A 57671-nucleotide genomic window follows, 5' to 3' on the forward strand; every position below is an offset into this window, starting at 1 on the left:
ATTCTTACATAAATAATTTTATTAATGAAAATTTCGATAAAACCCTCTACCACCTATCAGGTGGAGAATTTAAATTTTATATTTGATTTTACTTCTATTTACTGATAAAAATTATACTTATTAGATGAACCTTTTAATGAACTTGACAAAGAAAAAGCAAAATACATAGCGAATCTAATCAAAGATTTAAACAAAAATGGCAAAAAAATAATAATAACCAACCACTATGATTTGGGATTATTTGAAGAAAAAGATATGAAAAAAATAAGGCTATTAGACCATACAGTCTAAATAGTCCCAGTCTGTTGACAAACTAAAAATTTTCCCATTTCGAGCGAACGTAGTGAGTCGAGAAATCTAATGAGATCTCTCCGTGCGTTCGTTTCACTCACTTAGTCGAGATGGTACGTAGCTTAATTTTTATTTAAAATAATTATTATCTACATTCATACTTTGTCTACGCTCTGAGGCTATTAGACCATACAGTCTAAATAGCCCTACCCTTATTTTTTGAATCTAGGATTTTTTCATCTAGATTTTTTAGGGCATCTTCTAATTTTTTTATCATTTTTTCTTTATTTCTCATGTGAGATGTTACTTTTACAAGATTTACTATGTGGCCTGATGAGTAGAGGACATTTCCCGGAACATCTAGATTTTTTAATAATTCTATTTGTTCTTCTAGGTTTTCTCTGTTACTTGTTTCTTTAAAATATCCTTCTTCTCTCATTTTATATAATTTTGAACCTCTTTGTACGTCTGTGCTCATTATAAAAATTCCTATTGGTGGATAGAGGTTTAAAAATTTTGCCGTTTCTCTTGCGTTTTCTTTTGAATTTCCATTTCCTGCAACTCCTTGCATTACTATAGCGTTGTAGGTCATATTGGCATATTTCATTTTCTCTATCCCTTTTTTATAATCTTTTAGATCTGCTCCCTTATCAAGCCAGTCTAGGACTTTTTGATTTCCTGTTTCTACTCCAAACCAAAGCTCATTGTAGCCTTTTTCTCTTAAGAGTTTTAAATCTTCTTTGGTTTTATTTTTCAAATTATAAAAACTGGCATAGGAAGTTATGGTTTTTACTTCTGGTATATATTTGTGGATCAAATCGGCAATTTCTACCAATTTTTGAGTTGAAAGAACGAAAGGATCTCCATTTAATAAATAAATTCTTTCTATTGGCCTTGGATAGGTCATGGAAATTTCCAAAATATCACTTTCTATATCTTTTATAGGAGAAATCCCAAAATTTGTCATATGATACATGGTGCAAAAGGCACACTTGTTGTGAGAACATCCGTAAGTCACTTCTAAAAGTGGAGTATAGGCTTCAAGAGGAGGTCTATAAACTTGTCCTGTGTAATGCATAATACTAAATCCTTTCTAAAAATTCTTCTATTTCTTTTTCTTGGCTTTTGTAGGTTGTTACAAATCTTGCTACGAATTTATCTTCTCTTTTTTCTCCTACTTCAAAATAGGCAAATTCTTCCCATTTTTTTATATCTTCTTTTGAAATTTCTACAAAAACTTGGTTTGAATCAAATTTATAGGCAAGTTTGTAGCCTTTTTCTTCAAATCCTTGAGCCAATTTTTCTGCCATTTGGTAGGCTTTTTTTGCTCCTTTTATATACAAATCATCTTGGAAGAGTCTTTCAAACATCATTCCTGTTACAAATCCTTTGGCAAGCATGGCTCCCTTTTGTTTTTGTAAATTTCTGAAATTTTTCTTCAAATTATCATTTACAATTACAAGGGCTTCGCCGAACATCAGACCGTTTTTGGTTCCTCCAAAATAAAATATATCGCAAAACTTGGTCAAATCTTTAAATTTTAAATCAGATTTTTCATTTGCCATGGCGTGGGCAAGTCTTGCCCCGTCCATAAATAAATATAAGTCGCGTTTTTTACAAAAATCGTAAATTTCTTCCAAATCTTTTTTACTATAAAGTGTTCCAACTTCTGTTGTATTTGATATATAAACTTTTCTTGGGACTGTGTGGTGTTCGTTGGTAAAAGATTTATATTTTTCTTCCAATAATTTTTTGGTTATTTTTCCGTCATTTGTTGGAATTGTTTCAATTTTTATTCCACAAGCCTCAATTGCTCCTGCTTCTTGGTCTTCAATATGTCCACTTGTAGCAGCAATTATAGATTCTTGAGGCATCATTCCTACACTTGCCCCAAGAATATTTGCACCTGTTCCCCCGTGGATAAAATAAATGTCTACATTTTCATCTTCTAATTTTTCTTTGATTAATTTCTCAGCATTTTTGCTATGATCATCAACCCCATATCCTGGATTTATTTGGTCAAGATTTTCTTTTATATAATCTAAAATTTCTGGATAACAAATATCAGAATAGTCATTTCTAAAATTAAACATATCTTCTCCTTATAAAAAACGATTTTCTTATTCTATCATACATTTTTCATAAGTTATTTCCATAACTTCAACTTCTAACAAATGATAAAAGAATAATAAAGCCACTGAGACTAAAATTTTATAAATTTTCATGGCATCTTTAAACAACAAATTAAATTTTCCCAAAGAAAAAACCAAAGCTTTAAACTTTGGTTCAGACTGTTGAAAAAGTATACAAATCCTCATGCTAAGAATATCATACGGAAAAAATTGATTTGATTTCAAATTTAAAAATTCGTTAAAAATCGCACTGTTTGAGCGTTAGCGAGTTTGCGATTTTAGAATTTTGAAATTTAGAAATCAACAATTTTTGAAGTCAGATATTCGTGCTTGAGGGGTTGTATACGCTCTGACCAAAGCTTTAAACTTTGGTTTTAAAATTTGTATTTTTTCATATTATCGCTTGCTATTGCAACTGTAGATATATTGTGCATGAGGGCTGATTGGGTATTTGTTATAAATGAACCCAAGCCTAAGGCGATTAATAGGGTATTGAAAGCTATTATTTTTTCATAATCATTTCTAACTCTTTTATCTACACTTCTTGAAAGTTTTATAAGGTCAACTAATTCTTTTAATGAATCGGTTTTTATGGAAACGTCAGAAATTTCTTTTGCAAGATCTGCTCCTTTAGACATTGAAATTCCTACATCAGCTTGGGATAGGGCAATCGAATCATTAACTCCATCTCCTATCATAATTACTTTTCTTCCCAAATCTTTCATTTTTTTGATATATTCTTCCTTATCTTCTGGAAGAACTTGGGATTTGTAAAAGTCTAGGTCAAGTTTCTTGCTTACAGCTCTTGCAGAATTTTCATTATCTCCTGTTAGCATTGCGATATGAGTAAAGCCTAATTTTCTAAGATTTGAAATAGTTTCTTTTGCATCTTTTCTAATTGGATCATCAATACATAAGACTGCCAACAATTTATTGTCAAAGGCCATAAATAAAAGTGAATATTCTTCTTTTAAAGAATTAATCAAATCCCCTTGGTCTGGGCTTATTTTAATTTTTTCATCTTCCAAAATAAAATGTTCGCTTCCAATTAAGGCTGGTTTTCCATCAATTGTAGATTTTATTCCATGAGCCATTACATATTCAGGCTTGGAGTGCATTTCTTCATGGTGAAGATTTTTCTCCCTAGCTTTTTTTACAACTGCTCTTGCTATAGAATGTGGGAAATGTTCTTCAAGACAAGCAGCAATTCTTAAGGCCTCATCTTCATCAATATCAAAGGAAATTACTCTTTTAACTTCAGGTTCTGACTTGGTCAAAGTCCCAGTTTTGTCAAAAATAATGGTATCTGCCTTTGCTATACTTTCAAAATATTTTCCACCCTTTACAAGGATATTTTCATCTCCTGCTTGGCTTATAGCCTTCATATAAGCTATTGGAATTGTAAGTTTTAAGGCACAAGAATAATCAACCATCAAAAATGATTTTGCTTTTATAAAATTACGAGTCAATAAATATGTTAAACCTGCCCCAATAAAGGAATATTTTACCAAAGAATCTGCCATAGACTCAGCCTTTATTTGTGCCAAGGATTTATTTTTCTCGCTATCTTCAATCAATTTTATAATATGGTTTAATCTAGAATCATCATATTTTTTCTTACTTCTTACAAGAAGGTCTCCCTCTTCAAGGACTGTTCCTGCAAAAACAGATGATTTTTCATTTTTTTCTACAGCCTTAGCTTCTCCTGTAAATGAAGATTCATTAACCATACCAAAACCTTCAACAACTTCTCCATCAACAGGAATTGTTGTTCCCATAGAAACATAAATCAAATCACCAATTTCAACTTCTTTTAAGTGTTTAAAGACTTTTTTGTCTCCATCTTTTACTAAAACTTGATCAATGTTTAGGGCTAGGGAAGATTTTAAATTTAACCTTGATTTTTTCAATGTATAATCTTCAAGCTCTTCTCCCAAAGATAAAAGGGCCATAATACTTGCAGCATCTGCAAATTGACCTGTTACAATTGAAACTGAAATTGCACTTGCATCCAAAAGAGCCACATCCATTTTCCTATTTTTCAAAGATTTTAACCCTTCTTTTACAAAAGGATAAGCCCTTAAAATTGTAAAAAATGGTCTAAGTGGCATTGGCATAATTTTTCCAAAAATTATCCTCTTGTATGCTGCATTTCTTAGTATATGAAAAATTGACTTATCAACTTGTGGGATAAAGTCTGCATCATCAATTTCAAAATCATCCAAAGATTTTAGATCAAAGTCAAGAATAAATCTTGCTATTTCTCCAATATAATCTTCATCGTAATTTATTATAATAGATTTTGAAATCGAGGAAATTTGGCAAAACTTTACACCTTTTATTTTTTCAATTTTGTACTTTAATTTGTTAACGTTAGAATCTTTAAGATAGTCTTCAAACAAAAACCTAGATCTACCGAGGGTTCTAGCCTTTATAGACGCTCTCATCCTAATCCTCTTTAGCTTCTTCTTTTAAATCTTCCTTTATTTCTTCTTTTATTTTCTCTTCAGCTTCTTTTTTAGCTACATTTTCAATATCAAGATTTGCCTTTGCTTCAGCTTCAAGTCTTTCTTCAATTTCATTTTTAACCTTAGCTTCTGCAACTATATCATCAGTTGTAAGCTTAATATTTTCTACAGTTTTATCAACTGCTCCCTTAGCTTTTAGTCCTTGTTGAACTGTAGCTACTGCAGCTTTTTTTGCAAATTTTGATGTAAGAATTTTTCCACCAATTGCTCCTGCTAATACTCCTGCTCCTGCACTTAATATTTTTTTGTTTAACTTAATCATCTCTTCCTCCTATGATTTTAAAATAATTATATCAATTCTATTCTAGCAAAATTTTTTATATTTTAAAAGCTAAAATTTTGATAGTTACAAATAGCTAAAAATATAAAATCTAAAATTTTATATTCTAAAAAGAAGACCTTCGCAAATTTATTTTTTGCAAAAGTCCTCCCTTTAAAAAACAATCAGTCACAATATGGGCATGATTTCTTTTTTGTTTTTTCTTTTTTGCTATGGCAAGTATCTGATGAACAAGAACTTTTTTGTGCACAATCCTTGCATCCAAAATTTGATCCTTCTTTTATAAATCTTGTATAGACAATATAAGAGCAAATGCCCAATATTACTAGCAAAAATATCCATGATTGTAAGTTCATAAAATCATCCCTTTCTATTTTTTACTATTTTCTAGCTAAATTTAATTTATAAGTTCTCTTTTCTTCTTTATATTTAACAGGTCTAAATATTAAGTATAAGATTACTGCTAAAACAATTAAAGAAAGTATTGTCATAATTGAAAATTCTTTATAAACAAAGAAGTTTGCTAAATGATAGAAAACAAAGGCAATAGCATAGGCAAATGTCATTTGATATCCTATCGCAATTAAAGTCCATCTATTGTTGTTCATTTCTGTTTTTATAGCTCCAACTGCTGCAAAACATGGCATACAAAGCATATTGAAAAGTAAGAATGAATATCCAGCAACTGGTGTTCCTATAGCTTGGTTGAAAGCTGTAATTAATTGTCTATTTGTTTCATCAAGATCTGCTCCAATTCCAAGAACAACACCCATTGTTGAAACTACGTTTTCTTTTGCAACGAATCCTGTAATTGTTGCTACTGCTGATTGCCATTGTCCAAATCCTAATGGTTTAAATAAAACTGCTAAATATCCACCTAAAACTGCAAGTATTGAGTTTTCTGATTCAGCTTCTACCAATTTAAATGAGAAGTCGAAGTTTGATAAGAACCAAATAATTATTGATGATACTAAAATTATTGTTCCTGCTCTTTTTACAAAGGCCATTCCTTTATTAAACATATCTCTTAAAACTGAAGTAACTCTTGGTGCGTGATATGGTGGAAGTTCCATAACAAATGGAGCTGGATCTGATGCAAATTCTTTAAATTTCTTTAAAATAATTCCAGAAATTATTACAGAAACTATTCCAATTATATAAAATGAAAATGTCACCAAAGCTTGGTTTTCTTTGAAAAATGCTCCTGCTATCAAGGCAATTACAGGAAGTTTTGCAGAACATGGCATAAAAGATGTAGTTATAATTGTAATTCTTCTATCTCTTTCATTTTCGATTGTTCTTGATGATTGGATTCCAGGAACTGAACATCCTGTACCTATCATTACTGGTATAAATGATTTTCCAGAAAGTCCAAATCTTCTAAATACCCTATCCATTACAAAGGCAACTCTTGCCATGTATCCTATATCTTCAAGAATTGAAAGTTGGGCAAATAATACTAACATTTGTGGTAAGAATCCTAATACTGCACCAACTCCTGATATAATTCCGTCTGTTGCAAGACTAACTAAAACGTCACTGATTCCAATATTTGTTAGAAAATCTGCAACAGCAGGTGTCATTGTATCTTCAAAAAATCCATTTACGGCATCAGTCGCCCCAGTTCCTATAGTTGAAATTGCTATATAATAAATAACAAACATTACAAGGGCAAAAATTGGAAGTCCCAAAATTCTATTTGTAACTATCTTATCGATTTTATCAGTTGTTGAAAGCTTTGGTGGAGCTTTTTTAAGAACTTTTTCTCCAACTTCTCCAAGAGCTTCATATCTTTCAGTAGTTACAATACCTTCAGCTACATCATCTTCTATTTTTTCAAAATCTTCTCTTATCTTATTAATATTTTCTTTCTTATCAGATGATAAAGAAATATTTTCAAACATATCTTCATCATTTTCAAAGGCCTTGATTGACAAATATCTTTCAAGTTTAGAATCAACAGATCCAGAAATTTCACTAGAAATTTTTTCCAAAGCTTCTTCTAATTCTCCAGAATATTTTAAAGGATTTGGTAAAGATAATTTATTTTCTGATTTTACAATCTCATTTATTAAGTCCTTTGTACCTTGTTTTTTGCTAGCAACAATTTCTACAACAGGACAACCCAAAATTTTAGAAAGATTATCTTTATCAATAACATCGCCGTTTGATTTTACTATATCCATCATATTCAAGGCAATAATTGTTGGAATTCCAAGTTCAATTAATTGGCTTGTAAGATATAAGTTTCTTATAAGATTTGATCCATCAACAAGATTTACAATAAGGTCAGGTCTTTGGTCAACCAAATATCCTCTTGAAACAACTTCTTCCATTGTATAAGGGGAAAGTGAATAAATTCCTGGTAAATCTTGGATAATAATATCCTTGTGTCCTTTTAATTTTCCTTCTTTTTTATCAACTGTAACTCCTGGCCAGTTTCCTACTCTTTGGCTTGAACCTGTAAGTTCATTAAAAAGAGTGGTTTTTCCTGAGTTAGGGTTACCAGCTAAAGCAACCGTATAAGCCATCTATTCCTCCACTATTATATTTTTTGCATCTTCTTTTCTAAGAGTCAATTCATAACCACGTAAATTAACTTGGATAGGATCTCCTAATGGGGCTATTTTTCTTACATAAACCTCAGTTTTTTTTGTAATCCCCATGTCCATAATTCTTCTTATGGTAGCTCCATCTCCTTTGATTTTTTTAATAACAGCACTTTCTCCTACTGCTACATCTTTTAAAGATTTCATTAATTTATCTCCTTAACATATATTCTCTTAGCTAGATCTTTGTTTAGTGCATATTTACTATTATCAACCATAATAATATAATTTACTCCATCAAAGAAAAATAATTTAATTGTCTTTCCCTTTACAAAACCTAGATTTGATAAGTGAGTTTTTATCTCATCATCTCCTTTGATTTTTATAACTTCTGCTTCTTGTCCATTATTTAATAAGGTAATTGGCATCTGTTCCTTCTTTCTATAATTAATTAGTTCGACTATTACTATAACAAATTTGATATAATGGCTTATAAATGTGATTTTTTTATAATAATATTCAATATCAGCAATCTCTCAAAAAAAAGAAAACCAGCTTAAGCTAAACTGGGCAATTATTATATTTGAGTTAATAATAGTTTATGTAAAAAACAATGATAAAAATTATCACTATCTTCATTTATGATTATACAACCAATTTATGATAGTGAATATCATTATATTGGTTTTTATTTTTTTATTTTACAATATTTATAAAAAATTTCTGGTTTTTTCTTTGTTTGGAAAAATTTATATAGCTTTACCCTTTAAAAATAAACCTTATTAATAATATTTAAAAAAATAAGGACTTTATTATTTTTTATGTTTATTACAATTTTTTGTCATAATCTTTCAATTTGAAAATTACTTTATAAAATTTTTTTTATTTTTAAAATAAAAGAAAAGAGGTCTTAGTGAAAATTTAATTCTTGTATAAAACCATTTAATAATTCCCATTTAAATAAGATAAAAAAAGCCTCCTAAGGCTTTTTATTCCAACTTATCTTAATTATTATCGAGAAATCTCAAAACTTTTTCATAGCTCTTTAAATCCACCTAAAAGCTTATACATTTTGTGCTTTTCTAATAATTTTAAGTATACTTATGCCATATCAAACACAATCACCCAGTTAAGATAGGTTTTAGCCTAATTTTTTATAAATAAATTAAAAACTGACTTTTCTATACTAGCTACTTATATTTCAATTTTTTTTGGCATTTTAAATTTTTTTCAGCTTATATAGGCTAGAAATTTATTTTATTGGAAATACTGAGCAAAATACTACCCCATCTCCCAAGTGAACTCCTATTACTGGGGTTACGTCTATTATTTTAAAGTCTAGGGCTTTTTTAATTTCTTTTTCTAGTCCTTCTTTTAATATTTCTATTTCATCTTCGCTGTCTGCCCCGCCTATTATAATTTGGTAAGAGTCGTATTTTTTACATAATTTTTGTATGTATTTTATTAATTCCTTGTAGGATTTCTTTTTCCCTGTCACTTTTTTTCTTAATTTTATTTCCCCATCTTCTATGCACAAGACAGGTGAAAAGGAAATTAAATTTGCAAGTTTAACTAGGGTTTTTGGCAGTCTTCCCCCTCTTTGCAAGGCATCTAGATTTTTTACAACTCCTGTTACATTTGCATATTTTAGGTTATCTAGACTTTTTTTGTAGATTTCATCAAGTCCTAGGCCATTTTTTGCATATTCTGATGCTTTTATTACTGGATAAATTGCTGCAATTGTTGCTGTATATGAGTCTATTACTTTAACTTTCGCATCTTTTCTTTTTTCTAGAAACTCATCTTTCATAAGCTCCATCATTTGGTTCATTCCTGAAAATTTTTTACTTATGGAAAAAACCAGAAAATTCCTATAGCCTTTTTGGTATTCATTTTCTAATAATTTTAGAAATTCTCCTGGTCCTGGCGTTGATGTTGTTACTCTTTCCTTGCTTTCTTTGTATTTTTTTAAGAAATCTTCCCTGCTTAATTCGTATAGGTCTGTATAGGACTTGTCTTTGAAATTTATTTTAAAAGGAAGAATTGATATATCGTATTCTTTTGCCATTTCAAGGTCTATATTGCACCCTGAATCTGCTATTATTTTTACTTTTTCCATTACTTCTCCATTTTTTTCTTTTCAAATTCTCAATTTTTCTAAACTATACTGTTTCAAATTTTTAAAACAATTTTATTAAGAATATTTTACTTAATTTTTTGCATAATTTTAAAAATAAATGCTTGATTTTTCATAAATCTATAGTATTATAAAATTATAAAGCTATGATGTGGAAAAGTAAGCTAGATGAATTTTTAGAGAAGCATTGGCTAGTGAAAAATGTTAAGGATTCTAGTATGAAAAATCACAAGCTCCTAAGGATTTTGAAAGATTTATGTAATCAATATTTTCCTCCATATTAGTTCCCGAAAACCTGTCATTATATAAAAGATGTTGCCATTGTCTTACCATGCCCAAAGTTTTATTCTTCATAACAACGGTTATAACTTTTATATTGTTATTTACTGCTGTAATAATTTCATTGAAATTCATATTAAAAGACCCATCTCCCGTTATCAAAACAACATTTCTATCAGGATTTCCAACTTTAGCTCCCATTGCTGCCCCATAACCAAATCCCATAGTTCCAAGTCCACCACTTGTCAAAAAAGACCTGGGTTTGGTTCTTCCACAATATTGGGCTGTCCACATTTGGTGCTGGCCAACATCTGTTACAAAAATCATATCCTCTCCCAAAGTTTTGGAAATATATTTTATAACTTGGTGGGGTTTTATCTTATCCTTACTATCTACCGGCCTATAATCTTCTTTTCTAAGCTCATTTATATGATCAAGCCAGTCACGCCTTTCTTTTTTTTCAATTTTTGATAAAAGAGCATTCAAAACTTCCTTAACATCTCCCACAAGCTTGTAGTCTGCGTAAATATTTTTATCAATTTCTGACTTATCAATGTCGATATGGATTATTTTTGCATTTTTTGCAAATTTTTTGGTATTTAAGGCAACCCTATCAGAAAACCTAACTCCGCAAGCTATCAACAAATCACATTCAGCAATGGCGTTGTTGGTGGAATATTTCCCATGCATTCCAAGCATGCCAAGATTTAATTCATCCTCATATCCCAAAACTCCAATTCCCATAATTGTGTTACAGGCAGGAATATTTGAAAGCTTGATTAATTTTCTCAACTCCTTAAAACTTTCTGATGCAGTAACTCCCCCACCTGAATAAATGATTGGTTTTTTTGAAGAATTTATGCAATTTGCAATTTCTAAAATCTCATCTTCATTGACTTGGTCTTTTTTTTCTTCTTTTAAGCTTTCCTTTTTTTCATAGTTACAAAGCTCTGCCATGATATCGCTTGGGATATCAATCAAAACCGGTCCCTTTCTTCCAGAATTTGCAATCATAAATGCCCTTCTTATAGTATCTTGGAGAAATTTTACATCCCTTACTATAAAATTATGTTTGGTAATTGGCATTGTTATTCCCATTATGTCAATTTCTTGGAAAGAATCCTTGCCCAAAAGTTTTCTTCCAGCATTTCCAGTTATACAAACCAGGGGAATTGAATCCATAAAGGCCGTTGCAATTCCTGTTACAATATTTGTAGCTCCAGGCCCTGATGTTGCCAAAATTAGGCCAACTTTTCCAGTCGATCTTGCATAGCCATCAGCTGCGTGGGCTGCCCCTTGCTCGTGGCTGGTCCTTACAAGTTTTAACTTATCTTTGTAATCATAAAGAGCATCAAAAACTTGGATAACAGAACCACCAGGATAGCCAAAAATTGTATCAACACCTTCATCAATCAAGGTTTTTACTATTATTTCTGCCCCTCGTATTTTCATAAAAGCTATTCCTTTCTAAAATTTCTAACACATTTGTAAAACTAACTTATCCCTTTTAAAAAACCCAATAAAAAAAGTCCCTTGTCTAATGACAAAGGACGAATTATCGCGGTACCACCTTTTTTCTTATTTTTTGTATAAAAATAAGCTCTCAAACATCTAACAATGCAGGGTTACGATAACGCCAACCACGGCGGCAAATCTTACTTTAAGTTCAGATTAACATAAGAAAAAGGATTTTCAAGCTCATTTTAAATATAGGTTTCCACCAACCACCTACTCTCTGTGATTCTCCATGACTTTACTCTTTTTTTCTAATAATTTAATAATGTTTTAAAATGTTAATAATATGATAGTCTCTTTGTAAAATTTTGTCAAATCTTTTTTGAAAATTTTACGAATATTTTCTATAATTATTGAAAATTAGAATTCTAAAATATAAAATAATAGGTAAAATTAAAATCCTCTTGCAAAAAGATAGAAAAAATTTAATTCTAAATTTTCATGAGGATTTATAGATTAAGATTTTTTATCTTCTATTTTTTCATCCTGATTTTTTTCAAATTCAAAAACCTTCCTAACTTCCAAAAAAGTTCCAATCATCATTGAAACTACTGGTCCCACAAGAGCTCCAAGTCCTGGAGATAGGAAAACCATAAAAGATACGCTTATTAAAATTGTTAAAAATGGATTAAGACCGATTGACCTTCCCAAAATTATTGGTTCTATAACTTGTTTAATTATAAAGGTTAGGGCAAATAAAATTCCAAGAGAAAATCCAAGTTTCATATTTCCCATAAAAATTTCTATAATAGCCCAAGGAATCATAACCATGCCTGCTCCCAAAACTGGAAGTAAGTCCACAAGGGCTATTAAAAGAGCGATTAATATAAAATATTTTATTTTTAAAATCCCAAGTCCAATAGCCAAAACCACAAAATTTATTATAGATGAAATTATAAGAGCCCTTAATAAGTCCTTTAGACCAAGACCAGCCTCTTTTAAATATTTTTTCAAAAATTCTTTTTTCATATTATATCCTTTCAAACACTTCAAATTGGGTATTTATATTATACTAATAATAAAAATTTGAACAATTTGTTCAAAAAAGAGGTGTGTATGAAAAAAATTTTGAAAATTTTCCTAAGCCTAGTAGGAATTTTCTTATTAGGATTTTTGATCCTCTTATCCTATCTTTGGATTAGAGAATATAGGCCAGAAAAAATTGAGGATGTAAAAGTATATGGTAAGGGAGAAGATATTCCAGAAATTGGCAAAAATTATAGGGTTATGACTTGGAATATAGGCTATGGAGGCCTTGATAAGGATACGGACTTTTTTATGGATGGAGGTCAAATGGTTTTTCCAATAAATAAAAATCACGTAGAAAAATCAATCGACCATATAATTTCTACCAGCAAAAATATAAATGCTGACATAAAATTATTTCAAGAAGTAGACTATGATTCTAAAAGGTCTTTTCACATAAATCAAGTGGATAAATTAAGGGAAAATTTCTTGGGCTCATCAACTTTCGCCCTAAACTTTAAAACAGATTTTATCCCCTACCCAATCCCACCAATGGGAAAAGTCCAATCGGGCATAATGACTCAAACTGCTTTTAAAATAAAAAAATCGAAAAGATACCAACAAGAAATCCCCCACAAGTTTCCAACAAGACTTGTAAACTTAAAAAGAGCCTTTAATCCATCCTATATTGACATCAAAAACTCGGATAAGAAACTTGTAATAGTAAATGTCCACCTTGATGCCTACGAATCAGGAAATAAAGGGAGAGTCGCCCAAACAAAAGAAATAATAGATTTTATAAACAAAGAATATAAAAAAGGAAATTATGTTTTAGTTGGAGGAGACTTTAACCAAGAACTTTCAGCAAAATTCAAAAAACTCCCAGAAGGAATTTGGAACCCAAGTCCCTTCCCAAAAGAAATGTTGACAAAAAATATAAAACTTTACTATGACAAAAATGGAAAAACATCTGTAGTAAATGATAAGCCCTACACAGGAAAAGACGCCTACCTTTCAACTATAGATGGATTTTTGGCAACAGATAATATCAAAATAAAAACCATAAAAACCCAAACAAAAGAAAATTTCCAATACTCCGACCACAACCCAGTTGTGATGGAATTTGTATTAAAATAAAAATAATATAAAAGCCTTGATAATTTCTATCAAGGCTTTTATAAATTCTAAATTATTCCCTTATCTTTCAAATAATAATAAATCCCATCCTCATCAACGCTTTTGCAAACATCATAGGAAACTTTTTTCAAATCCCTTGACCCATTTGCCATACAAATTCCATATCCAACAGCCTCAAACATCTCCAAATCATTATTACCATCACCAAAAGCAAGGCACTCATCCTTTTTTATCTTATAATAAGATAAAATCTCCTCAACGCCCTTGCCCTTGCCGCCATTTTTGGGAATCAAATCAACAGCCCTATCCCACCAGGCTGTAATTTTTGTAGAAGAAATATTTTCCATTGCCCTCTCATATTCATTTGCACTAATAGGCAAAATCGCTTGAAAAATATCATCATTTTCAATAATATCTTCAAAATCATCATAAACTTTAGGCTGACTGCCACCAAAAGAAAAATACTTCTCTAAATCAAAATTTGTCCCATTGCAGGCATAAAGATCCCTAGTAGCAATTGCCATAGGCTTATCCATGTCCTTAGAATTTTCCATCAAGGTGAAAATATCATCTTTAGAAAGGGGATTTTTAAAAATATCTTCCTTATCATTAAAAATCAACGACCCATTAAAACTCAAATAAGCATCAAAAGAAATTCCAGAAAAATCAGGAAGTTGGATAGGAGACCTGCCCGTTGCCACACAAATTTTTATCCCATTTTCCTTAAGTTTTCTCAAAGAAAGAGCAGTTTTTTCAGAAATCCCCTCCTTATCCAAAGAAATCATAGTCCCATCAATATCAAAAAATACCATCTTTATTTTTTCATTATTACTCCTAACTTTTTTAAAATAAAAATACACCCAAAATATTTATTATATTAAAATTTCAAAAATCAAAATATGGTCTAAACACCTATATAATAACATATAAAAAAAAGACATAGGATACAAATCCTACATCTTCAAATAAAAAATTAAATAAACTTAACAGTTTCATCAAGATCTTTTTTCTTAAAATGATTTTCCAAAGGCCCTACTCCATCATTTGCATATCCCAAATCAATCATAGCAAGAACTTTTTCATTTTCAGACAAAGAAAATTTCTCACTTGCCTTATCAGGATCAAAAAAATTAACCCAACAAGAATCCACCCCAAGACTTGCCGCAGCCAAAATCATATGACTTGCAACAATAGAAGCATCCTCAGCCCCAGAATTATATTTTCCACCAGGATAAACAAAAGCCTCACTCTCATCATAGGCCACAAGAAGAACAAGAGGAGCCTTGTACCTACATGGAGTTAAATCATCAACTTTTAAAAGTGCCTTTTCAGATTTACAAACTTAAATTCTTTGAATCTGATTGTTCTTAGCAGTAGGAGCAAACCTTCCAGCCTGAAGAATAAGATCAAGCTTCTCATCTTCCACCTTTTTATCAGAAAAACTTTTACAAGAAAAACGATTCTTAACAAGTTCAATAAATTCCATAAATTTTCCTTTCTAATTAATAATTAACCTTTAAAGATTAATTTAAAAACCATTTAAATATATCATACCTTAATAAGAGAAAATATATAATTTCTCAAATACTTTATCACTTACATAATTAATCAAGGTCTTTTAGTTGTATTTTTTACGTTCTAAGCTATAAATTTCAATACATCAAATGCCAATAATCAACAAGGGCAGTTTACTAAAAATGCTAATCCTGATTTATTTCAATACATCTAATGTTATTAATCAACTAATAAGTATGGACTACCAGCAGGATATTATTCTTTATTTCAATACATCTAATGTTATTAATCAACCCGAGGAGCATATTTACTATTTGCTACATAACAACAAATTTCAATACATCTAATGTTATTAATCAACAACAACTTTAAGATACATAGACAGTAAAATAAATATTCAATACATCTAATGTTATTAATCAACCCAAGATTGGACAAGGTTGGAATTAGAATTAAAAGGATTTCAATACATCTAATGTTATTAATCAACTTTTACCAATATTTAAAATTGCATTCCATGTGTTATATTTCAATACATCTAATGTTATTAATCAACTTTAAAGAATTAGCAGCCCCTTGTCCTATAGCCATTTCAATACATCTAATGTTATTAATCAACGTGATGGAGTTGTTTTATTTTACAGTATGGCTGAATTTCAATACATCTAATGTTATTAATCAACGACTGTACCATTTTATCCATTTGTGAAGACACAATTATTTCAATACATCTAATGTTATTAATCAACACGGGGGTGTGAATTACAAAATAATGAAATACAAACTATTTCAATACATCTAATGTTATTAATCAACAACAACTTTAAGATACATTGATAGTAAAAATGATATATTTCAATACATCTAATGTTATTAATCAACCAATGTAAAATAAACAATTATTTTACTCTTATATTCTAAGTATACCCTTTTTCTAATATCTTTAGTTTTTTTACCAGCTATTTTAGTTTTTTTGTTTTGTTTATTTCTAGGGTTTTTTATAATTCTGCTGGGAATTATAGAATAAAATCTTCTCCTAGTGATTTATATTTTCCTATTGTTTCTTCTTCGAAGCTTTCTTTGTTGTACATTTTTATTATTGTTACAAAGTCTTCTTCTTTTTTTATCACTTTTTTGATTTCTCTTTTTAGAGAAATAATTTTTGATGGGCTTATTTCTCCTCTAAATACTGAATTTTGATGGTGATTTAAATATTTTTTGCAAATTTTAAATACTTTGTTTACTCTTTTTTCTCCAACATCATAGAATAGAAATATATAATTATAATTTTTTCCCATTAATATTTCCTTTCTAATAAATAAGGTTCGAATTCTTTGTCTTCTAGTATATATTTTATTAATTTATAGCAATCTAACTTTATTTGTGTTTGATAGCTCATATTTCTTTTTAATTTTTCATTTTTAAATTTTGTTTCTATTCTTTTTTCAAAGGCTGCTATAAATATTTTCTTACCTTCATCATTTAGTATGCAGTAATTTTGATCTTTTAAAAAATGATCTTCTACCCTAATTTTTCTATTGTTTACCAAATCAAATATTGTTTTAAATACTAATATAGGTTTAAAGGCCTCGCACATATCTAGGGAAAGAGAAAATCTTGATTCGCTTGGTTCGTGCAAATAACTTATGGCTTGATTTAAGTGGGTTCTGTAGATTGCTGTTATGGTTTTTGTGTATAAAAGTGAATTTCCAAATGATATTAGGGCATTTATTGGATTATCTGGTGGTCTTCTTACTCTCTTATTTAAAATAAAATCTTCATTTAGAAAATATTTGAAAGAATCGTAAAATCCTTGCCAAATTTTTCCTTCTATATATAAAATTTGTTTGATATCATTCGATTTTTCAAGCTCTTTTGGGATTTCATTTTTTAAGTAATCAAGGAAAGTTTTCACTTCTTTTTTGTCATGTTTATAGTAGTGGTAAAGAACTTGATATATATTTTTCCCTATAGCTCCTACAATTTTTTTAGCTATTTCTATTCTTTTTTCCTTGTAGGCATCTACTTGTTTTACTAAAAGTTTTCCGCTTATGTATTTTTCTCTTGGATAAAATGTTCCTGAATAATTGCCATAATAATTGAAAAAATGTAGAACTATATGCTTACTTGCAAGAAAATCTAATAATTTTGTATTTATCGTAGTCTCGCTTAGTATATAAAGCTCTCTTATGCTTTCTATTGGTATATAAACATTTTTTCCCTTTACCCTATAAACTAAAGAATTATCTTTTCTTTTTATTTGTCCATCTGTTAAAAGATATTTTGTTTTTCCCATATTCCCACCTAAATCTTGCAATATTCATAATAAGCACACTTTGTACATCCCTTAATTTTTTTGAATTTTGGAATCTCTTCTTTTGAAATAAATACTTCTATTTCTTTAATTAATTTTTCGACTTCTTTTTCTTTTTTATCATCTAAGTCCAAATATTCTATTTTTTTGCCTTGATTGTTTTCAACAAATTCCAATTTTCCTTTTTTGATTATTCCTTTTTGCTTTAAAATATAGAGATAATAGTAAAGTTGCCATCTGGCAGCTTCTTTGTCTGCATCTGATTTTTTGATTTCTACCAAATATTTATCTGTAATTTTATCAACTACTATATTGTCTATTTTTATTTCAGCATTTTTCTTATTTTCACTTTTATTTAGGTGGATTTCTTTTCCAATTTTTACAAGTTCGCTGTTATCTTCAAAATTTAATTTGTTGGCAAACAAATAGCACTGTCTTTTGCAATGAAAATAATAATTTATTATTGTTCCATTCATATTATGTCTCCAAATTCATCATTTTCATCTTTATAATTTAATCTTTCCTTGTAAATATATCTTTCCCCGTCTTCTATATAAACAAGATTTCCTATTATATAGTTTGCTGTTTGTATATATTTTAAAAAATCTCTTTTTGAAATTCTATAGATAAAGTCTGACATTTGGGCTTTCTTTTCTGAAAGTTTTACAATTTTTTCGCTATAATCCATGTCTTTATTTTCAATAAGCTTTACGTATTGATTCCACATTTCAGATCCATTTATTTCTTTTCCACCTATCTTTAAATTTCTATTTAAAAATAGATCAAGATTTTGCCTCTTATCATCAATTAATTCCATGTGTTTTGATATTTTTTCGAAATTTAATTTAATAAGGTCTTTTTCAAAATTTATATAGGCATATTCGTCCCTATCATTTTTTGCTTTTTGTAATTTTAGAGTAAAATATCTGGAAAAATCTTTTGTTTGGAGATCTTTTCTTCTGTCCTTATTTCTCAGAGTCAAAATATCTTGGGCATTTTTATAAATTTTCTTTTCATCTGCCATATCAAAAAAATATGCTACAGCATCATTTTTTAAAGCTGACCTTCCAATTCTTCCCAAAAATTGTTCCTCGTTTTCAAGCATGGATATATCTTTGTAGCCAATGTCCATATCAATATCAACTCCAGCTTCTACAACCTGACTTGCAATTAATATGGTTTTTTTCTTAATTTCTCCACTTATTTGTCCAATAACTTGAGCTTTTCTTCTCAAATTATCATCACCTGTTAAGATTAAAATATTATACTTTTCAAAAAATTCTTCCTCATTTAAAATTTTAAAGAAATTTTCCGCGTCTTTTTTTCTTATAAATTCAACCAATATCTTTTGGTGATTTCCTATATTTTCTTTCATATGATTTAAAAGATGATCATAGTCAATCTTTCCCAAATCCAACAAATCATAGTTTATTTTAACCCTATTTTTAAACAAAGGCTCATCAAAAATTTCTCTTGGATTTTTAATCAATTTTCCTATATTCTTCTTTTTATCATCATCTAACAAAGCCGATAAATCTGGAAGAGTTGCCGACATAATAATTATTTTTAAATTAAAAGTCTTGGCATAAATTTCCAACATTTCTATAATTTCATTCCACAAATCCTCCCTATAGGCTTGGATTTCATCCAAAACAATTACAGAATTTGCAATTTGATAAAGACCGAAAATATTTTTTCTTTTATTTGAAAAAAGCGTATTAAAAAGCCCTACATTAGATGTAATTATAAAAGGAGAATGAAGAAATTGTCTATCGAGGAGAGATTTTATATAATAATCCCAATCTTTCATAAAATCATCATTGTCACTTTTTCCAATAGGTGTTATTGAATTTATTATAGAAATATTTTCTTCAATACTGGTTTTTTTATAATATTTTAATAGAGTATTTTTATTTTGTTCCACCAAGGTATTAAAAGGATAGGCATAAATTATTTTATCAATCTGATCATTTAATAATTTATAAGATAAATTCATAGCAGTATTAGATTTGCCAGAACCCGTAGGAGCTTCTAGGAAAAATATATTCTTATCTCTTTCCTCTTCTAAATTTTTTTCTGCATTTAGAAAAATTTTTGCCCTAAGATCATTTATATTTTCTTTTTTCTCATAAGACTTGTTTTTTTGGCTTTGTCTAATATTTTTTATGAGTTTTGAATTATTGTATATTTTTATAAGGTTATTTTGGTCAATTTTGGGAAGCTTTGTCTTATATCCATTCATATAATCAGTTGTAGCATAAAAGTCAGATGCAACTAAAACAGAATATATTAGTCTTGTGTAGATGTATATTTCTTTTGATTTTGATTTTTTGAAATCTATATAGGAAGAATCCATATCAAAATCATAGACTAGATCCATAATTTCATTTGAAATTTCCTCAAAATTATCAAAAAATTCTTCCCTTATATTATTATCTTTTCTTAAATATCTTAAAGTTTTATAAAATTTACTTCTTTCATCAATAAATAAATCAAAAAAATTATGACTTTCATATGAAAAGTCTGATAAATCACTATGGTGTCTTGAAATTATGAAGGCATTTAAAAAATAAGATAATAAAATTTTTCTTTTAATTCATCATCTATTTCTAAATTTCTAATTTTTCCTACAAAATTGTAAACATAAATAAATGATGAAAGTATAGAATGCTCTCCTTCTATTCCTAAATCTATAAGATCTATTTCAAAATTTTTTAATTTATTTCTTTGAAATCTCGAATTTATCTTTCCCAAATCGTGAAATAGTATTACAGAATCTATTAAATCTTTAAAATATGTATATCCTTCCCTTTCATCAAAAATACTTAGGAAAAATCTTTCAAAGACTTTTCCCAAGTTTTTTTCATCTATAATCTTTTTATAATATGCAAAAGTTTTATTAATATGATCTTCTAATTTTTCTTTATTATTTCCTACTCCTTCTATGTGACCTAGGTATTTATCTGGATTTTTAACTATAAAATCAAGTTTCATAAATTCCTTCTTCGCTGTAAAATACAAGTTTTAACTTATTATCATTATCTTCAAATATAACATTTTTATCTGTTTTTTTTCTAACTTCTCCATTACTTGCCAAGGTTTTTTTTCTTATATATCTTTCAGTATCCTCTTCTAAGAAAAATGGAAGATTTTCCTCGTATTTATAAATCTTACTTTTTAATCTCAGTTTGAAATCATCTGACCAAAAAAGAGAATCAATAATATTTTCATCACTTTTTTCTATATCAACAATTTCACAATCACTAATATTTGCCATGTGATCATTTGTTCCAAGATAAGGAGTAAAAGTTGTTTTTTTATCTAAAATATATTCTTTTATCAATTCACTTTGGTCATTATCTAATAAAATATAAATTAGCCATGAAGGATTTTCTAGCCAAACTTGTTTTACTATTAGATTTCCTCCTTCTTCATTTGATGCAAAGGCTGTGGAGTTATTAAAAGCTTGTAATTTTCTATCAAAAACTCCATTATTTCCCTCAGAAACTACAGAAATTTTAAGGTCTCTTAATTTTTTATAAAATTCAGGATATTTTTCCCTATCCTTCTCATTATAGCCCTTATATCCAAGAGTTGCTCCCAAAAGTCCAAGAAGAGCGACTCTATGAATTTGTCCATAAGTATAATATAGATAAGTATTTACATCTGGCTGTTTAAAAAAACCTGTTTTTCCACTTAATCTAAATCTCAAAGCTTTCATATTAAGCCTCGATTTTTTCTCTTGTGTATATATTATAAATTTCTATATTATCTGGAAAATCAACCAAGTCTATTTTTTCATTATCATAATAAACTTGAATTTTTTCTATATCATCTCTTTTTTCTATAATAGATTTTCCTGTAAAAATTATCTTATCTTTTGAATTTTCTTCAGAACTTTTTTCAAATTCAATGTAATTTGCAAGACTTGGAAGATAGGCATCTAATTTTGTTTCAACAAACATTGAAAATTCATTATTTGCTCCTTCTTTCGCATTTGTTGCATAGGAAGTTGCCGAATCAATTGCGGCTAACTTAAATTTCTCATAATCTTCTTCGCTATATCCTTCTGTAACTCCTAATTTTTTATAATCATCATAAGCCTTTGGATTTATTACAAAAGAATAGAAATAATGAGCTTCATCTGATACAATTTTATTTCCCAAAGTAGAATTTTGAGCATCTTCTCCTGGTTTATTTTTTTCTTTAGCATTAGGATCTCTAAAAGGAGATAAAATTTGCTGAACTTGAGCCCTGCTATCTTCATATTTGTTCATTCCTTGAGAAATTTGTACAGCTCCAGTTATAGAAATATTATTTCCTTTTTCTGCAAATGTAGCTCCAAAATTTTTTACATCTGTTGCTGAAAATAAGTTGGTCAAAATTTTTTCAGATTCACCAGATTTAATTTCTGTATCAAAAACTTGTTCATACCTTTCCTTTAAAGTTCTAGGCATCAAATTTCCTTTATTTCCTATAGTATAACTTTTTATATAAACTACTTTTTCGCCTTGTTCAGACCATTTTTTCTTCATCGTGTATTTTAAAGCCTTATCTGATCCGAAAATTTCACCAGAAGACAAAGATTTTGGGAATCCAGAAAAATCTGCATTCCAATTTGCCATTTTTGATCCTATACCAATAATTCCATAAACTCTTTTGTTAAGCTCTGTCATTTTCTTCTCCTTCACTTAGTTTTTTTCCATAAAGATATGATTCATCTAAAAAACCTGCTATTATCCACTTATCATCAGCCTTTTTCTTTTCAAATTTATAAACAAGAATTTGACTTACAGCCCTATTAAGCCTTATATCCTTAGCACTAATATTGTGGGCATAAGTTACAAGCAAGTGTTTCAAATTTTCAATTATTCTAGAAATTTTTTGTTCTCCCAAGAAATTTCTAATAAAGGTTAAATTTTTATCGCCAATATTTGAATAATTAAGCAATTTTCTCAAAACTTGGCCAAGGGCAAACAAAATTTCTTCGTCACCTTCAAGGGAAATTTCTCCAGCTGATTCTAATTTCTTTTTCATATTTTCTTGAAAGTCCATATAATTTTCCTCCTTATTTTCATAATATTCTTTCAAAGACAAATAATAATTAAATTGGGTAATAGCCTTGGTATTATAAGCATTTGTAAGAGAATACTTAATAGAATCATCTAAAATCCTATCTAAAATCCTAACTACTTCTTTATTTTTATTATTTATTATGGCCAATTCCAAGCTCTTCCCATAATTTAAAATTATCATTTTAAAATTCAATTCTTTTATATTCAAATTCTCCAAATTATACTTATTTCTTTGGTAATAATTATAGAAAAAAACTGAATCTATTTTATTTAAAAGTGTCTTCTTTTCAGTAACAAGACCGTATTTTTCTTCTCTTTTAGAAAAATCATCTGCCTTAGCATTTTCTGGCAAATATTCTTCAATATATTGGTTAATTTGAATTTCTATATCATCAAAATCATTCGAATAAATATTATAATCTAAAATAGCTGCTTCATTTTTTTCAGGATACAAGAACAATTCAAATCCCATAAAGTTCTTATTTTTTTCAAAACTTATTTCTTCATTTCCTGTATTAAAATATATTTTCTTGTATCCCCTTTTTACACTTGAAGAAAGGTAAGAGAAAAATAAATTTTGTAACTTTGCCATATCTGCACTTATTAAATAAGGTTGTTTTACCTTTCTAGATAAATTTTCCAAATAAGGTTTTTTATCATTTATTCCTAAATTATCATCAGAAACTCCGTAAGTTTTGCCATTTACTTCTATATTATATTTATTCTTATTAAATAAATTGGTAAGCAAATACCTATCTTGCTCTCTTTGGTAAGCTTTTTTTGTTTTTTCTTCATCTTCATAGACAAAAAATATTTTAAAATAATCTTTTGAACTTATATCAATATCAAATAATTCCTTCTTGTCAATATTTTCAATAAGCCATTTTTCTATTTTTTCGGCTTCTTCTACATTTACAGGTCCTAATTTTTCCTCATTTTCCAAATAAAGGCTTTTTGCTCTTTTATCCTTATATTTTTTGAGTGGATTTTTTAAAACCGAAAAATATCTTTCAATAGCCTCCTTATTAACCTTATCTTCATAAGAATTTTCCTTGAAGAAAAAACTATAATAAGTAGAACTATGGATTGTTTTTTTATTATCAATACTTTTATTCATGTTTAAGAGATTGGAATTAAAATCCAAATCTCTAATAAAAGAAAAATTTAATGGTTGATTTTCAATTTTCTTTTCTTTTTTGTCATATTTAATTTTAAAACTTGGGCTAAGCTCCCAAGGACTTTCTTCTTTCATAGTAACAAGATAATATTTACCGTCTTTGGGAATATATCCTCTAAAAACCATAGCAGGATCCTCATCCAAATTTTTCTTAAAAATCTCCAAACATTCTTCTAGCACATTATCACCTCCTAAATTAAATATTTATAGCCCAAAAATCCTGCCCCATAAGCTGCATTTTCGCTAAAGGTCACACCAAGTGCAAAATAGGCTAGGTCTTGACTTCTCTTATCCATATTAATTTCAAGTTCAAGCTTATCGCCCAAAAGTTTTATGTTTTTAAATTTAAAAGCGATTGGCTCTTCATTTAAAAATTTAAGGCTAGTATAAAATTTCCCCTCTTCTACTTTCTCATCAACAAAATATTTGTATTTTTTTATTAAATTATCTGTGAATCTCTTTTCAAATTCTTCTAAGGTCAAATTTTCCTTCCAATATCCGAAGTCATTTTTGATAACTACAGGATTTAAGGTAAATAATTTTGAAATAGGTGATTTTGGAATTATCCTAACATCAACAGTTAAGTTTTTGAAAACCTTATCCTTATAATCAGAAAAACCATTCAAAATATAATTTACAAATTCTTCATCAACCGACCTAATTCTGTACTGGTAAACCATATTTTTTTTGTAGAACTTTTTTATTGGATATAGATTGTCGTGGCAATAGGACTTATAATTTTTCGCTTTATGCATATTAAGAAATTTTTCATCTTCTGATAAATAAGAAATTATTGACTTAGAAATAAATTCCAAAGAATCACAACTATCAATATCTTCTAATAAAAATGTTCTAATTTTTAGTTCATATACTTTCATTTTTTCATCTCCTTTCATAAGAAATCATAGTATTTGTTAACTTATTGTATATTTGTAATATCATCAGTTTAAATCTATTATTTTTACATTACATGTTATTAATTAATCTTATATTATGATTTTTAATACCCAATAATCATTAAATTATAATCAATTTTAAATTATATTTTTTAAAAAAATCTCCCACCTTAAATTAAGGTAAGGAGATTTTTTCTTACAACTTAGGCCTAGCCTTGTAGCTTGTGTGTAGTAATTCTTTTGCTTTTTCGTTTCCTACTTCTCCCAAGTATTCTTGATAAAGTTTTTTAATGTATGGGTTTTGGTAGGATTTTCTTAGTTTTTTGTTTTCATCTATTTGGTATAGGCCTTTTGATCTTTCTTTTAGTATGGATATTTTTCCATTGTGGTAAGGTTGGCCTCCTCCTCCTATACATCCTCCTGGGCATGCCATTACTTCTATGGCGTCTAATTCTATTTCTTCATTCCTTAATTTTTCTAATAATTTTCTTGTGTTTCCAAGTCCGTTTGCTACTGCTATTTTTATTTCCCTGCCATTTATATCTACTTTTGCTTGTTTTATTCCCTTTAGTCCTCTTAAGTCTTCGAATTCTACTTTTTCTAATTCTTCTCCTGTTATGGTATCATAGGCTGTTCTTATGGTTGCTTCTATTACTCCACCACTTGTTCCAAATATATCTCCAGCTCCGGTTGACTCTCCCATTGGATTATCAAAGTCAGATTTTTCTAGCTTGTTAAAGTCTATTCCTGCTTCTTTTATCATAGCCCCAAGTTCTCTTGTTGTAAGTACTATGTCTACGTCTGAATAGCCTTCGTTTTCTAGTTCATCTCTTTTTGCTTCATATTTTTTGGATATACATGGCATAACTGATACTACTTTTATGTCTTCTGGTTTTTTGCCGATTTTTTCTGCATAGTAAGTTTTTGCTATTGCCCCAAACATTTCGTGTGGGCTTTTGCATGATGATGGTATGTCTATTAGGTCTGAGAATTGTTGTTCCATAAAGTTTACCCAACCCGGACAACAGGATGTAAGGATTGGTAGTTTTCCTTTTCCCTCAAGTCTTTTAACAAATTCGTTTGCCTCTTCCATTATGGTTAAGTCTGCTGCAAAGTTTGTATCAAATACTTTGTCAAATCCCAAGTTTTTTAAAGCTGTTACCATCTCTCCTTCTACAGATTCACCTGGTTTTCTTCCAAACATTTCTCCAAGGGCAACCCTTACTGCAGGAGCTACTTGGACTATTAGGTGCTTATCGGATTCTAATAGTTTCCAAACTTCTTTTATATTTGATTTTTCTGTCAAAGCTCCTGTTGGGCAAACTGACAAACATTGACCACAAAATGTGCAGGTTGTTTCAAACATGGACCTATTAAAGGTTGATCCAACATGGGTGTTAAATCCTCTTCCAACTTCTGCTAAGGCCCCTACTGTTTGGACAGTATTACACATGGTTTCACATCTTCTACAAAGTATACATTTGTTTGGATCTCTTACTAGAGAATAGGAGTTGTCATCTATTGGGAGATTTCTCATTTCTCCTGTATATTTTATTTCCCTAATATTTAAATCGTGGGCTAATTTTTGCAGTTGGCAATTTAAATTTTTGGCACATTTTAAACAATCGTTTGGGTGGTCTGATAAAAGTAGTTCTACTATTGTTCTTCTTGCTTTTATTACTTCTTGGCTATCTGTTCTTATATTCATTCCTTCTTTTACAAAGGTTGCACATGAAGGGATAAATTTTCCCTTATCCAAATCTTCTACTAAACAAACCCTACAAGATGCCAATTTGTTTACGAATTTTATATCGTGAAGGTCCATATGGCAAAGGGTTGGTGTATTTATATTTAAACTTCTTGCTGCATCAAGGACAGTTGTAGCTTCAGAAACTTCTACATTTTTTCCATTTATTGTTAAGTTAATCATGAAAACCTCCTAAACTAAGGCTATTGCCTCAATTGGGCAATTTTCCATACATTGACCACATTTTATACACTTGTCATGGTCAATTTCATGCCTGTTTCTTTTTTCACCACTTATGGCTCCCACTGGACAAAGCATTTTACATTTACCACATCCTATACATTTTTCTCCGATTAAATATGATAAAAGTGACCTACATCTTTTTGCAGGGCAAGTTTTATTTTCTCCGACGTGGGCTTGGTATTCATCTTTAAAATAGTACATGGTAGAAATTATTGGGTTTGGGCTTGATTGGCCTAGTCCACAAAGGGATGTTTCTGAAACTATTTTTGATAATTCTTCTAATTTTTCCAAAGTTTCTTCATTTGCCTTTCCCTTGGTCAAATCATCAAGCATTTCAAATAATCTTTTGTTTCCAATCCTGCATGGGGTACATTTTCCACAAGATTCATCTACGGAAAATTCTAGGAAAAATCTTGCAACGTCGACCATACAATCATCTTCATCCATTACAACCATTCCACCAGATCCCATTATGGATCCAATTTCTTTTAAGGATTCAAAGTCGCAGGCTGTATCAAATAATTTTGTTGGGATACATCCTCCGGAAGGTCCTCCTGTTTGAACTGCCTTTGCCTTTTTGTCGTTTTGAATTCCAAGACCTATGTCATAGACAATCTTATTTATGCTTGTTCCCATTTCAACTTCTACAAGTCCAGATTCTTTTACTTTTCCAACTAGGGCAAATACTTTTGTTCCAGGAGATTTTTCTGTTCCAAATGACCTAAACCAAGAAGAACCCTTGTTGATAATTTGAGCAATATTAGCAAAGGTTTCTACGTTATTTATTACTGTAGGTTTTCCCCAAAGTCCCTTGACTGTTGTCCTAAATTCTTTATTTCTAGGCATTCCTCTTTTGCCTTCTATTGATTCCATTAAGGCTGTTCCTTCTCCACAAACAAAGGCCCCTGCCCCAAGTCTTAAATCTATGTCAAAAGAAAAATCTGATCCCATTATATTTTCTCCCAAAAGATTATATTCTCTTGCTTGTTTGATTGCATTTTGCAAAGATTTTACAGCTTTTGGGTATTCTGCCCTTACATAAATATATCCTTGTTTTGATCCAATAGCCCTGGCACAAATTGCCATAGCTTCCAAAACTGAATGGGGATCAAATTCTAAAACAGACCTATCCATAAAAGCACCCGGATCTCCCTCGTCTGCATTACAAATTATGTATTTTATGTCTGTATCTTGCTTAAAAGCAGCCTCCCATTTTCTTCCTGTTGGAAATCCTGCTCCCCCTCTTCCTCTTAGGCCAGAATCTTTTATTATGTCAATTATTTCTTTTCTATCAAGATCGAAGATCGCCTTGTTTAGGGCAAAATATCCATCTTGGCTTATGTATTCATCTATATTGTTTGGGTCAATTATTCCACAATTTTTCAAAACTAATCTCGTTTGATTTTGGTAAAATTTTCCTTTTAATTTTAAATTTCCCTCATCATCTTCATATACTTTTTCGTAATCTAGGCGATTTTTTAATTCTTTTAGAGATTTTTCCTTAATAGCTAATAATTTATCCTTGTTCATGGTCTATCTCCTTAGCTTTTAAAATAATTTTGTGAACATCAGCACTTGATAAATTTCCAATATCAAGATTTCCATCGATGCTTACTACAGGAGCAATTCCACATTGGCCAATACACCTTGCCTCGGCTAGGGAAATTTTCCCATCTTCTGTCGTATCTCCAACTTCAATTCCAAGTTCATCTGACAATGATTTTAAAATTTTATCGCTTCCTTTTACATAACAAGCTGTACCTAGGCAAACGCAAATTTCATGCTCTCCTTTTGGTTTTAGGGAAAATTGCGAATAAAAAGTTGCAACCCCGTAAATCTCACTAGATGAAACCCCAAGCTTCAAAGCCATCAAGTCTACTATAGGTTCTGGAATATAGGAAAATAAATTTTGACACTTTTGTAAAACGGGCATTACTGCACCTTTTTTGCCAATATTTTCATCCAAAAATTCACAAAATTCATCAAACTTGTCCTTGTCCAAATTGTAACAAAAACTCATAGTCCCTCCTTTATATTTTATTTTAAGATAAGATTTTATTTTATGAAAACGTAATCATAACTTATAAAAAATTTTTTCTTTTTTAATAAATTTATTTCTCTTATCTAATATCTTTATTAAATTATAACAAATTTTTACCAATTCTTAAATTAAAATAATTTATTAACTAAGTAAGCTTTCTTATAAAACGTTTTATTTAGCTTATATGATTTTTTAAAAATTGTTAAATTTATAATTATACCTTATAATACTTGTAGAGATAGTATTTAAGTTTTTAAAACTATACTCTTTTACACCATTATAATTTTTTTAAAAAATGAGCTTATATATCTAATGAGACTCAAAATAATTTGTTACTTATGCAAGGATTTTGGTTTTTTTATATAAACTTTTTTCCTTGCTTATTTTTTTAGGAGATTTTATGAATATAGAAATGTTAGAAGGAAAAATTCATAGGGCAACTGTAACTCAAGCTGAACTTAACTATGTAGGATCAATCACAGTCGATGAAGCTTTGCTTGAAGCTTCTGGAATTAGAGAGTATCAGAAAGTACAAGTTGTAAATATTAATAACGGTCAAAGACTTGAAACTTATACCATAGCCGGAGAAAAAGATAGCGGGATTATTTGTTTAAATGGAGCTGCTGCTAGACTTTGTTCTAAGGGTGATATGGTAATTATTATGGCTTATGCCTCATATAATGAGAAAGATTTGGAAAATTATAGGCCAAAGGTTGTTTTTGTAGACGATAAAAATAAGATTAGTAAAATTTCATCTTACGAAAAACACGGAAGATTGGCATAAATAATTTTTAGTGGTGTAATAGGCTATCTCTAAATATTTTTTTAGAGGAGAAGAAAATGAAAGTTATCAAAAAAATTGATGAATTGAGAGAAATTTTAAAAGATTTCAAAAAAGAGGGCAAATCCATAGGCCTTGTTCCAACCATGGGATTTTTGCACAAGGGCCATGCAAGCCTAATTAAAAAAGCAGTTTCAGAAAATGACATAGTTGTTGTTTCTGATTTTGTAAATCCTATTCAATTTGGACCAAATGAAGATTTGGAGGCTTATCCTAGGGATATTGATGCTGATAGCAAGTTGTGCGAAGATTTGGGAGCAGATTTTATTTTTAATCCAGAACCAAGCGAAATGTATCATGACAAAAAAGCCTTTGTAGATATAAAGAGACTTTCTGATAATTTGTGTGGTGCAAGAAGAGAGGGACATTTTAGGGGAGTTTGTACAGTTTGTACAAAATTATTTAATATTGTAGGGCCAAACAGGGCATATTTCGGACAAAAAGACGCCCAACAACTTGCAATAATCAAAAAATTGGTTTTCGATTTAAATATCCCAGTTGAAATTGTTGCCTGCCCAATCGTAAGAGAAGAAGACGGACTTGCCATGTCATCAAGAAATACTTACCTTTCAAATGATGAGAGAAAAGCTGCACTTTGTCTTTCAAAAGCAATTTTTGAGGGAGAAAAAATGGCAAATAATGGAGCAAGCGTAAAAGAAGTTTTGAGAAAAATGGAAGAGATAATTTCATCAGAAAAACTTGCAAAAATCGACTACATCAGTGCCGTAGACCTTGAAACAATAGAAGATGTAGAAAATTTTGACAAAGACACCTTGGTAGCCATAGCAGTTTACATTGGAAAAACAAGGTTAATAGATAATTTTATCTATGAGGTATAAACATGGAAAAATTTTCAAGAATTTCAGATAAAATAACTCAAAATATCGGTTTAATTATTGTAATATTTTCTGTCGTAGCCTATTTTGTCCCAGATTATTTTTCTTGGATGACAAATTACACCACTATTTTTCTTGCCCTTGCCATGTTTGGAATGGGAACATCCATCGAATCCGATGCCTTTAAGAAAATTTTAAAAAATCCTAGGGATATTTTTATAGGATCTTTGGCACAATTTACAATTATGCCACTAATAGCTTGGATTTTGGCAGTTGGTTTCAATGTAAATAGAGATATTGCTTTAGGAATTATCCTTGTTGGTTCATGCCCTGGAGGAACTGCATCAAATGTAATAACCCACATAGCTGGAGGAAATGTTTCATTGTCAGTTTCAATGACAATTTTATCAACCCTCCTTGCCCCACTTGTAACACCATTTTTGGTATATCTTTTGGCAGGAAGATGGGTAGAAGTATCAATTTTAGCCATGTTTAAATCAGTTGTTACAGTAGTTTTAATACCAGTTTTGATGGGAATTTTCGCAAAAAAATTAAGCCCCGAAAAAATGGAAAAATCAAAATCAATTTTCCCACTAATATCATCCCTTGCAATTATTTTAATAATTTCAGGAATAATCGGAGCAAACTCAGAAAAAATTGCAAAATCTGGACTAATAGTTTTATTAATAGTAATGATCCACAACGCCTTGGGACTTTTATTAGGTCTTGGCGTTTCAAAATTATTTAAAATGGATTACGACAAGCAAACTACCCTATCAATCGAAGTGGGTATGCAAAACTCAGGCCTTGCCATCCAACTTGCAACAGCAAATTTCGCCCTAAACCCACTAGCAACACTTCCTGGAGCAATATTTTCAATCTGGCACAATATATCAGGTTCAATATTTGCATCAATTAGAAGAAAAGACGTAAAAGAGATTGCCCTTGCTAGGGAAAAATAAATTAAAAGTCCTGTAGGAATTTATAATCCTACAGGACTTTTTTTAATTAATCAAAACAATAGATACATCATTAACATTTGTCCCACTAGGCCCTGTTTTTATTAATTGACCTATCTTATTTAAGGCATTATAAGAATCATTATTATCCAAAACCTCATCGCAATTAATATTTTTTTCCTTTAATTTATCCATAGTATAGCCATCGACAAAAGCCCCGGCTGCATCGGTTGGACCATCAGTCCCATCAGAGGAAAAGGAAATAATTTGTACATTTTTAAGCCCTCTTATATGTTTGGCACTTGCCAAGGCCAATTCTTGATTTCTTCCTCCCTTTCCATTGCCTTTAATTTTAACAATAGTTTCTCCACCAAAAATATAAGCAAGCCTTTCCTTATAAGCACTTTTACTTTTTGCAATAGATGATAAAATATATCCTGCTTCTTTTGCTTCACAATCCATAAATGTTGTTAAAATATCTGTCTTATAGCCTTCATCTTCCAATATTTCTTTTACTTTTAGGCACAATTGGTCTACACTGCCAGAAATTTTTGTAGTAATATTAGTTAAATTTTTTTCAGTTTCTTCATTCAAACACTTTCTAGCAGGCTCAGATAAAACAAGTCCATACTTATTAACAATATTTAAAGCATCCTCACAAGTTGAAAAATCTTCATAGGTCGGACCTGATGCTATCATGTCAGGTCTATTTCCTATAACATCAGATAAAATAATATTATAAACTTTGGCAGGATAACAATGCCTTGCAAATTTTCCACCCTTAATTTTTGATAGTCTCTTTCTAATTGTATTAATTTCAACAATGTCTGCACCTTTTTTCAAAAGTTGCTCGTTGATATTTTGTATTTCTTCAAAGCTAATAAGAGGTATTTCAAAAAGAGCAGACCCCCCTCCAGAAATAAGCATCACAACCAAATCATCCTCTGTCAAATTTCCAACTAAATCATAGGCATATTGGCTTGCCTTAATTGTATTTTCATCAGAAATTGGATGACCGGCTTCAAAACAAACTGCATTTTCCAAATTAGTTTTCAAATGATTATATTTAGTTATAACTACAGCTTGATCAAATTTAATATCAGATTCTAAGGCTGTTTTTGCCATTTGATAGGCTGCCTTTCCTATAGCAATCAAAATTTTTCTGCCCTTAACTTTTGGTAGGCTTTTTAACTCTCTAGTAACAGCCTTATCAGGCAAACAAGATTCAATAGATTCTTCCACAATTTTTCTAATTAAATTATCCATTCTATCACCCCAAATAATTTTCTAAACAAGTCTTTATTTAATAGTTTACCCAAATATAATAAATAAAGTCCCAAAAACTTGGGACTTTATTTACAAAATTTATTCAAGAATAGCACCCTTATTAGCTGAAGATACTGCTCTTGCATATCTTACTAGGTAACCTTCTTTAATTTTTGGTTCAGGTTTAACTAGTTTATCTAGCCTTTCTTTAATTTCATCATCAGTCAAATCTATATTTATAGACCTATTTTCTATATCAATTTCTATTACATCTCCATCTTCTATTATAGCAAATGGTCCACCGTCCATAGCTTCAGGAGAAACGTGGCCTATAGCTGCTCCCCTAGTAGCCCCAGAAAATCTTCCATCTGTTACTAAGGCAACATCATTATCTAAATGCATACCTACAATAGCAGAAGTTGGAGTAAGCATCTCTCTCATACCAGGACCACCCTTTGGACCCTCGTATTTAATAACAACTACATTACCTTTTTAACCTTACCATCAAAAATTCCTTCAGTTGCCGCTTCCATGCTGTTAAATACAACAGCTTCTCCCTTATGTTTCATCATCTCTGGCCTAACTGCTGCTGACTTCACAACACATCCGCCTGGTGCAATATTTCCCTTTAATACTGCTATACCACCTTGGTCATTGAATGGATTTTCAATAGGTCTAATAACATCATGGTCTCTTGTCTCTTTACCCTCTATATTTTCCTTTATTGTTTTTCCGTTTATATTTTTTAAACTAGTATTTAATAAAGATTTTTTGTCTAATTCATGCATTACAGCTGGAATTCCGCCTGCCATATGAAGATCAAACATGAACTTATCTCCTGAAGGACTTATGTGACATAAGTTTGGAGTATTTTTAGAAATTTCATCGAATTTTTCAAGTGATAATTCTAAACCACATTCATGAGCTATAGCTGGTAGATGTAGGGTTGTATTTGTTGAGCCTGCTATTGCCATATCAACAACTATAGCATTTTTAAAGGCTTCTTCTGTTACTATATCTCTTGGTTTAATATCTTCTTTAACCAAAGCCACTGATCTTTCTCCAGCAATTTTTGCAAGAGCTATACGGTCTCCGTAGTATGATGGGATTGTTCCGTTATATGGAAGTGCCAGTCCCAAAACTTCTGAAAGACAGTTCATACTATTAGCTGTAAACATTCCAGCACATGACCCACATGATGGGCAAGCTGCATGAGCGTATTCTTCCATTTCTTCTTCACTTTTTTCACCTAATTTATAGGCTGCAACCTGTTCTATACATGTAGAATAATCAGCAACTTCATCCTTATAATGACCTGTTGCCATAGGACCACCACTTACAATAATTGAAGGAATATTTAACCTTAATGCAGCCATGGTCATTCCAGGAACTATCTTATCGCAGTTAGGGATCAAAACTAATCCATCTAAACCATGAGCCTTAGCCATAGCCTCTATACTATCTGCTATTAGCTCTCTTGATGCTAGAGGATAATGCATTCCAGCATGGCTCATTGCTATACCATCACACATTGCTATTGAAGGAAATTCTACAGGAATTCCACCACCAGCAGCAACTCCTAATTTGGCTGCATCTGCTAAACTTCTTAGATGAAAATGTCCAGGAACAATTTCATTAAATGAGTTTACAACTCCTATCAAAGGTTTTTTTCCTATATCTTTTTCTAATTTTCCTGTTGCATATAACAAAGATCTAGCTTCTATTCTTTCTGGTCCTTGGTATACTTTTTGACTGTTCATTTTTTTACTCATTATTTCCTCCTAAAAATTTAATCCTATTAAACCATATACAATAGTAGAAACTATTGTCATAACCAATCCTACACAAAATTCAAATGGTAACAATCTCAACTTTTCTTTAATATTCATCCTTACACTACCAGCGCTTGTATGGAAAAAACTACCATGTGGTAATCCATCAAGGGTATTGCTTCCTGCGTGTATCATTACTGCAGCTTGAAGAGGTTTTACTCCAAAAGATAATATTGTCTCTCCAAAAACTTGTGATCCAACTGTACTTCCTGCTGTGGCTGATGCTGTAGCAGCTCCCATGGTTAAGCCTGTAATTGGAGCCAATAAAAATCCTGACAAGCCTAAAATGTCAACTATATGTATTAGAGATTCTTTAAGGCCAGAGTTTGCTATTATTCCTGATAAGGCACCTGTTCCTAAAAGTAACAAAATTACTCCTGACATCATATTTAATCCTTTTGTAGAGAAATTCACAAAATTTTTAACTTCTTTTGTCAAAATACAAGTAATAAATCCTCCTAAAGGTAGGGCTATTAATGGGTCTATCTCAATTCCCATAATAGGTCTAAGGGCTAGAAGTATTATAGAAATAAGAGGTCCTGTGATTGCTGCAAGCAGACTAGGTTTAGAAAAATTTACATTTCCTTTTTCTTCTACTAACAAAACTTCACTTCCTATGCCCTTTTTATGTACTAATTTTGTTATAAAAACTGTCGCTACAAAACCAAATATTGCAGGAATTATTCCCCCTATCATTACACTTGTTAGAGGAATTTGAAAATAATCTGATAAGGCTATAGCTTGTGGATTAGGTGACATGACATTTCCAGCGTGAGTTCCTCCACACATAGCCATCATTATTACTGATTTTGAATAATTAGTTTTCTTAGCTATAACCATAGCAATTGGTGCTACTGTTAAACATGCTACATCTGCAAAAACTCCTATAGCAGTCAAAATAAATATAGATGCCACTATAGCTATTAAAGAATTAGCTTCTCCTAATTTCTCAACTATATTTTCTGCAATAACATCTGCTGATCCAGAATTGATTAAGGCACCAGCTAAAACTCCTGCAGCTATAATTCTAAGTAAGGTCGGAGACATTCCTCCAGCTCCATCGAACATTAATGTTACAACTTCTTTAGCATTAGCACCGCCAGCTATTCCGCCTATTAAAGCCCCAAGAATCATTCCATAAGCAGGTGGAGCTCCCATTACAATTACGGAAATCGCTATCACTAAAGCTATCAAAGCTCCTATTGTTGATACACTTGCCATAATTTCCTCCATTTTTTTATTATTAATCATTGTGTAAACGATTTACTTAAACTTTACCATGTTTGATTCTATTTTGCAACATATTAATTTAATATAAAAAAATCGTTTCATTTTGAAACGATTCATATCTTATATTTTTTCATTTTTCTCCACAGGGTGGACCTACTTATTCCCAAAATTTCACTGACCTTACTTTGATTGTATTCTTCTTTTTTTAAGTGGTAGAGGATAAGCTCTTTTTCAATTTCTTCTAAATTTTTAGAATCAAAGATCTCTTTTTTACTGCCTTCTTCTATTTTTTTAGTAAAGACATCCTTTCCTACTATTAATTCATTTCTGGTAAATATATAATTTTTTAATTTTTTCAATAAATAGTCTAAATTCTTATTTAGTAAGAGATTTTCACCATCAAATATATAATCCTCAACCCCCAAGGCCATTGTTGCAAATTTTTCGTGATAATAGGCTATATAGTTATTAAATATCAGATTTAGGTCATCTTTTCTTTGTCTGGTATTAGGTATTAGAAGGGTCTGTTTTTCATCAATATAATCTATAATTTTAGAATCTTTTTCAAGCAAAATTATAAATCTTTCTTCTATATTTTTTTTACTAATATTGCTAATTATTTCATAATCTTTAATATTTTTTATAAGTATGTTTTTTTCTTGTATTTTAAAATTTCATCGTAACTTTCAATATTTACCTTGTCTAAGTCTATTAACAAAGTACTATTTTTATTGATACCTATCGTAAAATTTAAAAGTTCATTTAGGGTGTATTCATTATCTTTAATTATGAATATGGGATTTTTTTCTTTTATAAGTCTTTTTGCCTTGGCAAATAATTTTTGCATAGACTCGGACTTAGTTATAGGCAAAAAATTATTTTTTATATCAAGATCATATATACCTATTGGTTTTTCATAATCACTTTCTACTTTTTTAAAATTATATAGGTAAAATTTATCTGAAGATATTTCTATAGATGATACTTCAAGGTTAACTTCCCCAACCCTAGCTTGAATATAGGGGGTGTTAAATTCCTTGTTTTCAAATTCGTATTTTAGGCTTATGCATTTTTCGTAAGATATGGGCATTTTTTTGAAATTTATAAATTGTGAAAATATTATTTTATTGTTTTGCATTATACAATAGTCTTTATTAAATTTAGTCAAAAATTTAGACCTAATTGTATCTATTCGTTTAATTTTTTGGGTTTGATTTAAAATCATAATTGCATATTCCAAAGAATTTTCTAAACTTTCATAGCCTGTTTGGAATAATACGGTATTGAAATTTAAGTCTTTTGCGACTTTTATAGCCAAGGAATCTCCAAGTATTTGCTGGTATCCTTCTTCTTTTAATTTTATTAGAAGATTAGTTAAATCTAAGTCATTTTTTATATAGTGTATTTTAAAATCCAAATTTAATAGTCTAATTATCTCTATTGCCCCATCTGTAATATTTGAATAAGCAATTATAGATGTTTTTGTCTGGTTGTTTTTTGCTATTAATATACTTTTTAGCAAATCATTGCCTGATGGTTTTGCATCTATTACTGGAATATCAAGATGTTTTTTTATTAATCTTGCAGTTCCGCCTCTAGAAATTATTGCATCATAACCATTGTTTTTTGCATCTATGGCAAGCTTAAGACCATCTTCTAGCATAGCTATACCATAGTCTATTTGGCAATTTTTGTATTTGTTTTTTAAGTCTTCTATGGGCCTTACCATAGCTTCATATGTTCCAACAATAAAAATCTTCATTAATTCCACCTATTTATATTTTCCAATGCCTAGTCTATATACCCCAAAATATAAGAACAGACCTAAATTTAATAATCCCTAGAAAAATATTAAGAAATTTTAATCTAGGGATTAATTTATTTTCTATTTCTTCTTAGCCTTATCCCAAATTTCAAGATAAGATTTGTAGAAAGAAAGATCTTGGACAGTTTCCAAAACTCCTAAATAATTTTCGTTTTTATCCCTAACTGCATAATAGGTCACTGCGTGGTCGTTGCCCTTTATGTTTTTTATAATTTGAAATTTATCCTTACTTCCTTCTTTAAATTCACCAATAAGCCTTCTTACAATTGGTTCAACTTGGGGTGGATGGCATGAATAAACTTCCCTTCCCAAGGATGTCTTCGCCCTTTTAAAAATTTTTTCACCCTTTATGTCATTATAATAAGCATTTATATCATTTTTATCTACAAAAGTTATCTCAATCTCTAAAGTATCAAGAAGGGCCTCAAGCTCATTAACTTTCACCTTTCCTTTAGAAAAATTAATATATCCATCCTTAGAATTTGTTTCATCTTTAAAATTTTCTCCCTCATCCCAAATCTCTTTTTCAATAATATCATCAGGATAAGCCTTCAAATCCTCATAAAGACCCAAAAAATCTTCATTAGAAATCACATCTTCCATCAAAGGATACAAGATGTTTTCTTCCTTATAAGTCATCTCCCTTGCTCTTTCAAATACCTTTTTAATCTCATCAAAATCAGATTTTTTAAAAGCTTTTTTGAAATTTTTAGAAATTTCTATATCCACTCCCCACATAATATCAGATGGACCTGGCTTATTATAATTTTCCTTTAATAAAGGATAAATCAAGTCTCCCTTTTTCCTATAATGAGAAGTAATTTTATTGGAAATTTCCTTAATTTCTTCCAAATCTTTCCTATCTTCTCCTAAATCTATTAACTTTTTAATTTCTTCATTTTCCAAAAAGAAAAACCTAAGGGGATGTCCAGAAATATTAATTAGTTTCAAATCCTTTCCTCCTTCACTTTCAGTTTTTCCATGAAAAAGTGAAGAATGAACATCACAAAGCCTTTGAACATCAGCCCTATCAACTCCTCCTTCAAGAAGAGCCTCTTCAGCATCCATAATTTCAGAAGATGAAACATTTTCGAAATTTTTTACAAAATCTTTTCTAACACTTTCAAGATCCTCACCCTCTGACAATCTTTTTACATAAGATTTAATGAGTTCTCTTCTATTTTTAACCTCTAAATCATCATAAGAGTTAACAATTTCATAACCCAAATCTTCTAATTTTTTCTCAACATTATCAATCCCAACCATCTTTGCTCCTCGCCTAATAGACATTTTTTTGCCTATAGTTTTAAGCATAAGAGGATTGGAAAGATTTTTAAAACCAAGACCTATAAGGTCTTTTTTTAATTTATCATCATGATTAACTAAATCATAAATAGCCTTATTAATATCAATTTTTTTAGTCATAATATCCTCCACTATTATTATACTCGGCAATTGATAATGTCTATTATTTAAATAAAAAAAGCAAGAATTCTCTTGCTTTTTAATCTTTTATCTTACTATATTTTTCAAAACACCAATTTTTTCAATTTCCATTTCAATTTTATCTTCTTTTTTCAAAAATTTAGGAGGATCAAAGGCCATTCCAACCCCTGAAGGAGTTCCAGTAGCTATTATTGTTCCTTTTTTTAAGGTCATAGCTTCTGATAAATTTGCTATAATTTTATCTATTGGCAAAATCATATTTTTTGTAGAATTTTCTTGCCTTATTTCCCCATTTATTTTTGTGCTTAGCCTTAAATCATTATAATTAATATTTTCATCATTAAGTAAAATACAAGGCCCCATTACAGATGAACCATCAAAACTTTTTCCATAATACCATTGTTTGTATTTTGTTTGAAGGTCTCTAGCTGAAAGGTCATTAAAAATAGTAAAACCAAATATATAATTTTTAGCCTCAACTGCTTTTACATTTTTACAATCTTTTCCAATAATTATCCCTAACTCAATTTCATAATCAAGGCGTGAAGTAATTTTTTTATTTAAGACAATTATATCATCATTTCCTAAAACCTTATTAGCCCTTTTTGAAAAATAAATTATATCAACATCCTTGGAAAAAGCTTTTTTAGAAACAAGTTCAAGCTCATCTTTATGATCTAGATAATTCATCCCTATACAAATTATATCTTGTTTTGGATATTCTATTGGACTTAAAATTTTATAAGACCCTATCATCTCATCCAAATTTTATAAATCAAGTTTAAAAAGATTTATTTCTGAGTCTATTAAATCATTTAGGTCTAAGAATTGATATTTCGGATTATCCAAAATATATCTTTTTTTATTTTTTCTATTAAAATCTTTTTCTTATTTTCTATTTCAACATATAAAATTTTCACACCTTGCTCCTTATTTAAAATGGTTTATCAAATATTTTTAAAATTAAAGCTCTAGAACAAGTAAAAAATACTTATAAATATAATCACACTTGTATCCTTGTTCTATAAAGCCTATCTTCGAATTTACTAATTCCAATATTATTTAACCACTTTTAAAATTATATGAAATGATTTAGGATTGTTTTAAATTTGTCATTTGCATAAATATTGTTAATAATATGCCAGAAAAATATATATTATTATACATCTATGGTATAATAATATTTAGTAAAACAAATCTAAAAGAAAAAGGTGATCAAATGGATAAGCTTGGTAAAAATATTAAAAACTCTAGAATTTCACAAAATTTATCCCTCAAAAAATTAGCAGAAAAAGTAGATGTTTCTCCTTCAATGTTAAGCCAAATTGAAAGCGGAAAAGCAAACCCATCCCTAAATACCTTAAAATTAATTTCACAACATTTGAAAGTTCCTATGTTTACCTTGTTTATAGAAGAAGATATAGATCGCCCTATACTAGTTAAAAAAAATAATAGGATTCGTATAACTAATAAGGGTGAAGATTCCAAATATGAATTAAGTTATGACTTATTAAGCCCAGACACCAAAGGTGACCTTCAACTTTGCGAGATGAAGCTTTCAGCTTACCAATACAATTCTGATAATTTCAATTTTCACAATGGTGAAGAAGTTGCAGTTTGCACTTTAGGAAAAATAGAATTAATTTTAGAGAATAAGACCATAACACTTGAAACAGGAGATTCTGTTAGAATTCCAAGAAAAACTAAGCATAGGTGGAAAAACCCCAGCAAGGCTACTTGTGCAATTATATTTTCAATAAGCCCACCAATTTTTTAAATAAAATCTAAAAAACAGTAAAGCAATTATAGATTTATCCACATTTTCTTTAGTTAATACATTTATTTTTACTTATAAAAATATTATTCTTACAAATTAAAATATAAATAAAGGTGATGTAATAGAATATTTTTTAAATCTCATACATCACCTTTAATAGCTAACTTTCCATAAATATAATCTTTAATTATTCTTCTTTCAAAGCATAAATATAATCATCTACAATAGATCTTATTTTTGTTATTCTACCACCATAAACAATTTGAATATTTTTTTCAGCCGGTCTAATTATTCCCATAGGATCTGTTTTATATATTAAATCTTCATTAATTAATTCTGGATTTTTCACAACTACTCTTAATCTTGAAATACAGTTGTCAACATCTGAAATATTATCAACTCCACCTAGTCCATCTACTATTGTTTTTGCAACTTCTTCATCTTCTGCTTTTAGGCTACTAGACTTATCATTTTTTGTTGCTTTCATTTCCTCGTTTCTTCCAATTGTATTAACATTGAATTTTTTTATTATGAAGCTATATACAAAGAAATATAATGCAAAGAATATTGGTCCTGCAACTAAGTAAATGTACCATTTTGTTTGCAATCCTTGTAAAACTCCAAATACTAACCAATCTATAACTCCACCTTGGATATTACCAATTGTTACTCCTAATAGATAAGGTATTAAGAATGAAAGACCTGTAAGAATTGAGTTTGCTATCCATAATATTGGTGAAAGGAATATAAAGGTAAATTCAATTGGTTCTGTAATTCCTGTTAAAATAACTGCTGTTAAACCTGCTGTATAATAAGCTAAAACTTTTTTTCTGTTTTCTGGCTTGGCACATTTTATAATTGCATATACTGCACCAGGCATTCCAAATACCATGTGAAGAATTTTTCCTTGTGCTAAATATTTTGTTGCTTCTGTTGAAAATGGCAAATTATGTTCTAACTGGTATAAGAAAATTTGTAAACAGCCTACTAAATTATTTCCATCTATAGTTTCAACTCCACCGAGGGCTGTAAATCTAAATGTTTGATTTAAGATATGATGCATTCCTGTTGGGTTTAATAATTTTTCTAACATACCATATAGGAAAACTCCAAATACTTTTGCATTTGATATCACTGTTCCTAAATTCATTATTACATTATTTATAAACGGCCAAATAAAGGTTAAAATCGCTCCAACTATTGCCATGAATAAAGTATTTATTATAGGTACAAATCTTCTACCAGAATAAAATGTCATTGACTCATGTAATACTGTATCCCTATAATTATTGTGAACTATCACCGTTAAAATTCCAACTATAACACCTCCTATTACATTTGTATTATATACATACAAACCTAATACATTTGTAAATTGTGAATTTTTTAAGATAGCATTTGTTTCATTCATTCCTCCTTCTACTAAGGCTTTAGTATCCATTGTTGTTGGATTAATTCCTTGTAATTCAAGAATGAAATTCATAGATAATAGTAGGGCTAAATATCCAACTGCTGCAGAATATACTGCAACTTCTTTATCTCTTTTTACCATTCCTAAAGGAATTGCTAAGGCAAATAAAAATGGTAAAAAAGTAAATGGTAAACTTGCCATTTTTTTAATTAGTCCTATTACATTTTGTATTGTACCATTTTCTAAAAATGGAATATATTTAATTATATTAGGGTTTTGTAGGGCAGATGATAGCCCTAAAAACAAAGCCATAAATGATAGCAAGGATATTGGAAAAAGTAATGACTTCCCAAAATCTTGTATTGATAATTTTGATTTTTTCATATTATCTCCTTTAATATGTTAATTATTTCATTTTGCTTAATATTTAATTTATAAATAAGTTCGCTATTTTTATTTTCATATACATCTGATAAATAGAATCCTTCTTTATCGTAAAATTCTATCTTATCTTCACTTGAGTTGAATCCTCTTATAAAAATATATTTTTTATCTTCACTTAACTTTGTACATGATACAGTCAATCTTTCATCTAAATTTATATTCAAACTTTTATCCATAGGATAAGATTTTTGATTTAAGTTAAATGTATTATATTTTTGAGCTTGGTATGCTTGTATCGGTGACAAAATCTTCTTAGCTTTACTTGAATCATTAGTTTTTTCATCAGATTTATAAATATAAAAGTGATGACTTAATTTTTTTCCAATAAGTTCACCATAAGGACTTTCAACGCTCATTCCTGATGCCCTACCCGGCCTATTTTCTAAATCACTTTTGCCGAGAAAATCATAAGACCTAAGTATTGGAATTGATAAGTGGTTTTTTTCATAATAAAAAGTTTTACATGAATTATTTACTATAGATATTCGCTTATTTACATTAACAAACGATTGATATTTATGGGCATTTACCGGTTTTTCAACCCATCCTTCCTCTTTCCAAATATCTAATAATTTATAATTATTTTCCCTTTTGACAAAGCCAAATTGCGTATCGCAGAAAACGTTTTTAATTATTGTATTAAATTTAAAGTTTATAAAAACTTGATGATTTATAGCTTTATTTTCTATATCTATATTCAAATCTAAAAATGAACCCTCATCCATTATTTGAACTTTTATTTTTTGATTGATAGATTTTTTCCTATTTTCTCTTTCCGATTTATTATAGGGTAAATTCGCCTTATAACTTAAAATTACTTTATTATCGACTACTTTCTTCTCGTCAATTTTAAAATAAATTTTTCCCAACTTGTCATTTTTTATTGGAGAAGAATCATAAGAATCTCCATCATCTCCCAGGCTATAAAAAGATATAAATTCTTTTGTAATAATCTTATCAATGACTTCATCAAATAGTTCACTATTTCTAACCCTTTTAATTTCAGCTTTTTCTTCTAATATGTCAATTGATTTTATTTCTAGTCCATCAATTTCATCTAAGTAAAATTCAATATCTGTTTTATAGTGGAAAACCTTTTTTCTTTTAGCTAAAATTTGCCTATTAACTTTTGCCATGTCTGCCAAAACTTGACTATTTATTTTGTAATTATATTCTTTGCCTTCTTTATCAACCAACTTAAAATTTGGGCTTTGGGTTAAAATTTCAGCTTTTACTTTTTCATTTTTTCTTTTATAGGCTAAGGTATTAATAAGATTTAGCTTATCATAATCATTTTTTGAAATTAATCTTTTTGTTAATTCAATTTGGCACAAGACTCTTCTTTGAATCTTCTCTAGGCTATCTTTAATATCTTTATTTGTTGAATCACTGTTGCAAGATCCCATACTATCATGTGAGTGGGCTTCAAATAATTTCAATAAATTATTTTCAATAAATTTGGAAGGATAGTATAGGTTATTTTTATAGGCTATTAATTCTAAAGGTTCAAGTATATTATAAATTAGCCTTTCAATTTCAAATACTAAAGATTTTATATCTGGTCTTGTAGTATCAATCGTTCTGTGAACTCTTGTAAATTCGCAATGATTTAAATCATCTTTGACTAGGCTAGCTTTTTTAAAATCAAGTTTTTTGCAATATTCTTCTAAATTAGAAATATTTACTTTTGAATTTTTTCTAATTTTTTCAATATTTTTTTTAACCTCTTTTATATCTTTTTGAATCGGCATTTGGTCGTGACCGTTCATTATCAAATAATCTTCAATCTTATAGTTATCGTATTTATTTTCTATATCTTCCAGTCTTTTATTCAATGAAGCTAAATCTTTGGGAAGGTACTTGCCACCTTGATAACCTGCCGGTAGCAAAACAGCTTTCGTTTCACTACCGTCTAGGCCTTCCCATTTAAATAACCCACAATTTGTTAATTGTTTTGAAACTCCTCTCCAAAAAACTGTATAATCAATTCCAAACATCTTATATATTTGTGGCATTTGTATGTTATGACCAAATGTATCAGGGCAATATGCAATCATTAGAGGATTATTCGCTATCTTTTTGCTCTTTTTGATTCCGTAATATAAATTTCTAACTATTGATTCTTGGTTAGGCAAAATTAAATCTGTTTGCGTGTACCATGGGCCTATTAAAATTTGTCTATCTTCAATTAATTTATAAAGCCTATCTTTGTATTCTAAAGCTTCATTCAAAAAATCTTCAACTAATATATATTGTCCATCAAGCATATAAGTTATGTCCTTATTTTTCTCTAAGAATTCTATAACTTCTATCATGTGGTTAATCAAAAATACATCAGAATCGTCTACAGTAAAGTACCATTCCCTATCCCAGTGGGTATGCATTACTATATGATAATTTTTTGTCATTTTAATTCGGTCCAGTAATCTTTGTTTGCCTCTTTTAATGCATCTAATACTTCTCTCGCCTTATCAACATCAACAATCATTCTATTTAGCGTTAAGGCCATAAGTGCTTTTGAGTATGATTTTTCATAATAAGCTTCTGTTGTTAATTTTTCATAAGCGTATTGGCTTTCAATCATTCCTTTGTAAAATGTTGGAATTTCTCCTACAGCAAATGGTCTTGGTCCATTTTTTCCTAGTGTTGCAGTTACTTCTACCATTGCATCGTCTGATAAATTCTTTATAATTCCATTATTTTCAACTATAACTATAAAATAATTATTCAAATTATATTCAATAGACATTGCTATTTCCACAATTGTATCTCCATGAGCATCGTTATAAACAACATTAGCTCCTTCTAGTGAATTGTTTTCAATAACTTTTTTACATTCACCAAAAACTTTTTTCTCTCTACCGTCTATAACTTCATTTGCTCTTGTATAGTTTTTATCTAATTTTGATAATTTATAATTAGGATATAAATAATATTGTAGGTAAGTGTTTGGTAAATAATCTCCAAAATCATTAACCATTTTTTCAACCATACCGTAGGTATCTAACCATGATTGGTCCCTTTGCTCTGCATCTGCTGGCAAAAATCCATTTTCAGTAATAATTTCTTTAAGTTTTGGCAATAGGTCTTTTCCATTTTTATCAAGAATCTTTGTAAACCATCCATAATGGTTTAGTCCAAAATAATATGGCTCAAATTCATGATAATCCATATCTAAAATTTTTCCGTAAGACTTTAAAAGATTTACTGGTTGATCGCAAATATTTAAAATTCTTTGATCATCTGGAAATTCTTTTTTTAGTGCAACAGCAACTATGGCTGCTGGATTTGTATAATTTAAAATCCAAGCTTTTTTAGAATATTTTCTAATTTTATTAATTAAGTCAATCATATCTGGTATTGATCTAAAACCATATGCAAATCCACCTGGTCCACATGTTTCTTGACCAATCAAATCTAAACTTAGAGGAATTTTTTCATCTTTTTCTCTCATTTCGTATCCGCCAGTTCTAATTTGGCAAAAAACATAATCAACATCTTCAAAAGCTTTTTTGGGATCTGTTGTATAATCAAAATTCAATTCTTCGTATTTTTCCCTAAATAGAATTTTTCCAAATTCACCAACATTTTTTTGTCTTTCAGGATTATTATCATATAAAATCAATTCATCAATTGGAAATTTTTCCTTATGCCTTGCTATACTATTGAGAAGACCTGGTGTCCAAGTACTTCCTCCACCTGCTATTGCTACTTTCATATTTCCTCCTTAAAAGCATTGTAACTTTATCTACTTACATGCTATCACTTGGGAAATATTAATTTTATCTTATTAAGAAAATATTTTTATAAACTGAAAATATTTTCTTAGTTTCTATTTTTCAATATTAAATCTATAATTTTATGTACAAATAATAGCATAGGAGCACGAGAAGCATTATCAAAATCTACCCTATCATCTTTAGAAAGAATTACGCTGTAGGAAAGATCACTTAGCCTCGTTAAATCATTTATATTAGATCCTGTTAACGTAATTACTTTTATACCCTTTTTCTTTGCTTTCAAGGCAAGCTTTATACATTGGCTAGTATTGCCTGAATTTGAGATTATAAAAAGAGCATCATTTGATGTCATATGATCAACATAAGCAAGAGCAGTATGAGAGTCAGCAAGGTGAGTAACTGGAAGTCCCAATATTAACAGTTGAGTTACAGCATAATCACAAATTAAGGAACTCAATCCTTTTCCAAAAAAACAAACTCTCTTGTTATAGAATAAATTTATAAGTTTATTTAAATCTTGCCTATTTAACAAATCTATAGAATTATTTATATCATTAAGTCTGATAGTAGAATAATCAATATAATTTTTAGTTTTGTTGGAATTTACCTTATTAACTAAAGAATATTTTAGTTCAATAAATCCCTTATATCCCATTTTTTTTCGCTGTCCTGGTTATTGTCGCATTTGAAACAAAACATTTTTGAGAAACTTCATCAATTGTCATATCAAGCAGTCTATCAGAATTTTTATTTAAAAATGTAAAAACATATAACTCAGATTTTGTTAAATTTTTTATTATATTATTATTCTTACTATCCAAAATTTTCACCCACTTTTATATTTTTTATTTACTTTTTATTTTATCATAAGTTTATTATACCAAGTACTTTTCCTGTTATAATTATTAATATTAGAAATTAAAAACCCCTCAATCCGTATTCCAGATTTTGGGGTTAAGTCAAAAATAACTTGATACATTTTCAATTATTTTCTATAAAATATCCTACTAGATCAAATTCCTATCTTTTAATTTTTCTTCTAACCTATCTAAATTTTCTTTTAGCTTTTCTTTAGGTAGGCCTAGGTTTATTCTTATATAATATTCTGATTCTTTTCCATAATCAAGTCCGTCTGCTGCCAAAAATTTTGCTTGGTGGATTAATTTTATGAAATCATCATGGCTTATTCCTAGATCTTTATAACTTAGCCAAGCCAAAAATGATGATTCTAAATCAGCTAATTTAAATCCTTTTTTGTCTTTGAAGAAATCTTTTAATAGGTCATAATTTCCCATTACAACTTTTTTCATTTCTTCTTTCCAAAGTTCTCCCTTTTCATAGGCTGCCTTTGTAGCCACCATGCCTAGGATATTTGCTCTTTCTATTCCTCTTGATAGGTTTGTTTGGACAAATTTATTGTATAAGTCTTTATTTTCTATTATTATATTTGAACATTGAAGACCTGCTATGTTGTAAGTTTTTGATGCTGCATGGCAAATAATAGAATTATCCTTGGCATCTGAAAGATTTCCATAGCAAGTATGCTTATATCCATCATAAATTACATCAGAGTGAATTTCATCACTTACAACTATAAGATTGTTTTCTTTTGCTATTTTTGCAATTTTTTCTAATTCTTCCTTTGTCCAAACTCTTGATCCTGGGTTATGAGGATTCGATAGTAAAATTAATTTGGCCTTTTTATCTTTTGCTAATTCTTCCAATTCTTTGAAATTTATTTTATAGTTTCCACCCTCATCAATAAGCTTACATTTTGGTAGTTCTCTATTTTGCATCTCAACAACTTCATAAAATGGTGGGTATACTGGTGTAAATATTATTACCTTATCATTTTCTTTTGTATACGCTCCAACAGCTGTTGATAGGGCTGTTACGATTCCAGGAACGGTTACTATGGCATCTCTTTTTGGTTCATAATTATAATTTTTCTTATAATAAGCTAGGCAAACATCTAGATATTCTTGAGTCATTCTAGAATATCCAAGTACATGACTATCTACATATTTTTTAATTTCTTTTCCAATTTCATCAGCAAGCTTAAAGTCCATATCAGCTGTTGTCATAGGAACAATATCCGATTTTTCATCTAAACCAACACTTCTTAAACATTGGTATTTGCTTGCTTCTTCTATAAGTCTATTGTAAGTGTCTTTGAAATTATACATTTATTTTTCCTTTACTATTTCTCTAATCTCTTTTGTCTATCCAAATACTACATTGTAATATTTTTTTATTATTAGTCTAACAATAATTAATTTTTTTGTAAAATATCCTAGTAAAGAATATTTTATTGTAAAAAATCTTGAAATTTTTTTATTAAAATGCTTTATAAGTTATCTTATTATTGTTATAATTTATATTGAGATAGTATTTGAAAGCAAAACTATACTCGTACACCATTTTATTTTTTTAAAAAATTGAGCTTATATATTTAATGAGACTCAAAATACACTGTTTATTAGCACGCTATTTTGTTTGTATATTTGTTAAATTATAAACTAAATTTGGCATGCTTTTTTTTGTTAGGAGATGATAATAGATTATAGAAAAAATTGAGCTTTACTTTTTATTAGAGAGCATCAAAATGTTTACTTAAATTTAGAGAAATACTACCAAAATTTGTGGTGTTGAGTACTATCTCAATTCGTTTACTTTTATCGAATTTTTCGATAAAGTCTGGAGGTAATTTTGAAAATTGCTGTTATTGGTGCAGGCGCTATGGGGTCTTTGTTTGCTTCTTATTTGTCAAAAAATAATGAAGTTTTTCTTATCGATCATAGATTAGAAAAGATTGATAAGATTAATAAATACGGGATAGAAGTTGTTGAAAATGATAATTCTAGTCATTTTTATAAGGTTGCTTCCTATATGTATAATGAAAATTTGCCTGTTGCTGATATGATTTTTTTGTTTGTAAAATCTATCAAAAATTTAGAAGTTTTAGAAAATATTTCCCACATAATTTCTGATAAGACTATTCTTGTAAGCCTTCAAAATGGTTATGGAAATGATAAGGATTTAGAGAAATTTCAAGATAAGAAAAATCTTGTTATTGGTTCTACCACTCATGGTTCAACACTTCTTTCTTATGGGAAAATTTTTCACGCAGGTAGTGGTCTTACATTTTTGGGTGAAAATGATTTTAATAAAAAAAGTCTTGACCTTGTAAAGAGTATTCTTTTTGCTTGTGGCTTTGACCTTGAAATCAGTCAAAATATAGAAAAGTTAATGATTGAAAAGTTGTTTATCAATATCGGTATAAATGCCATAACTGCCTTGGCTGATAAGGAAAATTCTTGTATTTACAAAAATTCTTATGCAAAAAAAATCTCCAAGCTTCTTGTTTTTGAGGCTTGTCAAGTTTTTAATTTGTATGGATATGGTTTTAATAAAGAAGAAATTTTTGATAGGGTTATTGAAACTTCAAGAAAAACTGGGAAAAATACTTCTTCAATGAGGGCTGACCTTTTGAAGAAAAAAGAGAGTGAAATTGATAAGATCAATAAGGTTATAATTGATAAGGCTAGGGAAAAAAATGTAAGCTGTCCTTATAATGAGGCTATAACTTTGTTGATAAAAGCTAAAGAGGGAGAAATATGAAAAAGAAAATGTCCGTACTTGATTTTAAAAAGTACAAGGAAGAAAAAGAAAATTTGCTTATGTAACTGCATACGATTATACAATGGCATCAATCGTTGATGAAAGTGATGTTGAAGTTATTTTGGTTGGAGATTCTTTGGGAATGACCATGTTAGGATACGATTCTACAGTCCCTGTTACAATTGAAAATATGATCCATCATGGAAGGGCTGTTGTAAAAGGGGCGAAAAATACTTTTATTACAGTTGATATGCCTTTTGGATCTTATGAAGTTTCTAAGGAGAAAGCTGTAGAAAATGCTGTAAGAATTTTTAAAGAAACCGGCTGTGATTGTGTGAAACTTGAAGGTGGTCTTGAATATGTTGATACAATTAAGGCAATAATTAATGCAGGAGTTCCTGTAATGGGGCATATTGGTCTTACTCCTCAATCTTCAACCATGCTTGGTGGATTTAAGGTCCAAGGAACTACAAGAGATTCTGCAAAAAAAATTAATTGAAGATGCCAGGGCCTTGGAAGAAGCTGGTTGTTTTTCTATAGTTTTGGAATGCGTTCCAAGCATTGTTGGAAAGAAAATTTCTCAAAGCGTATCCGTTCCAATTTTAGGAATTGGTGCCGGAAAAGATGTTGATTGCCAAGTTATAGTTTTACAAGATGTACTTGGAATGTATCCAAATTTCAAACCAAAATTTGTAAAAATATTTGCAAATGTTAGAGAAGTAATGCTAAAAGGCTTAAACGCTTATCACGATGAATCTGTAAGTGGACAATTCCCAAGTGAAGAACATTCATTTAATAGAGATATTGATTTAAGCGATTTATAATAAAAAATAAAATTAGGCACTTTGGCCTGAATCCCTAAATATAAAATAATCTAATAATATTTTAAGCGGAATGTAATCTCTAAAAAGATCAACATTCCGCTTATATTTTTCTTGTTTTAAAATAGCTAAGAAATTTTCCATATGTGAATTACGCAAGCAATTACCCTTTTACATTTATTATTTAAATATATACTTCTAACAATCAATCACACTTACAAGTAAAGATTTGGGTCCTAGGTGGACTCCAAATACTGGTGGGACTGGCATTTCTTTGAATAGTTTTGCATTTTTTATTTCATCTTTTAATAATTCTTTCATTATTTTTATTTCTTCAAAGCTTGACCCGCCGCCTATTGCTAGCATATATTCTTTTTTGTCTTTAATTTTTTCTTTACAATTTTTGCCATTTCTTTGAAGGATTTTTTCTTACCTATTACTTTTTTGGCAATTTTAATTTCCCCGTCTTTCATTGTAAAAATCGGGGTGAAATTTATTAGGTTTGCTACTTTCCCAATTGATTTTGGTAGTCTACCACCCTTTACAAGGTAGTCAAGACTATCTGCCCTTACAAATACATTTGCTTTTTCTACATCTGCTAGGGCCTGTTTATAGATTTGATCATAATTTTTTCCATCTATTGCATCTTGGGCTGCTTTTTTTGTTATAAAATAAAGGGGAAGGGAGGCTATTTTAGTATCTATTACATCTATTGTCACATTTTTTTCTATATGGTCTTTTGCCAAATTCATCATGTTATTCATGCCAGAAAGTGACGATCCTATTGAAAAACAAAGAATTTTATTATAGCCTTCTTTTATATATTTTTCCAACATTTCTGTAAATTCTCCAATTCCTGGAATTGAAGTAGTCACTTTTTCTTCACTTTTTCCAAGTTTTTCAAAAAATTCTTCACTTTCTATATCAACTTGGTCTGTGTATGTCTTATCCCCAAAGTGAATTTTGAAGGAAATTACACCAATATTATATTTTTTAGCTTCTTCAAGGCTAATAGAGCTTCCTGAGTCAACTATTATTTTTATTTTTTCCATTTTATTCCTCAATGATAATATTTAAAAAAAGAGCCTCAAAACAAAAAGTTTCAAGGCCCTTGTCTTTTTTTATTTTTTTATAAATAGTATTTATCTAATACATTTAGCTCATCATCTAATTCGTAAACTAGTGGTTTTCCTGTTGGAATTTCTAAGTCCATTATATCGTCATCAGAAATTTTTTCTAAGTGTTTTGCCATAGCTCTTAAAGAGTTTCCGTGTGCTGCAACTAAAACTGTTTTTCCATCTAATAAGTCTTTTGCAATATTGTCTGTGTAGAATGGAAGACATCTTTCAAGTGTTACTTTTAAGTTTTCAGCTACTGGGATTATTTCTTTTGGAAATTCTTTAAACCTATCTTGGCTTGCTTGTGCCTTTGCATCTTCGTCTGATAATGCTGGTGGAAGTGTATCGTATGATCTTCTCCAAATATGAACTTGTTCATCACCATATTTTTCTGCTGTTTCTTTTTGTTTAAGCCTTGAAGTGCACCATAGTGACGTTCATTTAATCTCCATGATTTTACTTGTGGAACAAATAATTGATCAGAATATTCTAGGGCAAAGTTACAAGTTTTGATAGCTCTTTTTAAAATTGATGTATAAGCAACATCAAATTTAATTCCAGCTTCTTTTATTTTTCTTCCTGCTTCTTTTGCTTCTTCTACTCCTTTTTCTGATAAATCAACATCTACCCAACCAGTAAATTTGTTGGCAAGGTTCCATTCACTTTGTCCGTGTCTTACGAAAACTAATTTTTTTGTCATTATCTTCTCCTCATTTTTTCCTTTTTTTCAAGTTGTTTTTGCTTGGCTTTCATTGACTCATTCTTTTCTTCATCAATGTTATCAATCCATGTGAGGGCATTTGCAGTTCCCTTTATTACACACTCTCTAGGTTCTTCTGCAATTTTTACACCAATTTGCAATCTTTCCTTTATTCTTTTTGAAAGACCTAGTGTAAGCGCTCCGCCACCTGTTAAGAATATACCTCTTTCGTACAAATCTGCAGCAAGCTCTGGCGGTGTTTGTTCCAAAACATTTTTAATTCCATTTATAATTTTATCAATTGAAGGAAGAAGGCAGGCATAAATTTCTCCTACTGGGATGTAAATTCTTGATGGAAGTCCATCTTCTATCAATCTTCCAACAACTTCAATTGAATCTGTAAAGTCTACTTCTTGGGCCTTGATTTTTATCATTTCAGCACTAGATTCACCAATTAGCATCCTGTATCTTTTTCTAATATGATCTTTTATATCATTATCAAAAGTATCTCCAGAAATTTCTATTGAATCGCTTGTTACAATTTGTCCCATAGAAACTACAGCAATATCGGAAGTTCCCCCTCCGATATCTATAACCATATTTCCCTTTTCATCTGTAATATCTATATCCGCACCAATTGCTGCTGCAAGAGGCTCATCAATCAAATAAACTCTGTGGGCCCCAGCATTTTCTGCCGCTTGAAGGACAGCTCTTTTTTCAATTTGAGTCGCCTTACTTGGAACACAAATCAAAAGATCTGGTTTGAAAAAGGACTTATCCATAGATTTTTTTAAAAAATATTTTAACATCTCTTCTGTTGCTTTAAAGTCAGCGATAACTCCATCTTTTAACGGCTTTAAAGCTACTACATTCCCAGGAGTTCTGCCCAATATTTTTTTGGCATCCTTTCCAACTGAAAGTATTTTTCCAGTAAGAGTGTCTTTTGCTATAACTGAAGGTTCTTCTAAACAAATTCCCTTATCTTCGACGAAAACTAGGACTGAGGCTGTTCCTAAATCTATTGCAACACTTTTTCTAAACCTTGACATGGCCTCTCCTATTTATTTTTTAATTTATCAACTTGGTCTAATTTTTCCCAAGTAAAGTCTTGGTCATTTCTTCCAAAATGTCCATAAGCTGCTGTTTTTTTGAAAATTGGTCTTTGTAAATCTAATTTGTCAATTATTGCTTGAGGTCTAAAATCAAAAACTTCTTTTACGATTTCTGATAATTTTTCATCTTCATATTTACCAGTTCCAAAACTATCTACATAAATTGAAAGTGGTCTTGCAACTCCAATTGCGTAAGCTACCCCTATTTCACATTTTTTACAAAGTCCTGCTGCTACCATATTTTTTGCTGCATATCTTGCCATATAAGCTGCTGACCTATCTACTTTTGTAGCATCTTTTCCAGAAAATGCTCCTCCACCAGATTTTGAATATCCACCGTAAGAATCTACAATTATTTTTCTTCCTGTAAGACCTGAGTCACCTTTTGGTCCGCCAACTACAAATTTTCCTGTTGGATTTATATAATATTTTGTATCATCGTCGATGTATTTTGGATCTATTACTTCTTTGATTACTTTTTCAATTACATCTTTTTTAATTTGTTCAAGACTTACATCTTCTGAGTGTTGGGTTGAAATAACTATAGAGTCTACTCTTTTCAAAACTCCATCTTCATATTCAACTGTAACTTGGCTTTTGCCATCCGGTCTTAAGTAATCAAGAATTTTTTCTTTTCTAACATAAGTTAATCTTTGGGCAAGTTTTTGAGCATAAACAACTGATAGTGGAAGGTATTCCTCTGTTTCATCATCTGCATAACCAAAAACCATTCCTTGGTCACCTGCTCCAATTTTGTCATATTTATCATTTGTTGATTTATAATCCATAGAATCGTCAACACCTTGGGCAATATCAGGTGATTGTTCTATAAGAGATGTTAATACTGCAACATTTTGATAGTCAAATCCTAATTTTGGATCATCATAACCTATTTCTCTTATTGTCTCTCTTGCTATATTTTCTATTGGGGCATAGGCCTTTGTTGAAATTTCTCCAACAACCATTACAAGCCCTGTTGTTGTTACACATTCACAAGCTACCCTTGAGTTTTTATCTTGTTTTAAACATTCATCCAAGATGGCATCAGATATTTGATCGCATACCTTATCTGGATGTCCTTCTGTTACTGATTCTGATGTAAATAATTTTTTCATCTTAACTCCCTTCTTTTAAGGATAATTATACCTTAAACTGTTTCTTTTTTATTTTATTTTTCTAATAAAACCACAGCTCTTGCCTCAATTCCTTCTCCACGTCCTGTGAAAGATAATTTTTCTGAGGTTGATGCTTTTATTGATACATTTTCTATATCTGTTTTTAAATGTTTGGCTAATTTTTTTTGAATCTCTTCTCTTTTTGGTGAAATTTTTGGCATCTCACAAATTATAACTGTATCCAAATTTCCAATTTTATAGGATTTTTCCTCCATTAATTTTACCACCCTATCGAGAAGTTTTATGGAATATATATCCTTATATTCATCATCTGTATCTGGAAATAAATTTCCTATATCAGGAAGGTTTAAGGCTCCAAGTATTGCATCCATTATGGCATGAACCAAAACATCTGCATCCGAATGGCCCAAAAGTCCCTTTTCATATTGAAATTCTACTCCCCCAAGGATTAATTTTCTATTTTCTACTAATTTGTGAACATCATATCCTAATCCAATTCTCATCTAATCCTCCAAAAATCCTCTAGCAAATATCAAATCTTCCGGTGTTGTAATTTTTATATTAGAATATTCCCCTTCAACTACCTTGATTTTATCCTTGCTAAAAATTTCAAAAAGCTGGCTATCGTCTGTTATAGTAAGATCACTTTTTGTGTATTTTTCGTAATAAGATAGGATCATCTCCTTATCAAAAGCCTGGGGTGTTTGAACGTTGTAGACTTCTTTTCTAAGTGGCGTATTTTTTACCAATAAATCTTCTCCTACAATTTTTACCGTATCTTTTGACTTTACTGCACTTATTACAGCCTTATATTCTCTTAGCTCATCCATTATATTTTTAAATAATTTTTTGCTCGCAAAAGGCCTTACCCCATCGTGGGTTAAGACCAATTTTGAATCTTTATCTACAGCTTTTAGGCCCTCATATGTCGAAAGTTCTCTTGTTTCTTTGCCAAATACATAGGATATTTTTTTCTTGTATTTTTTTATAATATCTTTTAGGTAGTCTTCATCATCTTTTCTAATTACCACAATTAACTGGTCAATTTCTTCTAAAGATACTACTGTATCCAAACATATTTCTAGGATTTTTCTTCCCTTTAATTCTATGTAAGGCTTGGCCTTATCTGATTTCATCCTAAGTCCATTGCCTGCTGCTGTAATTACTGCTGATATTTTTTTATCGTCTATCATATTATTCCTTTGCCTTTACAAAAATCATCTTCCCTGCTGATGTTTGTAAAACACTTGTTACTGTCGAATTTATTTTTTTTCCTATTAAATCTTTTCCATCTTCAACTACAACCATAGTTCCATCTTCAAGATAACCAACTCCTTGGTTTCTAGATTTTCCTTCTTTGATAACCTCAATTTCCATCAGCTCTCCTGGTAAAACTTTGGTTTTCATGGCATTTGCCAAGTCATTTATATTTAAAACTGTAATTCCTTGTACATCTGCAACCTTATTTAAATTGTAGTCGTTGGTAAATATTTTTGCTCCCGTATCTTGGGCATATTTTAATAATTTTGAATCAACTTCTTTTATTTCCGGATAATCTTTTGAGCTTATTTCAAGATTTATATCCTTATTTTTTTTAATCTCTTTTACAACATCAAGCCCACGTCTGCCCCTTTCTCTTTTTAAGTCATCGGGGCTATCTGCTATGTGTTGGAGCTCTTCTAGGACAAATTCTGGTATTATAAGCTTTCCTTCTATGAAGTTTATTCTTATAATATCTAAAATCCTTCCATCAATTAATACCGATGTATCGATTAATTTTAAGGAAGTGTCCTTTGAAATTTCCTTTTTATTTTCTTTCCTGTTTGGTTTTTTAACTTCTTTTACTTTTTGAAATATTTGTGGGTACTTGTCTGGATATTTTGAAGCGATTCTCCATCCCAAAAGTCCAAAGCCCAAATAAATAATAATAGATAATAGCACAAAAATTGAATTACCAACTACTGGTAATGATAAAGAGCTTAGGGGTTTGGTTGCAAGAAAGGCTAAAATCAATCCTACAATAACTCCACTTATTCCAACTGCCACACTAAGTGGGGGTAGATCTTCTAAGTATTTTTCTAAATTCATAAAAATATTTTCCATCATCTTGTAAATAAAGCCTGATAGAAAATAAAATATGCCTGCAAATATTAAAGCTATTAGCACATTAGCTGTTATAAAAAAAACAGAACTATCTATTGTAAAATCCACAACAGATAGTATCAATTTTACTACAGATATGCCTAGAATAGCTCCAATTACAGAAAACATAATTCGAAATATTCTATTAAACATATTTTTCTCCCAATATTAAATTATAAGCCTATTGATTCATCAATCATCTTTTCGGCTTGGTCTTTTTCTAGAGAACCAGACATAACTAATTCGCTTGCCATAATTCTTCTAGCCCTGTTTAAAAGTTTCTTTTCAGTTGTTGAAAGTCCCTTGTCATCGTCCAAGGCAACAAGGTCTCTTACCATATTTGCAATTTTGAAAATATCTCCAGTTTTTAAAATTTCTTGGTTTTCCCTATATCTTAGGTTCCAATTACCATTTAAATCTTCTGGTTTTTCATCTAAGATTGCAAGTATTTTTTCTCCTTCTTCTTTTGATATTACATCCCTTATATTCATTTTGTTAATATTTGATTTAGGAATTGAAATATCCATATTACCTATAGGCATCTTTAGAATAAAATATTCTTTCTCCTCGCCTAAAAATTCTTTGGTTTCTA

General features: G+C 29.7%; 52 protein-coding genes, 3 pseudogenes, 1 CRISPR repeat array and 1 other annotated feature (1 of these 57 running past the window's edge). Of the genes and pseudogenes, 8 read left to right on the top strand and 47 right to left on the bottom strand.

Annotated elements, in window-relative coordinates:
• Positions 1 to 487: 487 nt before the first annotated feature.
• From ANHYDRO_RS06520 to ANHYDRO_RS06565, 11 genes are all read right to left on the bottom strand, one after another.
• Complete coding sequence (locus tag ANHYDRO_RS06520; protein WP_004814769.1) at positions 488 to 1369, bottom strand: radical SAM protein; 882 nt, start codon at positions 1367 to 1369, stop codon at positions 488 to 490.
• 4 nt (positions 1370 to 1373) lie between these two features.
• Positions 1374 to 2384 carry a threonine aldolase family protein gene (locus ANHYDRO_RS06525; protein ID WP_004814770.1) on the bottom strand — a complete coding sequence of 337 codons (1011 nt, stop codon included), beginning with the start codon at positions 2382 to 2384 and terminating at the stop codon, positions 1374 to 1376.
• A gap of 413 nt (positions 2385 to 2797) precedes the next feature.
• A complete protein-coding gene (locus ANHYDRO_RS06530) occupies positions 2798 to 4870 on the bottom strand; it encodes a heavy metal translocating P-type ATPase (RefSeq protein WP_004814775.1) in 2073 nt (690 codons plus the stop codon).
• 1 nt (position 4871) lies between these two features.
• Positions 4872 to 5213 (bottom strand): DUF6110 family protein, encoded by a 342-nt coding sequence (locus ANHYDRO_RS06535; protein ID WP_004814778.1) that lies wholly within the window; start codon positions 5211 to 5213, stop codon positions 4872 to 4874.
• Positions 5214 to 5395: 182 nt separating this feature from the next.
• The gene (locus tag ANHYDRO_RS09730; RefSeq protein ID WP_102198204.1) at positions 5396 to 5587 is read right to left on the bottom strand and encodes a hypothetical protein; all 192 of its coding nucleotides are present in this window, start codon (positions 5585 to 5587) and stop codon (positions 5396 to 5398) included.
• 24 nt (positions 5588 to 5611) lie between these two features.
• On the bottom strand, positions 5612 to 7762 hold the full coding sequence (gene feoB, locus ANHYDRO_RS06540) for a ferrous iron transport protein B (RefSeq protein ID WP_004814781.1): 2151 nt from the start codon (positions 7760 to 7762) through the stop codon (positions 5612 to 5614).
• Positions 7763 to 7987 (bottom strand): FeoA family protein, encoded by a 225-nt coding sequence (locus ANHYDRO_RS06545; protein WP_004814784.1) that lies wholly within the window; start codon positions 7985 to 7987, stop codon positions 7763 to 7765.
• On the bottom strand, positions 7987 to 8208 hold the full coding sequence (locus ANHYDRO_RS06550) for a FeoA family protein (RefSeq protein WP_004814786.1): 222 nt from the start codon (positions 8206 to 8208) through the stop codon (positions 7987 to 7989). Before ANHYDRO_RS06550 ends, ANHYDRO_RS06545 begins: the two co-directional genes overlap by 1 nt.
• An 824-nt stretch (positions 8209 to 9032) precedes the next feature.
• Complete coding sequence (locus tag ANHYDRO_RS06555) at positions 9033 to 9899, bottom strand: DegV family protein (RefSeq protein WP_004814788.1); 867 nt, start codon at positions 9897 to 9899, stop codon at positions 9033 to 9035.
• A 231-nt stretch (positions 9900 to 10130) separates the two neighbouring features.
• Positions 10131 to 11648: a biosynthetic-type acetolactate synthase large subunit gene (gene ilvB / locus ANHYDRO_RS06560; RefSeq protein ID WP_004814790.1), complete on the bottom strand. Its 1518-nt coding sequence runs from the start codon at positions 11646 to 11648 to the stop codon at positions 10131 to 10133.
• A 91-nt stretch (positions 11649 to 11739) separates the two neighbouring features.
• Positions 11740 to 11974 (bottom strand) — a binding site (T-box leader).
• 193 nt (positions 11975 to 12167) lie between these two features.
• Entirely contained in the window at positions 12168 to 12680 is a 513-nt protein-coding gene (locus ANHYDRO_RS06565) for an AI-2E family transporter (protein ID WP_004814792.1), read from the bottom strand.
• Between the two features lie 87 nt (positions 12681 to 12767).
• Here ANHYDRO_RS06565 and ANHYDRO_RS06570 point away from each other — a divergent pair, with 87 nt between their 5' ends.
• Positions 12768 to 13814 carry an endonuclease/exonuclease/phosphatase family protein gene (locus ANHYDRO_RS06570; RefSeq protein ID WP_004814794.1) on the top strand — a complete coding sequence of 349 codons (1047 nt, stop codon included), beginning with the start codon at positions 12768 to 12770 and terminating at the stop codon, positions 13812 to 13814.
• 47 nt (positions 13815 to 13861) lie between these two features.
• On the opposite strand, the gene ANHYDRO_RS06575 is transcribed toward ANHYDRO_RS06570, so the two are convergent.
• From ANHYDRO_RS06575 to ANHYDRO_RS06635, 14 genes and pseudogenes are all read right to left on the bottom strand, one after another.
• Positions 13862 to 14626, bottom strand: coding sequence for a Cof-type HAD-IIB family hydrolase (locus tag ANHYDRO_RS06575; RefSeq protein WP_039914299.1), 765 nt, complete (start codon positions 14624 to 14626; stop codon positions 13862 to 13864).
• Between the two features lie 161 nt (positions 14627 to 14787).
• A pseudogene (locus ANHYDRO_RS06580) lies at positions 14788 to 15300 on the bottom strand (nitroreductase family protein).
• Positions 15301 to 15463: 163 nt separating this feature from the next.
• A CRISPR array of direct repeats spans positions 15464 to 16211; the repeat unit is 30 nt; unit sequence ATTTCAATACATCTAATGTTATTAATCAAC.
• Between the two features lie 134 nt (positions 16212 to 16345).
• On the bottom strand, positions 16346 to 16627 hold the full coding sequence (gene cas2, locus ANHYDRO_RS06585; protein WP_004814801.1) for a CRISPR-associated endonuclease Cas2: 282 nt from the start codon (positions 16625 to 16627) through the stop codon (positions 16346 to 16348).
• Positions 16627 to 17625, bottom strand: a complete 999-nt coding sequence (gene cas1b / locus ANHYDRO_RS06590) for a type I-B CRISPR-associated endonuclease Cas1b (RefSeq protein ID WP_039914302.1) — start codon at positions 17623 to 17625, stop codon at positions 16627 to 16629. Before cas1b ends, cas2 begins: the two co-directional genes overlap by 1 nt.
• A gap of 8 nt (positions 17626 to 17633) precedes the next feature.
• Positions 17634 to 18119, bottom strand: a complete 486-nt coding sequence (cas4, locus tag ANHYDRO_RS06595; protein WP_004814804.1) for a CRISPR-associated protein Cas4 — start codon at positions 18117 to 18119, stop codon at positions 17634 to 17636.
• Positions 18116 to 20023 carry a CRISPR-associated helicase Cas3' gene (gene cas3 / locus ANHYDRO_RS06600; protein ID WP_004814806.1) on the bottom strand — a complete coding sequence of 636 codons (1908 nt, stop codon included), beginning with the start codon at positions 20021 to 20023 and terminating at the stop codon, positions 18116 to 18118. Before cas3 ends, cas4 begins: the two co-directional genes overlap by 4 nt.
• A gap of 182 nt (positions 20024 to 20205) precedes the next feature.
• The gene (locus tag ANHYDRO_RS10750; RefSeq protein WP_004814808.1) at positions 20206 to 20637 is read right to left on the bottom strand and encodes a CRISPR-associated endonuclease Cas3''; all 432 of its coding nucleotides are present in this window, start codon (positions 20635 to 20637) and stop codon (positions 20206 to 20208) included.
• Positions 20627 to 21364, bottom strand: a complete 738-nt coding sequence (gene cas5b, locus ANHYDRO_RS06605; protein ID WP_004814809.1) for a type I-B CRISPR-associated protein Cas5b — start codon at positions 21362 to 21364, stop codon at positions 20627 to 20629. Before cas5b ends, ANHYDRO_RS10750 begins: the two co-directional genes overlap by 11 nt.
• Position 21365: 1 nt before the next feature.
• The gene (locus ANHYDRO_RS06610; RefSeq protein WP_004814812.1) at positions 21366 to 22319 is read right to left on the bottom strand and encodes a type I CRISPR-associated protein Cas7; all 954 of its coding nucleotides are present in this window, start codon (positions 22317 to 22319) and stop codon (positions 21366 to 21368) included.
• Positions 22306 to 24075, bottom strand: a complete 1770-nt coding sequence (locus ANHYDRO_RS06615; RefSeq protein WP_004814814.1) for a hypothetical protein — start codon at positions 24073 to 24075, stop codon at positions 22306 to 22308. The genes ANHYDRO_RS06610 and ANHYDRO_RS06615 overlap by 14 nt, the downstream gene beginning before the upstream one ends.
• A gap of 11 nt (positions 24076 to 24086) precedes the next feature.
• On the bottom strand, positions 24087 to 24773 hold the full coding sequence (locus tag ANHYDRO_RS06620; protein ID WP_039914307.1) for a CRISPR-associated endoribonuclease Cas6: 687 nt from the start codon (positions 24771 to 24773) through the stop codon (positions 24087 to 24089).
• 214 nt (positions 24774 to 24987) lie between these two features.
• Positions 24988 to 26721 (bottom strand): NADH-dependent [FeFe] hydrogenase, group A6, encoded by a 1734-nt coding sequence (locus tag ANHYDRO_RS06625; RefSeq protein WP_004814817.1) that lies wholly within the window; start codon positions 26719 to 26721, stop codon positions 24988 to 24990.
• 9 nt (positions 26722 to 26730) lie between these two features.
• The gene (locus ANHYDRO_RS06630; protein ID WP_004814819.1) at positions 26731 to 28311 is read right to left on the bottom strand and encodes an NADH-ubiquinone oxidoreductase-F iron-sulfur binding region domain-containing protein; all 1581 of its coding nucleotides are present in this window, start codon (positions 28309 to 28311) and stop codon (positions 26731 to 26733) included.
• Positions 28298 to 28801, bottom strand: a complete 504-nt coding sequence (locus tag ANHYDRO_RS06635; RefSeq protein WP_004814821.1) for an NADH-quinone oxidoreductase subunit NuoE family protein — start codon at positions 28799 to 28801, stop codon at positions 28298 to 28300. The genes ANHYDRO_RS06630 and ANHYDRO_RS06635 overlap by 14 nt, the downstream gene beginning before the upstream one ends.
• Before the next feature lie 421 nt (positions 28802 to 29222).
• Between ANHYDRO_RS06635 and panD the strand changes: the two genes are divergently transcribed.
• The 3 genes from panD to ANHYDRO_RS06650 are packed head-to-tail and all read left to right on the top strand — an operon-like array spanning position 29223 to position 31461.
• On the top strand, positions 29223 to 29606 hold the full coding sequence (gene panD, locus ANHYDRO_RS06640; RefSeq protein WP_004814823.1) for an aspartate 1-decarboxylase: 384 nt from the start codon (positions 29223 to 29225) through the stop codon (positions 29604 to 29606).
• A gap of 56 nt (positions 29607 to 29662) precedes the next feature.
• On the top strand, positions 29663 to 30502 hold the full coding sequence (gene panC, locus ANHYDRO_RS06645; protein ID WP_004814825.1) for a pantoate--beta-alanine ligase: 840 nt from the start codon (positions 29663 to 29665) through the stop codon (positions 30500 to 30502).
• 2 nt (positions 30503 to 30504) lie between these two features.
• The gene (locus ANHYDRO_RS06650) at positions 30505 to 31461 is read left to right on the top strand and encodes a bile acid:sodium symporter family protein (protein WP_004814827.1); all 957 of its coding nucleotides are present in this window, start codon (positions 30505 to 30507) and stop codon (positions 31459 to 31461) included.
• A gap of 42 nt (positions 31462 to 31503) precedes the next feature.
• Here the strand turns inward: ANHYDRO_RS06650 and ANHYDRO_RS06655 are convergent, their stop codons facing one another.
• The 7 genes and pseudogenes from ANHYDRO_RS06655 to ANHYDRO_RS06685 form a co-directional block, all read right to left on the bottom strand.
• The gene (locus ANHYDRO_RS06655) at positions 31504 to 32724 is read right to left on the bottom strand and encodes a glycerate kinase type-2 family protein (protein ID WP_004814828.1); all 1221 of its coding nucleotides are present in this window, start codon (positions 32722 to 32724) and stop codon (positions 31504 to 31506) included.
• A 99-nt stretch (positions 32725 to 32823) separates the two neighbouring features.
• A pseudogene (gene ilvD, locus ANHYDRO_RS06660) lies at positions 32824 to 34496 on the bottom strand (dihydroxy-acid dehydratase).
• A 9-nt stretch (positions 34497 to 34505) separates the two neighbouring features.
• Positions 34506 to 35807 (bottom strand): GntP family permease, encoded by a 1302-nt coding sequence (locus tag ANHYDRO_RS06665; protein ID WP_004814833.1) that lies wholly within the window; start codon positions 35805 to 35807, stop codon positions 34506 to 34508.
• 92 nt (positions 35808 to 35899) lie between these two features.
• The gene (locus ANHYDRO_RS10755; protein ID WP_004814835.1) at positions 35900 to 36358 is read right to left on the bottom strand and encodes a helix-turn-helix domain-containing protein; all 459 of its coding nucleotides are present in this window, start codon (positions 36356 to 36358) and stop codon (positions 35900 to 35902) included.
• Between the two features lie 68 nt (positions 36359 to 36426).
• Positions 36427 to 37548: a PrpR N-terminal domain-containing protein gene (locus ANHYDRO_RS06675; protein ID WP_004814838.1), complete on the bottom strand. Its 1122-nt coding sequence runs from the start codon at positions 37546 to 37548 to the stop codon at positions 36427 to 36429.
• A 123-nt stretch (positions 37549 to 37671) separates the two neighbouring features.
• Positions 37672 to 39036: a DUF438 domain-containing protein gene (locus tag ANHYDRO_RS06680; RefSeq protein ID WP_039914313.1), complete on the bottom strand. Its 1365-nt coding sequence runs from the start codon at positions 39034 to 39036 to the stop codon at positions 37672 to 37674.
• Between the two features lie 87 nt (positions 39037 to 39123).
• A complete protein-coding gene (locus tag ANHYDRO_RS06685) occupies positions 39124 to 39813 on the bottom strand; it encodes a fumarylacetoacetate hydrolase family protein (protein WP_004814842.1) in 690 nt (229 codons plus the stop codon).
• Positions 39814 to 40276: 463 nt separating this feature from the next.
• Here ANHYDRO_RS06685 and ANHYDRO_RS06690 point away from each other — a divergent pair, with 463 nt between their 5' ends.
• Positions 40277 to 40834 (top strand): helix-turn-helix domain-containing protein, encoded by a 558-nt coding sequence (locus ANHYDRO_RS06690; RefSeq protein WP_039914316.1) that lies wholly within the window; start codon positions 40277 to 40279, stop codon positions 40832 to 40834.
• A 187-nt stretch (positions 40835 to 41021) separates the two neighbouring features.
• Here the strand turns inward: ANHYDRO_RS06690 and ANHYDRO_RS06695 are convergent, their stop codons facing one another.
• From ANHYDRO_RS06695 to ANHYDRO_RS06715, 6 genes are all read right to left on the bottom strand, one after another.
• Positions 41022 to 42629, bottom strand: a complete 1608-nt coding sequence (locus ANHYDRO_RS06695) for a PTS transporter subunit EIIC (RefSeq protein ID WP_004814847.1) — start codon at positions 42627 to 42629, stop codon at positions 41022 to 41024.
• Complete coding sequence (locus tag ANHYDRO_RS06700; protein WP_004814848.1) at positions 42626 to 45097, bottom strand: glycoside hydrolase family 38 N-terminal domain-containing protein; 2472 nt, start codon at positions 45095 to 45097, stop codon at positions 42626 to 42628. Before ANHYDRO_RS06700 ends, ANHYDRO_RS06695 begins: the two co-directional genes overlap by 4 nt.
• Complete coding sequence (locus ANHYDRO_RS06705) at positions 45094 to 46407, bottom strand: 6-phospho-alpha-glucosidase (RefSeq protein WP_004814851.1); 1314 nt, start codon at positions 46405 to 46407, stop codon at positions 45094 to 45096. Before ANHYDRO_RS06705 ends, ANHYDRO_RS06700 begins: the two co-directional genes overlap by 4 nt.
• Positions 46408 to 46514: 107 nt before the next feature.
• Positions 46515 to 47084: a MurR/RpiR family transcriptional regulator gene (locus ANHYDRO_RS06710; protein ID WP_004814852.1), complete on the bottom strand. Its 570-nt coding sequence runs from the start codon at positions 47082 to 47084 to the stop codon at positions 46515 to 46517.
• Complete coding sequence (locus ANHYDRO_RS09735) at positions 47074 to 47250, bottom strand: hypothetical protein (RefSeq protein ID WP_162010673.1); 177 nt, start codon at positions 47248 to 47250, stop codon at positions 47074 to 47076. The genes ANHYDRO_RS06710 and ANHYDRO_RS09735 overlap by 11 nt, the downstream gene beginning before the upstream one ends.
• Positions 47251 to 47436: 186 nt before the next feature.
• Positions 47437 to 48615, bottom strand: coding sequence for a MalY/PatB family protein (locus tag ANHYDRO_RS06715; protein ID WP_004814858.1), 1179 nt, complete (start codon positions 48613 to 48615; stop codon positions 47437 to 47439).
• Positions 48616 to 49138: 523 nt separating this feature from the next.
• Here ANHYDRO_RS06715 and ANHYDRO_RS06720 point away from each other — a divergent pair.
• From ANHYDRO_RS06720 to ANHYDRO_RS11215, 3 genes are all read left to right on the top strand, one after another.
• Entirely contained in the window at positions 49139 to 50050 is a 912-nt protein-coding gene (locus ANHYDRO_RS06720) for a ketopantoate reductase family protein (RefSeq protein ID WP_004814859.1), read from the top strand.
• Between the two features lie 82 nt (positions 50051 to 50132).
• Complete coding sequence (locus ANHYDRO_RS11210) at positions 50133 to 50549, top strand: 3-methyl-2-oxobutanoate hydroxymethyltransferase (protein ID WP_004814862.1); 417 nt, start codon at positions 50133 to 50135, stop codon at positions 50547 to 50549.
• A 13-nt stretch (positions 50550 to 50562) separates the two neighbouring features.
• The gene (locus ANHYDRO_RS11215; protein WP_262359365.1) at positions 50563 to 50874 is read left to right on the top strand and encodes a 3-methyl-2-oxobutanoate hydroxymethyltransferase; all 312 of its coding nucleotides are present in this window, start codon (positions 50563 to 50565) and stop codon (positions 50872 to 50874) included.
• Positions 50875 to 51069: 195 nt separating this feature from the next.
• Here the strand turns inward: ANHYDRO_RS11215 and ANHYDRO_RS10760 are convergent, their stop codons facing one another.
• The 9 genes and pseudogenes from ANHYDRO_RS10760 to ANHYDRO_RS06765 form a co-directional block, all read right to left on the bottom strand.
• Complete coding sequence (locus tag ANHYDRO_RS10760) at positions 51070 to 51237, bottom strand: hypothetical protein (RefSeq protein WP_004814865.1); 168 nt, start codon at positions 51235 to 51237, stop codon at positions 51070 to 51072.
• Positions 51231 to 51923: a DegV family protein gene (locus tag ANHYDRO_RS06730; RefSeq protein ID WP_004814867.1), complete on the bottom strand. Its 693-nt coding sequence runs from the start codon at positions 51921 to 51923 to the stop codon at positions 51231 to 51233. Before ANHYDRO_RS06730 ends, ANHYDRO_RS10760 begins: the two co-directional genes overlap by 7 nt.
• A gap of 77 nt (positions 51924 to 52000) precedes the next feature.
• Positions 52001 to 52689 (bottom strand): annotated as a pseudogene (gpmA, locus tag ANHYDRO_RS09395) (2,3-diphosphoglycerate-dependent phosphoglycerate mutase).
• Entirely contained in the window at positions 52689 to 53738 is a 1050-nt protein-coding gene (gene mreB / locus ANHYDRO_RS06740; protein WP_004814873.1) for a rod shape-determining protein, read from the bottom strand. The pseudogene gpmA and the gene mreB overlap by 1 nt, the downstream one beginning before the upstream one ends.
• An 8-nt stretch (positions 53739 to 53746) precedes the next feature.
• Entirely contained in the window at positions 53747 to 54916 is a 1170-nt protein-coding gene (gene metK / locus ANHYDRO_RS06745; RefSeq protein ID WP_004814875.1) for a methionine adenosyltransferase, read from the bottom strand.
• 53 nt (positions 54917 to 54969) lie between these two features.
• Complete coding sequence (ispF, locus tag ANHYDRO_RS06750; RefSeq protein WP_004814877.1) at positions 54970 to 55440, bottom strand: 2-C-methyl-D-erythritol 2,4-cyclodiphosphate synthase; 471 nt, start codon at positions 55438 to 55440, stop codon at positions 54970 to 54972.
• Positions 55441 to 56130, bottom strand: coding sequence for a 2-C-methyl-D-erythritol 4-phosphate cytidylyltransferase (gene ispD, locus ANHYDRO_RS06755; RefSeq protein ID WP_004814880.1), 690 nt, complete (start codon positions 56128 to 56130; stop codon positions 55441 to 55443).
• Position 56131: 1 nt separating this feature from the next.
• A complete protein-coding gene (locus tag ANHYDRO_RS06760; RefSeq protein ID WP_039914321.1) occupies positions 56132 to 57232 on the bottom strand; it encodes a PIN/TRAM domain-containing protein in 1101 nt (366 codons plus the stop codon).
• Positions 57233 to 57252: 20 nt separating this feature from the next.
• A protein-coding gene (locus ANHYDRO_RS06765) for a CarD family transcriptional regulator (protein WP_004814883.1) crosses the window boundary here: on the bottom strand, positions 57253 to 57671 show its 3' portion. The gene runs 61 nt beyond the window's last position; 419 of the gene's 480 nt are visible here — the last part of the coding sequence; its start codon lies off the right edge, out of view — the gene reads right to left on this strand; the stop codon is at positions 57253 to 57255.

The sequence above is a fragment of the Anaerococcus hydrogenalis DSM 7454 genome (assembly GCF_000173355.1).
Taxonomy (GTDB): domain Bacteria; phylum Bacillota; class Clostridia; order Tissierellales; family Peptoniphilaceae; genus Anaerococcus; species Anaerococcus hydrogenalis.

What these genes read in the sequence shown, in the direction of transcription:
- ANHYDRO_RS06695 (WP_004814847.1), bottom strand. Translation starts at nt 42,629, where the DNA reads ATGAAAAAATCAAAATTATCAATACAAGATTTTGGGAAGTCATTACTT.
- mreB (WP_004814873.1), bottom strand. Translation starts at nt 53,738, where the DNA reads ATGTCAAGGTTTAGAAAAAGTGTTGCAATAGATTTAGGAACAGCCTCA.
- ANHYDRO_RS06690 (WP_039914316.1), top strand. Translation starts at nt 40,277, where the DNA reads ATGGATAAGCTTGGTAAAAATATTAAAAACTCTAGAATTTCACAAAAT.
- ANHYDRO_RS06570 (WP_004814794.1), top strand. Translation starts at nt 12,768, where the DNA reads ATGAAAAAAATTTTGAAAATTTTCCTAAGCCTAGTAGGAATTTTCTTA.
- cas2 (WP_004814801.1), bottom strand. Translation starts at nt 16,627, where the DNA reads ATGGGAAAAAATTATAATTATATATTTCTATTCTATGATGTTGGAGAA.
- ANHYDRO_RS06710 (WP_004814852.1), bottom strand. Translation starts at nt 47,084, where the DNA reads ATGGGATATAAGGGATTTATTGAACTAAAATATTCTTTAGTTAATAAG.
- ANHYDRO_RS10760 (WP_004814865.1), bottom strand. Translation starts at nt 51,237, where the DNA reads ATGCTAGCAATAGGCGGCGGGTCAAGCTTTGAAGAAATAAAAATAATG.
- ANHYDRO_RS06705 (WP_004814851.1), bottom strand. Translation starts at nt 46,407, where the DNA reads ATGAAAGTAGCAATAGCAGGTGGAGGAAGTACTTGGACACCAGGTCTT.
- ANHYDRO_RS06530 (WP_004814775.1), bottom strand. Translation starts at nt 4,870, where the DNA reads ATGAGAGCGTCTATAAAGGCTAGAACCCTCGGTAGATCTAGGTTTTTG.
- ANHYDRO_RS06525 (WP_004814770.1), bottom strand. Translation starts at nt 2,384, where the DNA reads ATGTTTAATTTTAGAAATGACTATTCTGATATTTGTTATCCAGAAATT.
- ANHYDRO_RS06625 (WP_004814817.1), bottom strand. Translation starts at nt 26,721, where the DNA reads ATGATTAACTTAACAATAAATGGAAAAAATGTAGAAGTTTCTGAAGCT.
- ANHYDRO_RS06635 (WP_004814821.1), bottom strand. Translation starts at nt 28,801, where the DNA reads ATGAGTTTTTGTTACAATTTGGACAAGGACAAGTTTGATGAATTTTGT.
- ANHYDRO_RS06715 (WP_004814858.1), bottom strand. Translation starts at nt 48,615, where the DNA reads ATGTATAATTTCAAAGACACTTACAATAGACTTATAGAAGAAGCAAGC.
- ANHYDRO_RS11210 (WP_004814862.1), top strand. Translation starts at nt 50,133, where the DNA reads ATGGCATCAATCGTTGATGAAAGTGATGTTGAAGTTATTTTGGTTGGA.
- ANHYDRO_RS06665 (WP_004814833.1), bottom strand. Translation starts at nt 35,807, where the DNA reads ATGATTAATAATAAAAAAATGGAGGAAATTATGGCAAGTGTATCAACA.
- ANHYDRO_RS06675 (WP_004814838.1), bottom strand. Translation starts at nt 37,548, where the DNA reads ATGAAGATTTTTATTGTTGGAACATATGAAGCTATGGTAAGGCCCATA.
- ANHYDRO_RS06680 (WP_039914313.1), bottom strand. Translation starts at nt 39,036, where the DNA reads ATGACTAAAAAAATTGATATTAATAAGGCTATTTATGATTTAGTTAAT.
- cas5b (WP_004814809.1), bottom strand. Translation starts at nt 21,364, where the DNA reads ATGAAAGCTTTGAGATTTAGATTAAGTGGAAAAACAGGTTTTTTTAAA.
- ispF (WP_004814877.1), bottom strand. Translation starts at nt 55,440, where the DNA reads ATGAGAATTGGATTAGGATATGATGTTCACAAATTAGTAGAAAATAGA.
- panC (WP_004814825.1), top strand. Translation starts at nt 29,663, where the DNA reads ATGAAAGTTATCAAAAAAATTGATGAATTGAGAGAAATTTTAAAAGAT.
- ANHYDRO_RS06575 (WP_039914299.1), bottom strand. Translation starts at nt 14,626, where the DNA reads ATGGTATTTTTTGATATTGATGGGACTATGATTTCTTTGGATAAGGAG.
- panD (WP_004814823.1), top strand. Translation starts at nt 29,223, where the DNA reads ATGAATATAGAAATGTTAGAAGGAAAAATTCATAGGGCAACTGTAACT.
- ANHYDRO_RS06555 (WP_004814788.1), bottom strand. Translation starts at nt 9,899, where the DNA reads ATGGAAAAAGTAAAAATAATAGCAGATTCAGGGTGCAATATAGACCTT.
- ANHYDRO_RS06520 (WP_004814769.1), bottom strand. Translation starts at nt 1,369, where the DNA reads ATGCATTACACAGGACAAGTTTATAGACCTCCTCTTGAAGCCTATACT.
- ANHYDRO_RS06760 (WP_039914321.1), bottom strand. Translation starts at nt 57,232, where the DNA reads ATGTTTAATAGAATATTTCGAATTATGTTTTCTGTAATTGGAGCTATT.
- ANHYDRO_RS06610 (WP_004814812.1), bottom strand. Translation starts at nt 22,319, where the DNA reads ATGACAGAGCTTAACAAAAGAGTTTATGGAATTATTGGTATAGGATCA.
- ANHYDRO_RS06630 (WP_004814819.1), bottom strand. Translation starts at nt 28,311, where the DNA reads ATGAACAAGGATAAATTATTAGCTATTAAGGAAAAATCTCTAAAAGAA.
- ANHYDRO_RS06700 (WP_004814848.1), bottom strand. Translation starts at nt 45,097, where the DNA reads ATGACAAAAAATTATCATATAGTAATGCATACCCACTGGGATAGGGAA.
- ANHYDRO_RS06730 (WP_004814867.1), bottom strand. Translation starts at nt 51,923, where the DNA reads ATGGAAAAAATAAAAATAATAGTTGACTCAGGAAGCTCTATTAGCCTT.
- ANHYDRO_RS06565 (WP_004814792.1), bottom strand. Translation starts at nt 12,680, where the DNA reads ATGAAAAAAGAATTTTTGAAAAAATATTTAAAAGAGGCTGGTCTTGGT.
- ANHYDRO_RS06545 (WP_004814784.1), bottom strand. Translation starts at nt 7,987, where the DNA reads ATGAAATCTTTAAAAGATGTAGCAGTAGGAGAAAGTGCTGTTATTAAA.
- ANHYDRO_RS06550 (WP_004814786.1), bottom strand. Translation starts at nt 8,208, where the DNA reads ATGCCAATTACCTTATTAAATAATGGACAAGAAGCAGAAGTTATAAAA.
- cas3 (WP_004814806.1), bottom strand. Translation starts at nt 20,023, where the DNA reads ATGGATCTAGTCTATGATTTTGATATGGATTCTTCCTATATAGATTTC.
- ilvB (WP_004814790.1), bottom strand. Translation starts at nt 11,648, where the DNA reads ATGAAAATACGAGGGGCAGAAATAATAGTAAAAACCTTGATTGATGAA.
- ANHYDRO_RS06685 (WP_004814842.1), bottom strand. Translation starts at nt 39,813, where the DNA reads ATGATAGGGTCTTATAAAATTTTAAGTCCAATAGAATATCCAAAACAA.
- feoB (WP_004814781.1), bottom strand. Translation starts at nt 7,762, where the DNA reads ATGGCTTATACGGTTGCTTTAGCTGGTAACCCTAACTCAGGAAAAACC.
- cas4 (WP_004814804.1), bottom strand. Translation starts at nt 18,119, where the DNA reads ATGAATGGAACAATAATAAATTATTATTTTCATTGCAAAAGACAGTGC.
- cas1b (WP_039914302.1), bottom strand. Translation starts at nt 17,625, where the DNA reads ATGGGAAAAACAAAATATCTTTTAACAGATGGACAAATAAAAAGAAAA.
- metK (WP_004814875.1), bottom strand. Translation starts at nt 54,916, where the DNA reads ATGAAAAAATTATTTACATCAGAATCAGTAACAGAAGGACATCCAGAT.
- ispD (WP_004814880.1), bottom strand. Translation starts at nt 56,130, where the DNA reads ATGATAGACGATAAAAAAATATCAGCAGTAATTACAGCAGCAGGCAAT.
- ANHYDRO_RS09730 (WP_102198204.1), bottom strand. Translation starts at nt 5,587, where the DNA reads ATGAACTTACAATCATGGATATTTTTGCTAGTAATATTGGGCATTTGC.
- ANHYDRO_RS06650 (WP_004814827.1), top strand. Translation starts at nt 30,505, where the DNA reads ATGGAAAAATTTTCAAGAATTTCAGATAAAATAACTCAAAATATCGGT.
- ANHYDRO_RS06655 (WP_004814828.1), bottom strand. Translation starts at nt 32,724, where the DNA reads ATGGATAATTTAATTAGAAAAATTGTGGAAGAATCTATTGAATCTTGT.
- ANHYDRO_RS10750 (WP_004814808.1), bottom strand. Translation starts at nt 20,637, where the DNA reads ATGAAACTTGATTTTATAGTTAAAAATCCAGATAAATACCTAGGTCAC.
- ANHYDRO_RS06535 (WP_004814778.1), bottom strand. Translation starts at nt 5,213, where the DNA reads ATGATTAAGTTAAACAAAAAAATATTAAGTGCAGGAGCAGGAGTATTA.
- ANHYDRO_RS06620 (WP_039914307.1), bottom strand. Translation starts at nt 24,773, where the DNA reads ATGAAAGTATATGAACTAAAAATTAGAACATTTTTATTAGAAGATATT.